This window comes from Vibrio sp. MarTm2 (assembly GCF_027587055.1).
GTDB classification, from domain to species: domain Bacteria; phylum Pseudomonadota; class Gammaproteobacteria; order Enterobacterales; family Vibrionaceae; genus Vibrio; species Vibrio sinaloensis_D.
Genome location: NZ_JAPPTK010000001.1, coordinates 573,018 through 630,688, shown reverse-complemented (window position 1 = coordinate 630,688; position 57,671 = coordinate 573,018). Strand labels below are relative to the sequence as shown.

The following is a 57,671-nucleotide window of genomic DNA, read 5'->3' as shown; positions in this document are numbered from 1 at the left end:
TGGGTTTTTGTCATTCCATAGAGTGACGAAGGAGCGAGTAGGGAATCTCTTGAAGATGATACATAAAACAAAAAAGGGCTGATGTTTTTACATCAACCCTTTCAGTAACGGTGTTCCGAGCTTATTTTGAAATGCTCAGTAATGTTCCTGATTTGCACTTGAACGAGTAGTATTTTCTGCTTTCGTTAAACTTACCGAGACCTTCGCCGTCACAGTAGTCGATATTAATATCGCGCATGGTTTCTAGCGTCTCTTCACTGTTTAAGGCGAACTTAGAACCGTCTGAACAGACAATTCTTACGCGGCCATCATCACTTACTGAATAGATATCAACTTCTGTATTACAAAGTTCGAAAGAGGCTTCACGGAAATTGTCTTGCTTAGTGTTTGAAGCACAGCCAGCGGTTAATGCCGCTAGTACGATAGCAGCAGCTAATCCCAATTTTTTCATATTAGATCCTTGGCGAAGTTCCCTGAGACAGGTTTATCATGTTTGTAGAGTAAGCCTATAGAAGTGCGCTGTCTCATTCAAGGGACGATAAAAAAAAGCTGACCTATTCAGTCAGCTTTTCAATCAATCTATCTTCTAGATTAGCTAATTTCTACACCTTGCGCTTGAAGGTCAGCGTGGTAAGAGGAGCGGACAAATGGACCACAAGCGGCGTGAGTAAAGCCAAGTTCGAGTGCGATCTCTTTTAGCTCATCAAACTCTGAAGGCGGCACGTAGCGCTCAACCGGTAGGTGGTGGCGACTTGGTGCAAGGTATTGCCCTAGTGTCAGCATAGTAACGCCATGTTCGCGAAGATCTTTCAGTACTTCAATGATCTCTTCTTTGGTCTCACCAAGACCCATCATGATGCCAGACTTAGTCGGAATATCAGGGTGCTGCTCTTTGAACTTTTTCAGTAGATCCAAAGACCATTTGTAGTTCGCGCCAGGGCGAGCTTTGCGGTACAGACGAGGAGCGGTTTCTAGGTTGTGGTTAAAGACATCTGGTGGATTGTCTTTTAGTAGCTCTAGCGCCACATCCATACGACCACGGAAATCAGGAACCAGCGTCTCGATCTTAATGTTCGGGTTTAGCTTACGGATTTCACGGTTACAGTCAGCAAAGTGCTGCGCACCACCATCACGAAGGTCGTCGCGGTCAACAGAAGTGATTACCACGTATTTCAACTTCATGTCTTGAATGGTTTTCGCCAGTTTCTTCGGCTCTTCCGCTTCTGGTGCCAGTGGGCGACCGTGGGCAACATCACAGAAAGGGCAGCGACGGGTACAGATCGCACCTAAAATCATAAAGGTAGCAGTACCGTGGTTGAAACATTCAGCAAGGTTAGGGCATGAGGCTTCTTCACAAACTGAGTGCAGGTTGTTTTTACGCATTGCGGACTTAATGTCTTGAATGCGCTGACTATCTGCTGGTAGCTTGATCTTCATCCAGTCGGGTTTGCGCAGAACTTCTTTCTGCTCGGTAGGCATATTTTTTACAGGAATTAATGCCATCTTATCAGCGTCGCGATACTTGACGCCTTTTTCCATTTGGATTGGTTTACTCATGCTTCTTTGCTTCTCTTTACTTCTTATCGTACAGAAGGAGCTTCTGTGCTGAATTCAACTTGCTCGTAACCTAGCAAAGTTACCAGTTCATCGACTAAGGTTCTTTCAACGTGCTCTATATCTTCTGGTCCACCTAATTGGCTGACTTGAACCATTTCCATTCCGGCATAACCACATGGGTTGATGCGCAGAAATGGGCTCAAATCCATATTGACGTTTAGAGCGAGACCATGGAATGAGCAGCCTTTACGGATTCGTAAACCCAAAGAGCAGATTTTCTTACCGTCAACGTAGACGCCTGGGGCGTCAGGTCGTGCTGCTGATTCAATATTGTAATGTTTTAGGGTGTTGATCACTAGGTTCTCTATATGAGTAACCAAATCTCGAACCCCTAATTTTTTACGACGAAGGTTTATCAAAAAATAGGCCACAAGTTGGCCTGGACCATGGTAGGTCACTTGACCACCGCGGTCACTTTGAACGACCGGAATATCACCTGTATTCAAAAGGTGCTCTGCTTTACCTGCTTGGCCTTGAGTGAAGACTGGGTTGTGCTCTACAAGCCAAACTTCATCAGGCGTTTCGTCAGTTCGAGTATCAGTGAAATCATGCATGGCTTGCCAGATTGGTTGATAATCTTGTCGGCCGAGATACTTGACTACAAGCTGGTTTTGCATCGCTGATCCTATCGTCGATTCATAAAGTGGGGGAGATTATAAACTGGATCAACAGAATCAACTATATACCAGTAACACATTTTTAACCCTAGAGATTTTGCAGGATTATTATCTACTTGATATCTAAAAAGAAAGCAGCTTTCGCTGCTTTCAAAAAAAATTGAAGTTCTCAAAAAATTATAGAACCATGCGAACAATATCGATTTCACCCAGTTCTTTGTAAAGGGTTTCAACTTGCTCGATCGACGTGGCAGTGATATTTACTGACACGGAATGGTAATTGCCTTTTGCGCTTGGTTTTACAACTGGGCTGTAATCACCTGGAGCATGGCGTTGGATCACTTCAAGAACCTTTTCTGGCAGTTCTGGTTTTGCATAGCCCATAACCTTGTAGGTGAATGAGCATGGGAACTCGAGCAGGTCTTTCAGTTTTGCGTCTGAGTTAATAGTCAGCATAGGACACTCCAAGTTGAACAGGTTTCTTCGCAGCGCGGAATAGTACTGCTAATAACGTTAAATCTCAATACATCAGCCATGAGGCTCATGTGATAAAAAAAGCCGCATTGAGCGGCTTTTTCGATGAATTCATCAAGAATTACAAGAAGCTCTTAAACAGCATAACAATGTAATCCCAAAGACGGCTAAATAGACTACCTTCTTCTACATCTTCAAGTGCAAGAAGCGGGTACTCAGCAACATCATTGCCCTCTAGTTGATAGTATAGCTTACCAACAACATCACCCTTACTAATTGGGGCTTTTAGCTCTTTTTCAAGTACGAAGCTGGCTTTTAGGTTTTTCGCCTGGCCGCGAGGTAGCGTGACGTAGGTGTCTTGATCAAGACCTAAGGCAACCATGTCTTTGTCACCCATCCAGATTTTTTCTTCGACGAAGGTTTCGCCTGCTTTGTGTGGTGCCACTGTTTCAAAGAAGCGGAAGCCGTAACTCAGTAGCTTTTTGCTTTCTGATTTACGAGCATTCGCATTCTTTGTGCCCATCACAACCGCAACAAGACGCATTTTGCCTTCCGTTGCCGAGCTCACTAGGCTGTAACCGGCATTACTTGTGTGGCCAGTTTTAATGCCGTCAACGTTCATGCTCTTATCCCAAAGCAGACCATTGCGGTTGTATTGGGTGATGCCGTTGTAGGTGTATTTCTTTTCTGAGTAGATGCGGTACTCGTCTGGCACATCACGGATAAGCGCGCTACCAAGCAACGCCATGTCGTAAGGCGTTGAGTAAAGATCTGGGTTGTCTAGACCATGCACATTGGCAAAGTGGGTGTCTTTCATGCCAATGGTGTCTGCCCATGCGTTCATCAAATCAACAAAGGCATCTTCAGAGCCAGCAATGTGCTCAGCCATTGCGACACAAGCATCGTTACCCGATTGAATGATGATGCCACGGTTCAGGTCTTCAACCTTGACTGTGGTACCGACTTCAATGAACATTTTCGAAGAATCTGGGAAGTTTTTCGCCCAAGCATTTTTGCTGATAGTCACATCGTCTTGCAGTGAGATGTTACCGCGCTCAAGCTCTTGGCCGATGACGTAACTGGTCATCATTTTGGTTAAGCTAGCCGGAGACAGCTTGGTATTCATCTCTTTCTCAGCCAAGACTTTGCCTGAATGGAAGTCCATTAGCACGTAGCCTTTGGCGGCGATCTGAGGGGCGTCTGGCACAACAATAGGTGTTGCGATGGCAGAAGTTGCGAAGGTTGCAGAAAGCGCAATAGAAGACGCAAAAACGGATTTAATTAGCGTTGTTTTTTTCATATTGACTACAGGTTTATCTTTAACTGTCCATATCTTAACAGAATCACTCTCTCAAGCTAGTGTCGTCTAGTGGCTTGGAGAATTAACTCTACAAGGATTTAATAAATGCACTCGAATAACCAAGTGTTTTTACTTGTTCTAAGGTTTTTTGAGTTTGCATATAGTCATTAAATGGTCCTAAAAGTACTCGATGGACGTCATTTTCAGACCCTACATAACTCTCAACCGCAAGTTTTTGTCCCAGCTCTTGTGCCAAAGTTTGGACACGCTGTGAATGCTGTGATGAAGTAACTTGCACAACAAACTTTGGCAACGCTTGTTGTTTATGGGCTTCGGTTGGTTTGTCGACCTTGATGACACGAATCGACACATTCGCTGTACCCGTTTTGATGACATCGAGTTTAGTGGCGGCGGCGTAGCTTAAATCTATGATGCGTCCAGGGTGAAAAGGACCTCGGTCATTGACACGGACGATGGCTTTTTTGCCATTGTCTTGGTTGGTCACTTCCACATAGCTTGGCAAAGGTAAGGTTTTATGTGCCGCTGTCATGGAATACATGTCATAGATCTCACCATTCGAAGTTAGGTGGCCATGGAATTTTTTTCCGTACCAAGAAGAGATGCCTTGCTCGGTAAAGCCTGTGCTGTCTTTTATGATGGTGTAGTGGTTGCCGCGCAGCGTGTAATCTTTGTTCCCGCCTAAACTGTAAGGTTCATATTGCGGGACCGCGTCTTCAATATGATCAACAGAGATAGGTTTCTCAGGTGCGACGTCATCATCCAGGGAGTAGCGTTTAGACGGCGCAGAAGAACAGCCTACCAATAGAATGCTCGTGCAAGCCAATGCCAGCAGTTTTTTGTTTGTCATACTATGTTGCCTTCGAAAACGCTTTTCTATGTGTGTGAATCGACATCAAAATACCAAAGCCTGCCATGAGCGTCACCATTGAGGTGCCACCATAACTGATCAGAGGAAGAGGAACGCCCACAACCGGTAAAATCCCGCTTACCATGCCAATGTTTACAAAAACGTAAACAAAGAAACTTAGCACGATACTGCCAGCCATCATGCGGCCAAAGGCGGTTTGGGCCTTGCTCGCGAGGTAGAGTCCGCGTCCGATGATGTAGAGGTAGATACTGAGCAACGCAAGAATACCGATCAGTCCCCATTCTTCTGCGATTACGGCAAAAATAAAGTCGGTGTGACGCTCTGGGAGAAATTCCAATTGGGATTGAGTTCCCTGCATCCAACCTTTACCGGAGATCCCCCCTGAGCCAATCGCGATTTTACTTTGGATAATGTGGTAGCCCGCACCCAAAGGATCTGATTCTGGGTTAAACAGCGTTCTTACACGGACTTTTTGGTATTCGCGCATCAAGAAGAACCACAAAATGGGTAAGAAGGCGCCAAGACCACATGCAGCAGCGAAGATTATTTTCCAACTGATACCTGCAAGGAAAATCACGAAGATGCCCGAGGCTGCAATCAAAATTGAAGTGCCTAAGTCGGGTTGCTTGGCGATTAATATGGTCGGGACAAACACCATCACCAAAGAAATCACTAGGGTCTGGAATGTCGGCGGCAGGGCTCGTTTACCAATGTAGCGGGCGATCATAAGCGGAACCGCGAGCTTCAAAAGTTCCGACGGTTGAAAACGAACAAAACCTAAATTCAGCCAGCGCTGCGCCCCTTTAGAAGCTTCGCCAAAAAAGAGTACCCCGAATAGCAAAAGAATCCCGCCAGCAAACATCAGTGGCGCCAAGGTCTCATAGGTTCTAGGTGGTATTTGAGCCAAAATAAGCATCACGCCAAGGGCTAAGCCCATGCGCATTGCTTGGCGATCCATCATCGCAAGGCTTTGGCCACTTGCACTGTACATAACGATTAGGCCAAAGCCCATAAGTACCAATATGCCTAGTAGCAATGGTAAATCGATATGGAAACGCTCAAACAGAGCGCGGTTTTGGCCAGTTGAAGGATCAAAATCCATTATTTTTCAGCCTCTTTTTTCTCTACGAGCACGTGATCAAACACTTGGCGTACCACAGGACCACCGTTGCTTGAGCCACCGCCTGCGTTTTCAAGGACAATCGTCACGACAATTTCAGGATCGTCAATGGGGGCGAAGCCAGTAAAGAGCGCATGGTCGCGCAGGTGCTCGGCAATTTCGTCTGCGTTGTATTTTTCATCTTCGCCTAAGCCAAATACCTGAGCTGTCCCTGATTTACCGGCGCTGACATACTCGGTGTTGTAGAAAGATCGGCGAGCCGTTCCTTTTTTACCATGGTTTACAAGACGCATTCCCTCTATCGCAAGATCCCAGTACTTCTCTTTGACCCCTTCGATTGGAGGGTAGGTGTAGCTCTCAAGCCCTGATAGCTCCTGTTTCTCAAAACGCTCACCGTTAACGATGGTTGCTCTTAACAGGTGAGGAGCAATACGTTTGCCTCGGTTAACCAGTACTGAAGTCGCTTTAGCAATTTGCATTGGCGTTGCTGTCCAGTAACCTTGACCGATGCCAACAGGGATGGTGTCCCCTTGATACCAAGGCACGCGATGACGAGCCATTTTCCAGTCTCGGGTTGGCATATTCGCTTTGCTCTCTTCACGAATATCTAGCCCAGTGTAATCACCAAAGCCAAACATCATCATCCAATTGGATATACGATCAATCCCCATGTCATACGCGACTTGGTAGAAGAAGGTATCCACGGATTCTTCGATTGATTTGACGATATCTACCTTGCCATGCCCCCACGGGAGCCAATCTCGGAATGGTCGAGTTTTCGAGTTTGGAATTCGCCAGTAGCCTGGGTCGTTACGAGTGGTATTCGGCGTGATGACACCTTCTTGAAGCGCAGCCACCGCCATAAAGGGTTTAATCGTCGACGCTGGAGGATAGATGCCTAACGTGGCTCGGTTCACCAGCGGACGATTCTTGTCATTAAGTAGTGCTCGATACGCTTTGCCAGAAATACCATGTACGAAAGCATTCGGGTCGTAGCTTGGGCTTGACACCATTGCCAATACACCATTGTCTTTAGGATCGAGTACCACGGCACTACCGCGTCGGTCAGCTAAGAGATCATGGATATAGAGTTGTAAGTCGATATCGAGATTTAAGACAATATCTTTACCTGGCTCAGGTGGAACGTATTTCAGCGTGCGTATGATGCGACCACGGCTATTGACCTCAACCTCTTGGTAACCTGCTGTTCCGTGGAGCAAATCTTCGTAGTAGCGCTCGATACCCAGCTTACCGATGTCACGAGTGGCTTGATAGTTTGCGTCTTTCTCTTCGCGGACGAGGCGCTGCATATCACGGTCATTGATTCGCGAAACGTAGCCAATCACATGGGTTAACACCTCGCCATAGGGGTAATGGCGTTTCAGAGCCGCGTTGACGGATACCCCAGGAAATTTGTGCTGATTGACCGAAAATTTCGCCACCTGCTCAGGTGTTAATTGAGTCAAAATAGGCACAGACTTAAAGCGACGTGTCTGGCGGCGCTCTTTTTGAAAGCGTTCAATCTGGTCAGGAGTGATGGTAAGGATTTGTTGAAGGCTGACAATGGTTGCCTCCATATCCTCGATTTTCTCTGGCGTGATCTCAAGACTAAACACTGGGCGGTTTTCAGCCAGCAATTTACCATTGCGATCGTAAATAAGCCCGCGGTTTGGTGCGATTGGGACGACCTTTATTCGGTTGTCGTTTGAGCGGGTTTTGTAATCTTGAAACTGATTAACTTGTATGTTGTACAAGTTCGTCACCAAAAGTCCCATCATGGCAACGATGCCTATAAAAGCGACAATAGCACGACTTTTAAACAGTCGTGCTTCTTCTTGATAGTCCCTTATTTGGGAGCGCTTTCGTAACATGAATCGATTATTCTCGGTGGTAAGGGTGGTTTGCGGTAATGCTCCACGCTCGGTACAAACTTTCCGCCATGACGATACGGACAAGTGGATGAGGCAAGGTTAGTGCTGATAGAGACCAACTTTGATCCGCGGCTGCTTTACAGGCGGGGGCGAGTCCTTCTGGACCACCAATCAAAATGGATACATCTCGACCATCTAACTTCCAGCTCTCAAGCTGCTCGGCCAACTGAGGCGTATCCCATTTTTTACCAGGAATATCTAGCGTAACAATTCGATTGCCTTTTGGCACGGCAGCAAGCATGGCTTCGCCTTCTTTTTGCAGAATTCTTGCAATGTCGGCGTTTTTACCACGTTTGCCCGCTGGAATTTCAATCAGCTCTAGTGGCATGTCGTGAGGGAAACGGCGTTTATACTCCTGAAACCCTTCTTCGACCCATTTCGGCATTTTGGTACCAACGGCAATCAATTGTAATTTCATGGTTAGCCCCAAAGCTTCTCGAGTTGGTAAAGTTCGCGTTGCTCTTCTTGCATGACGTGTACGATAGTTGTGCCCATATCCAGTACAACCCATTCGCCTTCCGCTTCGCCATCAATACCCAGAGGGGTAAGGCCGGCCAGTTTGGATTCTTTAGCAACGTGATCGGCAATCGATGCAACGTGACGTTTTGAAGTGCCAGTACAGATAATCATGTAGTCCGTAATGCTAGATTTACCTTGAACATCAATAGTTTTGATATCTTGGGCTTTCATATCATCGGCTTTATCTACTAAGAAATCATTCAGTTCTTCAAGTTGCAAGGTGTTGTCCTCGTTATGTCAATTCTGTTCACAAGTGGGTGCCCAAAGGGCGGCGCAGTATATCACGCTTTTTTAAAGCTTCACCTGAGGCAGGCACATCTGCGTACTTAACTGGTGTAATAGTGGCCAACTGGATTGGTCGTACTGAGTTTTGGTTAGGATCTCGATTTTTGCCAAAAGCTGCAGCAGTGTTTTTACATTGGCAATAGAGAGCCTAGTTAGCGCGGCTGAATAGAGTGGCCGCTTGGACTGCCAGATTCGATACGACTCAAACACTCGGCCAATGGGCTCGGTCTGCATCATTTGCAACATGGCCAGTAGTTGTTGAAGCTCTTTTTGAATGGTGCGTGCCAGTATCACCATTTCCACGCCTTCCGCTTCAAGTTGGCGCATGATTCGTTGAGCGCGATTGGCTTTTCCCGCCAGCAGTGCATCAATCCAGTGGAAAGCGGTGAAGTGGTTGTGTCGGCTGAGTGACTCTTCCAATCGAATCAAGTTCAATTGGCCGTCAGGGTAGAGGAGCGCGAGCTTTTCCAAACTTTGTGTTAAGGCAAATAGGTTGCCTTCATGCCACTGTGCCAGCATTTGGATTGCTTCTGGATCCGGCTTTAGGTTAAGCGCACGACAGCGAGCTTGAACGAACTGAGGTAGACGCTGAACATCAGGTGTTAGGCAGTTTACCCAGCAGCCATTCGTTGAGAGGGCTTTAAACCACTTGGCATTTTCTTGCGCTTTCGTCAGTTTGGTGCCGATAACGACAAGTAGCACGTCTTGATGCAGCATGTCAGCAAGGGCCAAAAGCTCCTTCGCGATGGCCGCATTGACGCCGGATTCTGGCAGCTCCAATTCGATGATTTGTCGAGCTGAGAATAAGCTCATGGCTTGGCAGCAGTCATAGACAAGGTTCCAATCGAAGCTGTTGTCTATTGCAAAGCGATGTCGTTCTTCAAACCCTTGGCTTAGCGCCGCTTTTTGTATCGCCTGACGTGACTCCTGCAGTAGCAACGGTTCATTGCCAAAGAGAAGGTACGTAGGGTGGATCTGCTTGTTGACTTGCTCTAACAGTCGGTCGGCAAAAATGCGCATGAAAACCTCTTACTGACCTGATTTATCCGTAGAGTAAGTTTTAATGCGATATTGCTCATCGTCGTCTTTGAGTGAAATTTCTTCAGCATCGTTATTGAGTTCATCGTGTGCGATGTCTGCTCGTAAACGCGCCATTTGACGAACAATTTGAGTGGCGGCCAGTTTACGCATTTCATCTTCAATCATGTCTCGTTCGACCGATTTTGCCAGCGCGCTGAGAGGGTTATCAAGGTAGCTTCGAGTCACGCTTGTCGAATAGGTTTTTGTGCCCACATCAGGAACCGTCACTCGGTAAGAGGCACGGAAGGTGATCTCTTTTTCTGCCGCACGGGTGTTCTGGTACAAAGATAGTGTACGCTCGCCAACGCCTTCACTAACAAGGTGTAGATTTGGCACGTTAGCAGCGGGTGGCACAATATCCACCTCACTCAGGCGCAATTGACCTTTCATCATGCGAGTAAAGGTGCTGTATGGGTCATAACTGGTCAGAGATAAGGTATTTAATTCGTCAGGTACCGAGTAATCTCCACGCAGGTGGAAACCACAACCAGCCAGTAGGCTTGCCATGAGTACAGCAGAAGTGAGCTTTACAGTTGAATCAGATAACAGGCGCGATACACGGCGAAACATAGATTAATGGCTCTCGTTTATGGATTTACTTATCTTACGGCTCTATTTAACCCAAACGGGCTAGAGCTTTAAGATAAATAAAGCAGGGCGACACTCTAGTTCAATAAACTAAAGTTACCCTGCTTAAGACTTATTTATCTGCGATTAGTTCGCAACACTTTCTTAGTTCGCAACGATGTTCAGAAGTTTACCTGGTACGTAGATAACTTTACGTACTGTTTTGCCTTCGGTGAACTTAGTAACGTTCTCATCGTTTAGACCTAGCGCTTCGATATCTTCTTTAGAGATATCTGCTGGTACGGTGAGTTTCGCACGTAGCTTACCGTTTACTTGAACGATAATTAGCTTCTCATCTTCAACCAGTGCTTTCTCGTCGAACGTTGGCCATACAGCATTGTCGATGTCTGATTCACCTAGCGCAGCCCACAATTCGTAAGAGATATGCGGAGTGATTGGGTAAAGCATCGCAACAACAGCTTTTAGAGCCTCATCAAGGATTGCACGATCTTGCGCAGACTCTTGAGGTGCTTTCGCTAGTTTGTTCATCAGTTCCATGATTGCAGCGATAGCCGTGTTGAACGTTTGACGGCGAGCGATATCGTCAGTCACTTTCGCAATTGTCTTATGAACGTCACGACGAAGTGCTTTTTGGTCACCAGAAAGTGCAGAGGTATCTACTGCTTCTGCTGCACCTTTTGATGTGTGCTCGTTTACTAGTTTCCAAACACGTTTCAGGAAGCGGTTAGCACCCTCAACGCCAGACTCTTGCCACTCAAGTGTCATGTCTGCAGGTGATGCAAACATCATGAATAGACGAACAGTGTCAGCTCCGTACTTGTCTACCATCTCTTGTGGGTCGATACCGTTGTTCTTCGACTTAGACATCTTGATCATGCCTGAGTGTGTTACGTCACGGCCTTCGTTGTCTTTAGCTGAAGTGATGCGACCTTTACCGTCACGCTCTACAGCTACGTCAGTAGGTGCAACCCACTCTTTACCGCCTTTGTCGTTCTCGAAATAGAACGCGTCTGCTAGTACCATGCCTTGACACAGTAGTTGCTTGAACGGTTCGTCAGACGTTACGTAGCCAGCATCACGTAGTAATTTGTGGAAGAAACGAGAGTACAGTAGGTGCATACAAGCGTGCTCGATACCACCGATGTACTGGTCTACTGGTAGCCAGTAGTTTGCTTTTTCTGGATCTAGGATGTCGTCAGCTTGTGGTGAACAGTAACGTGCGTAGTACCAAGAAGACTCCATGAACGTATCGAACGTGTCAGTCTCTCGTAGAGCAGGTTCGCCGTTGAAGGTTGTCTTCGCCCATTCTTTGTCTGCTTTGATTGGGCTAGTTACGCCGTCCATTACCACGTCTTCTGGAAGGATTACTGGTAGTTGGTCAGCTGGTACCGGGTGAACTTCACCATCTTCAGTGGTTACCATAGGGATTGGAGCACCCCAGTAACGTTGACGAGATACCCCCCAGTCACGTAGACGGAAGTTAACTGTCTTTGTGCCTTTGCCTTCTGCTTCTAGCTTCGCTGCGATTGCGTCGAACGCTGCTTGGAATTCAAGGCCGTCGAACTCACCTGAATCGAACAGTACACCTTTCTCTGTGTACGCTTCTTCAGAAACGTCTAGCTCGCTGCCATCAACTGGTTTAATTACAGGCACGATGTCTAGGCCGTACTTAGTTGCGAACTCGTAGTCACGTTGGTCGTGTGCAGGTACTGCCATAACAGCACCTGTACCGTAGTCCATCAGTACGAAGTTAGCCACGTAAACTGGAAATTCACGGCCGTTCAATGGGTGAATAGCAGTAAGGCCAGTCGCCATACCTTTCTTCTCCATTGTCGCAAGTTCCGCTTCCGCTACTTTGTTGTTCTTACATTCGTCAATGAACGCTGCAAGCTCAGGGTTGTTCTCTGCTGCTACTGCTGCTAGAGGGTGACCTGCTGCGATACCGACGTATGTCACACCCATTAGTGTGTCAGGACGCGTAGTGTAAACTTCCAGATCCTGTTGACCTTTTACTTCGAACTTCAGTTCAACACCTTCAGAGCGACCAATCCAGTTGCGCTGCATGGTTTTAACCATTTCAGGCCAGCCATCTAGGTTATCTAGATCGTCTAGTAGCTCTTGAGCGTATTCAGTGATCTTGATGAACCACTGTGGAATTTCTTTTTGCTCTACCGGCGTGTCACAACGCCAGCAGCAACCATCTTCAACCTGCTCGTTTGCCAGTACCGTTTGGTCGTTTGGACACCAGTTAACCGATGAAGTCTTCTTGTACACTAGGCCTTTGTTGTAAAGCTTAGTGAAGAACTCTTGCTCCCAACGGTAGTACTCTGGCGTACACGTTGCGAACTCACGGTTCCAGTCGTAACCAAAGCCTAGCAGCTTAAGCTGGTTCTTCATGTACTCAATGTTTTCGTAAGTCCATGGTGCAGGTGCTGTGTTGTTTTTAACTGCAGCGTTCTCTGCAGGCAGACCAAACGCATCCCAACCAATTGGTTGCATGACGTTTTTGCCTTGTAGGCGTTGGAAACGAGATACCACATCACCGATAGTGTAGTTACGCACGTGACCCATGTGCAGTCGGCCACTTGGGTATGGGAACATAGAGAGACAGTAGAATTTTTCTTTGTTTGGGTCTTCACTTACAACAAAGGTCTTGTTGTTATCCCAGTGCTGTTGAACCTTTTGTTCAATATCTTGCGGGTTATATTGTTCTTGCATCGATGATATCCGGTTATCTTGGAATTTGTGAGTTCGGTTAGAACAGACATTAATAGATCGTCATAGAATACCTAAAGGAGAGGGGCACAACAATAGCCAATACCCACTCAAATCACGTAAAGATGGTGATGTTTATTGCCTTTAACAGGCTTTATGAATGTGCATCAGTGAATCGAAAAGGAGGTTAGCGATGCCAAAACGCAAAACAGGTTATGAGGAGATGTTTGAAGATGTGGTCGAAGCACTCAAGCATAGTCCTGACGAAGTTAACCACGTTTTAGAAACCTCGGGTAAAGTGGTTGATGCCGCCAATGATTTAACCAAAGATGAGCTGGCTTTGGTTTCTGCTTACGTTAAGTCAGATTTGAAAGAGTTTGCTGACAACTATGAAGACTCCAAAAACGGTCCGTTTTATTTGATGATTGCCGATTCCATTTGGCAAGGTCTACTGGAGATCACCGATCGCACGAAAGTCGAATGGGTTGAACTGTTCGAAGACTTAGAACATCAGGGCTTGTATGAAGCAGGAGAGGTGATCGGCCTTGGCGCTTTAGTGTGTGATAAATGTGGCCACAAAACTGAGTACAATCATCCGACGATTATCATTCCATGCACTAAGTGTGGCTGCAAAGGTTTTAGCCGGCAAGCGCTGAAACCCTAACCGAAACACCGCCTTGAAGCAAAATGAAAAGGGCTGACGCATTGGCGTCAGCCCTTTTTCTATTTAGTCATTAGACTGTTTGGTTCTCCAACGCCAGCCTATCGCTAAGCTCAGTATGGTCCACAGATAGAGTGGCCAAGTCCCAAACTGGCGGTAGGGTGTCTGGCCTTCGGTCGAGATGATTTCTGCCCTTAAAACGCCAGTTTCAAATTGCGGCAACTGAGCAACGATATGACCTTGATAATCGGTCACCGCAGTGACGCCATTATTGGTAGAACGAATCACAGGTTTACCAAGCTCTAAAGCACGCATTCGTGCAATTTCCATATGCTGCAACGGGCCAATTGAACGGCCAAACCAAGCGTCGTTAGACAGGGTGAGAATAAAGTCTGTCTCTTCGGTAACGTTTTGGCGCACTTGCTCATTAAAGATGATTTCATAGCATAGTGCTGGCGCCATCTGTTTACCATTGGCATCGATATTGGCTTGCACAAACTCACCGCGACTGAAAGAGGACATCGGCAAATTAAAGAACGGCGCCAGTGGCCTTAGTATGGTTTCAAACGGGACGAACTCACCAAAAGGTAATAGATGATGTTTGTGATAGCGCTGACTCATATCGAAGCGGTAATCGCCGTATGCGGTCTCACCGACAGTCAAAATACTGTTGTAGAACTTTCTATTTTCCCCTTGGTTGACAACCCCTGTGATGACCGCGCTGTGGTTGAGTTTAGCGGCAGAGTCGAGGTTGCTTAGGAAGGAGGAAATTTCGAACTCAAAAGCAGGAATGGCGGCTTCTGGCCAAATAATTATATCGGCATCCCAGTTTTCTCGCGTCAGATCGGTGTACTTCATAATGGTTGGCCAGCGCTCGCTAGGCAGCCATTTGAGCTCTTGAGCGATATTACCTTGAATCAGAGCCAGTTTAGTCGTGCTCTCTGGATTAGGCGTGACCCAGTTCGCCGATTTGAGACCAAACCCTGCCGATAAGATAATTACTGGAATGAGCAGTTGTAGCCATTGGCGGTGAAGCAAGGCATAAGCAATCGCGCCCGAGCTGACAATGGTTAGAAAGGTGAGCAGTTCAACACCACCAAGAGGTGCAAAGTGCGCGAGTGGACTCTCTATCTGGCTGTAGCCGAGCCACAACCAAGGGAAGCCCGTCATTACCCAGCCGCGTAACCAATCGGCGATGAGCCACAGTACGGGGGCGATCAGCAGAAGACGAATTCGGGTGGATTGAGGGAAAAAGCGATTGAGTATCCACGTAAACAAGGCGCTATACATCGCCAGATAGCCAATGAGCAGTGTCATTAGGAACACACTGGCAATCTTTGGCATACCACCAAAATTATCGATACTGATATGGACCCAGCTGATGCCCGTAGCAAACTGACCTAATCCCCAGGCGTAGCCAATCCACAAGGCACGCTTGGCACTCTGTTGGTGGATTAAGAGCAAAAGAACCGCGGGAGAAATAATGGCTAGCGGCCAAAGTTGATAGGGGGCAAAGGCAAGTGTGGTTATCGCGCCAACAAAAACGGCCGCGAACGGCCGTTTTAGGCGATGCAAAATAGGATTTAACATCGTTATCTTTTCTGAATATCCCCTAAGGGAAATTAGCGTTACTCTTCGGTTGATTCCAAAAGAGACTCTTCGTCAGGAATGGTGACTTGAAGTTGTAGCACTCGACGGTTGTCAGCAGAGGTGACTTTGAAGCTGTATTGCTCAATCTCGACCACTTCCCCACGCGAAGGAAGATGACCAAACGCAGTCATGACCATGCCACCTACCGTATCGACTTCGTCATCGCTGAACGACGTATTGAAGGTTTCGTTGAACTCTTCAATGGTCGTGAGCGCTTTCACGGCAAACGTGTGTTTGCTGAGTTTGCGAATGTCTAACTGTTCTTCATCATCAAATTCATCTTCGATATCACCAACGATTTCTTCGAGGATATCTTCGATAGTGACAAGACCAGATACACCGCCAAACTCATCGACCACAATCGCCATATGATAGCGTTCCTCTCGGAACTCCTTGAGCAAACGATCGACACGCTTACTTTCAGGAACAACCACCGCAGGTCGGATCACTTGTTCGATATCAAACGGCGCACTTTGAGAGCCTAAATATTTAAGTAAGTCCTTCGCTAACAGAATACCTTCTACATGGTCTTTGTCTTCGCTGATGACTGGGTAGCGCGAGTGTTGCGCATCAGTGATCAGATTAACCAGCGCGTCTAAATCGTCGCTTCGGTCGACAGTGACCATTTGCGAGCGTGGGATCATGATGTCACGCACTCGCATTTCAGAAATCTCCATCACACCTTCGAGCATATCGCGAGTGTCATGGTCGATTAGGTCATTCTCTTCAGAGTCGCGGAACACTTCCACGAGCTCTTGGCGATCTTTTGGTTCACCTTGGAAAAGTTGACCTAGGCGTCCGAAGAAGGACTTTCTACTCGGACCTTCAGATTTTTCTTTCTTACCTTCTAGAGAAGAGGGCGAATTATCTTCGTTCATTGTTTCTCATTTAAGTAACGCTATCAGAAGTGTGATAGCACACGTTCGCAACATAGAGCGATGTTGAAGTGGCGCTATGTTACTGTTTCTCAGCTAAGTATGGGTCTTCAAAGCCCATCTCTTGCATGATTTCGGTTTCGAGTGACTCCATCTCTTCGGCTTCGTCATCCTCGATATGATCATAACCTAGCAGATGCAGACTGCCATGTACAACCATATGCGCCCAGTGAGCAAGCAGAGGTTTATTTTGCTCTTGTGCTTCACGCTCGACGACTTGCTTACAAATAACCAAGTCACCCAACAGATTCATCTCAATGCCTGGTGGCACTTCGAAAGGGAAAGAGAGCACATTGGTTGGTTTATCTTTTCCACGATACTCGTGGTTAAGCTGATGGCTTTCTTCTTCGTCTACAATCCTGATCGTAAGTTCCGCATCCTGTTGAAATGGGATGATGGTCTTGTCTAGCCAGGTTTGAAAGTCCTGCTCTGTTGGGAGGCCTTCATTGCTTTCGACTGCAAATTGTAAGTCGAGTTCAATACTCATTATTTACCTTCAGATACTTCGGCTTGAACTTGCTTCGAGAGTTCCACTTTTGCGGTTTCAAGTAGCTTCGCTTCTCGCTCTTCACGACGCTTTTTCTCGAACTCTTTACGTTCTTTTTGGTCTTGTGCTTCCCACTTTTCGTAGGCGTTTACAATTCGTGCCACAACAGGGTGACGCACGACATCGTCAGCTTGGAAAAAGTTGAAGCTAATGTCATCCACTTCGCTTAATACTTCGATAGCGTGACGAAGACCTGATTTTGCGCCTCGCGGTAAATCGATCTGAGTGATGTCACCGGTAATGACCGCGCGTGAGTTAAAACCAATACGTGTCAGAAACATCTTCATTTGTTCAACAGTGGTGTTCTGGCTCTCGTCCAAGATGATAAAGGCATCGTTAAGAGTTCGACCACGCATGTAGGCGAGCGGTGCCACTTCAATCACGTTGCGTTCAATTAGCTTCTCTACTTTCTCGAAGCCTAGCATTTCAAATAAGGCGTCGTATAGTGGACGAAGGTATGGGTCTACCTTTTGACTCAAGTCACCGGGTAGGAAACCGAGTTTTTCACCAGCTTCAACCGCTGGGCGGGTCAAGAGGATTCGACGAATTTCTTGTCGCTCTAAAGCGTCAACGGCTGCGGCGACAGCAAGGTAGGTTTTACCTGTACCGGCAGGACCAATACCGAAAGAGATGTCATGGGTGACCATGTTCATCAGGTACTGACCTTGGTTCGGTGTCCGTGGCTTAATGACGCCTTTCTTTGTTTTGATGAACACTTCTTTACCGTGTTCAAACTCAGATTCGGTGTTTTGTTCTAATACGCCTGTTTCTTTGATCGCTAGATGGATTTCATCGGGTTCGATATCAGGAATATTACCGCGAACAGGCGCTGTATTGACGTAAAGCGTTTTAATGATTTCGAGTGCAGCCGCAGAAGTATGCGGTTTACCTACGATGGTAAAAAAGTTACCGCGATAGCTAATTTCAACACCGAGACGGCGCTCAAGATGTTTGATGTTGTCGTCGAATGGGCCGCAAAGACTGGCTAGGCGACGGTTATCAGAAGGTTCTAGATTAATTTCTAAAGTAACAATTTTATTGCTCAAAGTTGCCTCTCATTTATGGCAGCCCGATTGAGACCGGACTGCCAATGATCATATATACCTTATCTAAGATGGTCACTTAGAAAGGCATTTTCAAGCCTAAGGCGTAAAGGTTGCTACACCTAGCTCGTCTTCTCGCTTGGTTTTCGCCATCATTTGTGTTGGTGAAATGATGCTGCGCAGATCCATGTCTTTCTCTGTACGAACCAATTCGCCACGTAATGAGTTGGCAAACACGTCTGTGATTTTCACATCAACAAATTGACCGATGAGGTCAGCGCTGCCTTCGAAGTTAACCACGCGGTTGTTCTCTGTACGAGCGCGAAGCTCCATTAGATTCTTTTTCGATGGACCTTCGACCAGTACGCGCTGTTCTGTATCTAGCATTAAGCGAGAGTAGCGCATTGCTTGTGCGTTGATGGTTTGTTGAAGCTCGTATAGGCGCTCTTTTTTCTCTTGCTCTGGCACATCACATGGGTAGTCTGCCGCTGGCGTACCTGGACGTGGTGAGAAGATAAAGCTGAAGCTCATATCGAAATCAACGTCTTTGATTAGCTTCATTGTGTCTTGGTGATCTTTTGCCGTTTCACCTGGGAAGCCCACAATGAAGTCAGAGCTGATTTGAATGTCAGGGCGCGCTTTACGTAGCTTGCGAATGATCGATTTGTATTCGATGGCTGTGTGAGGACGCTTCATCATCGTAAGAATACGGTCACTACCACTTTGTACTGGTAGGTGCAGGAAGCTTACCAGTTCAGGCGTATCTTCGTAGACGGCAATGATGTCGTCAGTAAACTCAAGCGGGTGGCTAGTTGTGAAGCGAATACGATCAATACCATCGATAGACGCTACTAAGCGAAGCAGTTCAGCAAAACTGCAGATGTCACCATCATGCATAGGACCGCGGTATGCGTTTACGTTTTGGCCTAGGAGGTTAACTTCACGTACGCCTTGCTCTGCTAGTTGAGCAATCTCGAACAGTACGTCATCCATTGGACGGCTAACTTCTTCACCACGAGTGTAAGGTACCACGCAGTAAGTACAGTATTTAGAACAGCCTTCCATGATAGAAACGAATGCAGTAGCGCCTTCAGCACGAGGCTCTGGCAGGCGGTCAAACTTTTCGATCTCTGGGAAAGAGATGTCCATTACAGGCGCTTCGTCTGATTGAGACTGTTTGATCATCTCAGGAAGACGGTGCAGAGTTTGAGGGCCGAAGATTACGTCGACAAACGGTGCACGCTCACGAATGTGATCGCCTTCTTGGGTGGCAACACAACCACCAACGCCGATAACAACGCCTGGCTTTTTATCTTTAAGAGTTTTCCAACGACCTAGCTGGTGGAATACCTTCTCTTGTGCTTTTTCGCGGATAGAACAGGTATTAAGTAGTAGTACGTCTGCTTCTTCTGGTTCTTCTGTAAGCTCGTAGCCATTAGCCGCGTTCATTAGATCTGCCATTTTCGATGAATCGTATTCGTTCATCTGGCAACCCCAGGTTTTAATTAGCAGTTTTTTACTCATGTTGTTCGCTCGATCGTTAGTTTAAATTAAGGGAGCAAATCGCCCAATGTTTCCAGTAAATCATCAAAACATGGTCGGTTTTGTGACTGTTTTTTAGCCGCCCTCACGGCGGTAAGCGGCGTATTGTACTGCTTTCAAAACCACCTGACTAGTGCTGGCTTAAAATCAGTTAAACCCTATATTGTACAAGGGGTTTACCCAGGTAGAGGGTGAGGTTTTTAGTTACATTTTAGTAATGAAAACGTACAATGAAAAACAGTCAATGAATCAATCAATTGAAGTGCAAAATATGAGCAAATTTGATGTCGCCGTTATCGGCGGAGGCATGGTGGGTGCCGCTATCGCTATTGGTTTTGCTAAGCAGGGCAGACAAGTGGCCGTAGTGGAAGGTGCTGCGCCCAAGTCATTTTCTCCTGAGCAACCGCTTGATATACGAGTCTCGGCAATTTCCGAGCATTCTGTTTCCATATTGGATCAGCTTGGTGCGTGGGATGCGATCAAACAGATGCGCGTTTGCCCTTATCGCCGACTGGAAACGTGGGAGCACCCAGAGTGCCGCACGCGTTTCCATGCAGACTCATTAGAGATGGATCAGCTCGGGTTTATCATCGAAAATCGATTGATTCAACTTGGCCTTTGGCAGCAATTGGATCAGTATCAGAACATTACGTTGTATTGCCCTGATAGGCTCGATGATATTGAGTTTGGTGATACGAATCGGATCAAGCTGGCATCTGGTACCGAGTTGAGTGCTAATTTGACGGTGGGTGCTGATGGCGCGAACTCAAAAGTGCGTCAACTTGCGGGTATTGGTGTGACTGCTTGGGATTATCGTCAGCATTGCATGCTTATCAATGTGGAGACGCAATTACCACAGCAAGACATTACTTGGCAGCAGTTTACACCAACAGGGCCTCGCTCATTTTTGCCTCTTGCTTCGTTGAAGAATGAAAGAGGCGAGACACCTCAAGGGTCGCTTGTTTGGTATGACTCACCAGGCCGGATTAAGCGTTTGGCGGCAATGTCTCCGGCAAAATTGCGCGAAGAAGTATTGGCTCACTTCCCACAAGAGCTTGGTGATATCAAAGTGCTTCAATCTGGTTCATTTCCGTTAACTCGTCGTCATGCTCAATGTTACTCGGCGAATCGGTGTGTGCTGGTTGGTGATTCGGCTCATACCATCAACCCACTAGCGGGGCAGGGCGTAAACCTTGGCTTCAAAGATGTTGAAGTGCTGCTTGAGGTGACGCAAGGGAAAGAGGCTTTGTCAGATGAGCTACTTTGCTTGTATGAACGAAAGCGTCGACCAGATAACTTGCTGATGCAATCTGGAATGGATTTCTTCTACAAAAGCTTTAGTAACGACATTACGCCATTAAAGTTGGTTCGCAATGCGGTTTTAAAGATTGCTGAAAATACAGGACCACTTAAAGCGCAAGTGTTGAGGTACGCTCTAGGCCTAAAGTGACTTTTGCCTGAATCACAGCCAATAAAAAACGCAGCCATGAGCTGCGTTTTTTGGTGTTTGGCTAAGTGATAATTACTTAGTTACACGTAGAACTGGAGTTTCACCAACAGTTACAGAACCAGAAAGCTTGTTCAGCTCTTTGATTTCGTCCATGTTAGAGATAACAACTGGAGTAAGAGTCGATTTCGCTTTCTCTTCTAGAAGAGCTAGATCGAATTCGATGATAGTGTCGCCAGCTTTAACAGTTTGACCTTCTTCAGCGATACGCTTGAAGCCTTCGCCTTTTAGCTCAACTGTGTCGATACCGAAGTGAACGAAAAGCTCAACGCCGTCGTCAGATTCGATAGAAAACGCGTGGTTAGTCTCGAAGATCTTACCGATAGTACCGTTTACAGGAGCTACCATTTTGTTACCAGCAGGTTTGATAGCAATACCATCACCAACGATTTTCTCAGCGAAAACAACATCTGGCACATCTTCGATGTTTACGATTTCACCAGATAGAGGTGCGATAATTTCGATTGCACCCGCGTCAGCGCTGTCGTCAGATACTAGCTTCTTAAGTTTGTCAAACAGACCCATTGTGTCATGCTCCTAACGTTTTTATTTAATTCTGTCGAATTATAGTATACCAATCTTACGAGATAGACGACTTTTTTTACCGTCTATCTCATTGGAATTCGTCGATTATTGAGTTTTCTCAGCGATGAATTTTTCTACAACAGCTTCGATTTCTGCCGCTGTTGGTAGAGAAAGCGCTTCTTCAGCCATCGCTTTCACTTCTGCGAAGTTTGAGTTACGGATAACTTTCTTCACTTTAGGGATAGAGATGCCGCTCATAGAGAACTCATCTAGGCCCATACCTAGAAGTAGAAGCGTTGCGCGCTCGTCGCCCGCTAGCTCACCACACATACCCGTCCATTTGCCTTCTGCGTGAGACGCATCGATAACCTGCTTGATTACCGTCAACACTGCTGGAGATAGTGGGTTGTATAGGTGAGAAATCATCTCGTTACCACGGTCTACTGCCAGCGTGTACTGAGTCAGGTCGTTAGTACCGATAGAGAAGAAGGCTACTTCTTTGGCTAGGTGGTGTGCGATAGCTGCTGCTGCAGGAGTTTCAACCATTACACCGATTTCGATGTTCTCGTCGAATGCATGACCTTCTGCACGAAGTTCAGCTTTGTACTCTTCGATTGCTTTCTTCAGTTCACGGATTTCCTCAACAGAGATGATCATTGGGAACATGATGCGAAGCTTGCCGTGTGCAGATGCACGTAGGATACCACGTAGCTGGTCACGAAGAATTTCACGACGATCTAAGCTGATACGTACAGCGCGCCAGCCTAGGAATGGGTTCATCTCTTGTGGAAGATCCATGTATGGAAGATCTTTGTCACCACCGATGTCCATAGTACGGATGATTACTGATTCGCCGTTCATTGCTTCCGCAACTTCTTTGTACGCTTGGTACTGCTCGTCTTCAGTAGGTAGAGCATCACGGTCCATGAATAGGAATTCAGTACGGTACAGACCAACGCCTTCACCGCCGTTACGGATGATACCGTCACAGTCTTTTACTGTACCGATGTTACCGCAAACTTCGACACGGTGACCATCTAGAGTTTCAGCGTGAAGATCTTTCAGCTTAGCTAGCTCTTCTTTTTCAGCAACGAATGCCGCTTTAACTGCTTTCGCTTCTTCTAGCTCTGCCTCAGATGGGTTGATAACGATCTTGTTGTTCATCGCATCAAGAATCAGCATATCGCCATTCTTAACTTGCTTAGTGATGTCGTTAGTACCAACGATAGCTGGAAGCTCAAGAGAGCGAGCCATGATTGAAGTGTGAGAAGTACGACCGCCGATGTCACAAGCAAAACCAAGAACGTAGTCTAGGTTGATCTGTGCAGTTTCAGATGGCGTTAGGTCGTAAGCTACTAGGATAACTTCTTCATTGATATCGCTTAGAGAAACAATGTTGATGCCTAGTGCGTTTTTAACAAAGCGCGTGCCGATATCGCGGATATCTGTTGCACGTTCCTTTAGGTATTCGTCATCAAGAGACTCAAGAGCAGACGCTTGCTCTTCGATCACTGTGTGAATCGCGTGATCAGCGGTCATCTTGTCGTTTTTGATTAGTGCTAGGATTTCTTCCTCTAGCTCTTCGTCTTCAAGAAGCATGATGTGACCTTCAAAGATCGCTTCTTTCTCTTCACCGAAGGTTTCAAGTGCTTTCTGTTTAACAGTTTCTAGCTGTGCAGCAGATTTGTTGCGTGCGTCAAAGAAACGCTGAACTTCTGCTTCAACTTGATCATCAGAAATGGTGTTTGTGTTTAGGACAATTTCATCTTCTTGAAGTAGTAGTGCTTTACCAATTGCAATACCAGGAGATGCTAGGATGCCTGAAATCATAGCCTTACCTTAAGTTGGTCAACTTTAAAAACGGGAGAAATAATGGGTGCGCTAACGATAATTTGTAGCTCAAATTTTGCTCTATTTCCAACAAAGCCATTTTGCTTTCACAAAATGGCTTTGAAAATAGAAGACCGGATTAGTGTAGTTGGTCCATTAGAGCAACTAGGTGGTCTACAGCTTGCTGAGCTTGTGGGCCCTCAGCTGAGATAGAAACTACTGTACCTTTAACTAGGCCTAGAGTTTGTAGTTTGAATAGGCTCTTTGCGCTAGCGCTTTTGCCGTTAGAAGTCACAGTGATGTCCGCGTCGAATGCTTTAGCTTCTTTAACGAACTGTGCAGCTGGACGAGTGTGAAGACCGTTTTCTGCAGTGATTTCTACTTGCTTCTCGTACATGTTATATACCCCAATTGATTTATATTTTGATAGTTTCTTAACCAGAATAGCTTAACCGTAAATGTCCTATTCTGCTAGGCGCACAACGTTCATTTCGTGTCAGAACTGATACTGGTTGTAAATTTTCCGCTTGTGATTTGAATCTGTGTTCAATCTCACGAACGACATAAATACGTAGTTAGCTTTTTTTATTTTGAAGCTAAAAATAAAACTGCCCTGATATTACCAAAGGTGTGGCGAGGATCAACAAAAAAGCCCCTAAATGGGGCTTTTTTGGACGAAAAATTGATTTGACAACATATTACTGCTGGTTTTCTTTCTCGGTAAAGATACCTGCAAACAGTGCTGTACTTAGGTAACGTTCACCAGAGCTTGGTAGAACGGTTACAATTGTTTTTCCTTCAAATTCAGGTAGTTCTGCTAGGCGGTTTGCCGCAACGACAGCAGCACCAGAAGAAATACCAGCAAGAATACCTTCCTCTTCCATTAGGCGTCTTGCCATAGCAATGGCCTCTTCAGAAGTTACGGCTTCAACTCGGTCAATAAGCTCTAAATCTAGGTTGCCAGGGATGAAGCCTGCGCCAATACCTTGGATTTTGTGAGGAGCTGGCTGGATTTCTTCACCTGCTAGCGCCTGTGCGATAACCGGTGATTCAGCAGGTTCAACCGCAACAGAAACAATGTTTTTGCCTTTCTCGCCTTTAATAAAGCGGCTTGTTCCCGTCAATGTACCACCCGTACCTACACCAGCAACGAAAACATCCACTTCACCGTCAGTCGCTTCCCAAATTTCAGGACCAGTAGTTTTCTCGTGAATCTGTGGGTTAGCTGGGTTATTGAACTGTTGTAGCAATAGGTATTTTTCTGGGTCGCTAGCAACGATTTCTTCAGCCTTAGCAATTGCGCCTTTCATACCTTTCGCAGCTTCTGTTAGTTCAAGATTAGCACCAAGCGCTTTGAGTAGTTTACGACGCTCTAAGCTCATTGATTCAGGCATGGTAAGAGTCAGTTTGTAACCACGAGCAGCAGCAACAAAAGCAAGTGCAACACCTGTGTTACCACTGGTTGGCTCAACTAGCTCAACGCCCGGTTTCAAAGTGCCTGCTTTTTCCGCTTCCCAGATCATGTTTGCGCCGATACGACACTTAACGCTGAAGCTTGGGTTGCGTGCTTCAACTTTAGCCAGAACCTTACCGTTGCTGACTTTGTTCAGGCGAACAAGAGGTGTGTTGCCGATAGTTTGCGAGTTATCTTCGTAGATTTTGCTCATGATGTGATCCTTCATCTATTTAGAAGCTCTGCCCGATGACGTTAAGCAAAGCCATGTTGTTCTTTGTATTTTGACTGGGTAGAGATTAGGACAGCTGAAAAAACTAGAAAAGGATTAAAAAGTTATATGATATGAACTTGTACTGAGCAAAAAGAGAATAACGGGGCAAATGATGCGCATTCGCCCCCTTGAGTTTATTACTTTTTGAACTCTGCAACCCACATTGCGGTAGCACCACAGACGGCAACAGGCATCACAATAAGATTTAGAATAGGGATTGTCGTAAAAATACTAACCAAGGCACCAAATGAATACGCTTTGCCTTGTTTTTGTTTCAAATTGTTACGCATGTCGTTGAAGCTTATCTTGTGATTATCGAACGGGTAATCACAATACTGAATGGCCAATATCCAAGCCGTAAAAGCAAACCAAAGAAAGGGGCCAATAGTTTGACCGAGCGCAGGGATTAGCAGCAGTAAAAAAAGCCCGATTGCTTTTGGCAATACGTAGACGAGCTTTCGCCATTCACGAGCGAGGATTCTTGGTGTGTCCTTTATAGTGGAGAGCAAGCCATCCTCGTTCACTTTTTGTTGAGTTAAGTGTTCTTCAACTTTTTCAGCCAGCAAGCCGTTAAACGGTGCCGCAACAAAGTTTGCTAGGGTGCTAAAGAAATAAGAGAACGTCGCCAGTATGGTGAGAACCAATAACGGCCACAATAAGTAGCTAAGCCAAGACAGAAACTCAGGAAGCTGACCAATGAGGTGTTCGATCCAAACGTCTAAATGCGAAAAAAGATAAAAAAGCGCACCGCCGACTAGAATAACATTGGCCAAAAGTGGCAGTAGCACGAACTGTCGAATGCCAGGTCGCATGGCGAGATTGAGGCCATAGAAAAAGTAACCAAATCCACTGCGTTGGTGTTGAGAGTAATCCATAGTTGAGTGTCACTTACTGTTTTAAAAACGAACGTTGGCTATCTTAACAAGAAAAAAGCGTGTTCAAAATCACAACATTCTCGGAACTTCTAACATTAAGTTGTTCTAAAACAGGGTGGAGTTTTGGTAGAGTTACTGAAGTTTAGATATAACCCAATTCAATATTGATGCCCCTAGGCGTTTTTATTGAAGAATTGAGAGCTAAAAATGCAGGAACTGCGATTCGTACTGATAATTGTTGGAGCTTTAGCGATTGCCGCTTTATTGTTCCACGGTTTGTGGACAAGCAAAAAAGAAGGGTCGACAAAGTTTGGCAATAAGCCAATGCGTAAGCTAGATGTCGAAGGTGATGAAGAGTCGGACGTATTGCCTGAGCGAGGCTTTGCACCTGAAGATGACTTTGAAATTATCCGCAAGGAACGTAAAGAGCCTGAGTTCGCGCCAGAACCTGTGTTGGCTGACCCATTGATTGATAGCTATCAAGACGAGGTGGATACGACACCCCAAACCCGTCACCTCGATGAGACAGAGTTGGACGTCCCTTCTATTTCTACTCAATCACTTGATGAGGTTGAAGACAGCCTTGAACCAGTGACGAATGTTGAGCCTGAAGTCGAATCGACGCCTAGCCCCGCAGATTCGGAGCCACAAAGTGAACCAGAAATGGAAGTGATTGTACTGAACGTTCACTGCGCTGGTGATGAACCATTTGTCGGAACCAAACTTTTTGACAGCATGCAGCAAAATGGTTTGCTTTACGGAGAGATGGATATTTTCCATCGTCATTCTGATTTGTCAGGCACCGGAAAAGTGCTATTCAGTGTCGCCAATATGATGCAGCCTGGAACGCTGAAGCATGATGATCCCGCTGAGTTTACGACCAAAGGTATCTCTTTCTTTATGACGCTACCTTGTTACGGTGAGCCGGATCAAAACTTCAAGTTGATGCTGAAAACAGCGCAACAGATTGCTGATGATTTAGGTGCCAATGTGCTTGATGATGCCCGTAACCTAATGACACCTAATCGTATCGATGGGTACAAAGCGCAAATTCAGAAGTTTAAATCGGCAACCACTGCTTAGAATAGCTATTTGCTTTCTGTAAAGGCTCCGATTCGGGGCCTTTATTACTTCTGGCGTGCTCAAGATGATTGATAACGTTAGCATGCCTCGCCATACTAGATGGCCAAACATTTCACCGCTTTGCAATGCGGTACGTGATTCCAACCTATTTATAATCAGAGTTAGTTATGTCGCAACAGATTCAAGAAAAACTCAATCAGTTACGTGAGAGCCTGCATTATCACGGTATTAAGTACTACGTCGAGGATGCTCCGGAAATCCCCGACGCGGAATACGACCGTTTGATGAGAGAGTTGATTGAGCTAGAAGCGCAAAACCCTGATCTGATCTCAGTTGATTCTCCAAGTCAGCGAGTGGGGGGAGCTCCGTTGGATGGTTTTACCCCTGTGGCTCACGAAATCCCGATGCTGTCTCTCGATAATGCTTTTGATGATGATGAATTGAACGCTTTCCACAAGCGTATGCTGGACCGCGTAGCGGGCAGCTCGGTTGAGGCATTTTGTTGTGAGCCTAAACTTGATGGTCTTGCGGTGAGCTTACTCTATGAAAATGGCGTTTTGGTCCAAGCGGCGACTCGAGGTGATGGCGCAACAGGTGAAAACATCACAGAAAACGTGCGAACCATTAAAGCGATTCCTTTGAAACTATGTGGTGAAGGATGGCCAGCGCGTATTGAAGTGCGTGGTGAAGTTTTTATGCCTAAGGCAGGGTTTGAAAAGCTCAACGAACACGCTTTGAAAAAAGGTGAAAAAGTGTTTGTGAACCCGCGTAACGCCGCTGCGGGCAGCTTACGTCAGCTCGATTCTAGAATTACTGCGAAACGACCGCTTAGCTTTTATGCGTACAGTGTGGGCGTGGTTGAAGGCGCGGCATTGTCCAAAAGTCACTATGAGCGTTTTTTGCAGTTGAAATCTTGGGGGTTACCAATGTGCCCTGAGACTCGTCAGGTTGAGAGCTTGGATGATGTTAAAGCTTACTACAAAGACATATTGCAGCGTCGTGACCAACTCGCCTACGAAATTGACGGCGTGGTTATCAAAGTAGATTCGATTGAACTTCAAGAGCGCCTTGGTTTTGTTGCGAGAGCGCCTCGCTGGGCCATTGCGTATAAATTTCCTGCGCAAGAAGAAATTACTCTACTGAACGATGTCGAGTTTCAAGTCGGTCGTACAGGCGCAATAACACCAGTGGCGAAACTGGAGCCAGTGTTTGTAGGTGGTGTGACGGTAAGTAATGCCACGCTGCACAATGCGGATGAAATTGCTCGCCTAGGCGTAAATATTGGAGACAGTGTCGTAATACGCCGAGCGGGTGACGTTATCCCACAGATAGTTTCTGTCGTGGCTGAGCGTCGTCCTGATGACGCGAGAGAGATTGTGTTCCCTTCTCAGTGCCCTGTGTGTGATTCGCAAGTAGAGCGCGTTGAGGGTGAGGCTGTTGCACGATGCTCGGGTGGTCTTGTCTGTCAGGCGCAACGCAAAGAAGCGTTGAAGCATTTTGTTTCGCGAAAAGCGTTGGACGTTGATGGACTAGGGGTCAAAGTCATCGAGCAGTTGGTAGACCGAGAGATGGTCGAGACACCTGCTGATTTATTCAAGCTCTCGGCGGGAATTATTACTGTGCTCGACCGTATGGGGCCGAAGTCTGCACAGAATGTGGTTGATGCTCTGGCAAAAGCAAAAGAGACCACATTGGCACGCTTTTTATACTCGCTGGGTATTCGTGAAGTTGGCGAAGCGACGGCTGCAAATTTGGCGCTGCACTTTAAAACGCTTGATGCGATTAAAGCGGCAAGTCATGAGCAGTTGATTGCGGTTCCTGATATTGGCGATATTGTGGCGAGTCACATCACGGCCTTTTTTGCCCAAGATAACAACCAGAATGTTATTGACGATTTAATTGCACAGGGAATATGTTGGCCTGATATTGAAGAGAAAGGCGAGGATGTTCCTCAGCCACTTGCTGGAAAAACAGTGGTATTAACAGGTAGCCTATCTCAGTTGTCTCGAAATGATGCCAAAGCGGCTCTACAAAATTTAGGAGCAAAAGTGACTGGCGGTGTGTCGAAAAAAACAGACATTCTTTTCGCTGGCGAAAATGCGGGCTCAAAGTTGTCGAAGGCTCAAGAATTGGGCGTGGAAATTCGAACTGAGCAGGATCTTATTGACCTGTTATAAATATGAAAAATAACGTGAAAGCCACCATTAGGTGGCTTTTTTTTGTCTTGAAATAACTAGTGTCTGAGCCTTTTAAAAATGAGATTTATCGTCAGTGATCATCTTCAAATAAAATTAAATTCGAGCTTCTAACTTAATAAAGTGCGATGCACTTCAATATGATTTTAGTTATTTTTATTTTTAATTCATTGTATTTAAAGTGCTTTTTGTTTTATTGAGTCTTTCGTTCTGTTTAATGGAGATCACGATCACTAAGGCTATAAAAATTTGTAGCGGGTCATATTTTTTTAGATGAAAAGAAAGTTCTCATTGATGTTTTGCTTCGCGAAGTTAGTCTAAGTGCATGGATACACAGTGTGTATGCAGGAAATAGAAAATCAAAGATTAAGGTTAATTTGCGGTTTTCAACATAGGAAATGAGTTCTCCCTTCGGCGGCCAACTTAAGGTGAGAAAAAAGAAAAAACAGCTATATCCATTTTTAGGAGTTTTTCCATGGACAAAATGTTTAAAGTATCTGCAATTACAGCAGCACTAGTAGGAGCAATCGCAGCGGCTCCGGCTATGGCTAACCAAGATAACTTGGGCCCAGATTACGCAGGTGCGGTTTCACAATTTTTCGGTGAGTCAGCAATCAGCGGTAACGTGAACTTCTTCATGCGTGATCGTGTTCGCGGCAATGTGAACGCAAATGGTTCTGATACTGAAAAAACTACAAACTTAGACCACGGTTCTGTGTTTGCAAACCTTGGCTTTAATTCTGGTTACGTTGCTGACACTGTGGGTGCAGACTTTGTTATCTACAGCACATTCGATATGTGGCAAAACGGTGGCCCAGACCATGAAATGAATTTCTGGAACGTAAACAATCCTTACGACAAAGTAGCGGAAACAGGTTGTTCAGGAACTTGGGATGCAGATTGTACTGACAATGGAGTCTCGTTTGCTACTGCAGCAGCGAAATTCAAGTTTGGTGATATGGCTACCGCTAAGCTAGGTTACTTCCAACCTTCTGTACCAAGCTCTCTAGGCGTTAACTGGTCTTTTGCTCCTGGTACATACCTAGGTGGTGAAGTGGGCGCGAAAGTGGGTGGTTTCGACCTTGGTCTAGTTGTTGCTGAAGAGTACAAAGCTCCTTGGTTCAAGCGTACTTACACTTTCCAAACGACTGATGGCGAAGATGCTGGTGCATTATACTCTCTAGGTGGTCGTTACACGTTCGATAACGATATTCTTGTTGATGTTGGTTACGGTGCATTGACTGGTGGTGAGCGTAAGAACTTCCACGTCAAAGTTAAAGGCACTACTGACGGCGGCGTTTACTGGTCTCCACAACTATACATCGTAGATGATGAAGAGCAGTACGACAGCACTGCATTCCAGCTAGCAATGCTGACTTCTTTCGCTTCAGGCCAATACTCTTACCGTGCGGAAGCAACATACACGTCAGCTGAGTCTAATGTTGATGGCGCATCAGGTAATATGGCTTATCGCCTAACTAGCCAATACGGTGGCTCAAATGGTGCATACGACATCTGGTGGAACAACCGTTCTGACTTTAACCACGACGGCGAATTCGCAGGTTTCCTATCTGCATCTCGTGACTTCTCTGATATCGGCGGTAAAGGCTTTAGCGCAGGTGTAAGTGGTGCATTTGGTTTCGGTGCAGAAGCTGAAGGCTACAAAGACCTTAAAGAGTACGCTTACAGCTTCTTTGCGAACTATGCAATCCAAGCTGGTGCTCTGAAAGATGCGAACATCTCGTTCTACTACACTGAGTACTTCAACGATACAGATGCTCCAAACTGGGCTGGTTACACTAACTTGTTCCAAGACGAGACTGATTTCAAACTTATGCTAACTATTCCTTTCGCAGTTAAGTAATAAGTATCTGAACCAGTAATCGAATCTACTGTCTAAAAGCTGAGCGTAATGCTCAGCTTTTTTCGTTTCAATCCGGAGGCTAAAATGACAAAAATATGGTTTGTTGCCATTGTACTTATCGCATTACAAGCATGTACTAGCCAACCAAAAACAGCTGCAGAGTATTGGTATGGTCAGGGCGAACGTTTCGGTTCTCGGGGGTTCCAATATGATAATGATGTGCTTGCTGATTTAAAGGAAAAAGTCTCTTTCGATCAAGTGGCTTATGAAAGCGGATATAAGGCGGGCAAAGAAATCTATTGTGATCCTTTTAAAGCCTTTGAGAAAGGGATTGCAGGGACGCGATACACGAATCAGTGTGACGGGCAACCTCAAGAAGTAATGATTAAAGCTGAGTGGCAAAGAGGGTGGGACGCTTTCTTGGGGGCGGACTTTTACAAGTTTTAGTAAACCTAGGCTACGAAGCCAATATAGAATTTAGCTTCGTAGCGTTTCCAGCGTGTTAATTGGACTCTCCTCCATATGCTTTACATAACTCACGTGGAAGATGTTTGACGCTTCCGTCGCTAAACGTGCAATCAATGCCTGCACCAAAGACATGCCCAGCATTTTGAGATGCGTGAGATAGAACCGGACTTATTGCTAATGTTGCAGCGAACAAAATTGATACGAATTTCATAACAGACCTCTAGTTAATTAGTTTAGTAGAGCAAGGTTCGTCAATAAGTATGGTGAGAATTCAGTTAAGATCAAAAATAATTGAAAAATTCAATTTTTTCGACAATAAATAACCTAGTAACTCTGCTGCGAACTACGCTCTAAGTTCATGAAATAATCTGTTTGGAAAGGGTAGGTGGTATTCTGTCTTGCTCGTTGGGGGAAAATATAGCGCACTTAATTTGTGCTGATTTCGTTGTAAGTTTTTCTTAGTAGAGTAAAAACGAAAAAAGCGAGGCATTTTGCCGCGCTTTTTACGTTTAGCGGGTTTAAAAACTCAATTCTTTTGCTTAATGGTAAGCACGATTCCATCTACATCGGTAACTACAACTTGGGTGCCTGCTTGCAGAGGGGTCTCTGATCTGGCAGTCCAAGTCGTATCTCCTAGCTTGATTCGACCTTTCCCTGAAGGAAAGTCTTCACTGAGTGTAACGACTTCACCGATTAGCTGCTTTTCTTTTTGGTTGAGCTGGCGTCGTGAATCACTGCGTTTGTCCTGTGATAACTGCCTACGCCACCATAACCAAGTCGTGATTAAAGAGAAAGCTCCGAATGAGGTCCATTGAAGTTGCCAACTCATCGGCACAACCGTTAAAACAGCACCAACAATTAATGCTGACAAACCCAGCCAGAGGAAATATCCTGCGGTACCGAGCAGTTCAACTGCGAGAAGTGCCAGACCAAATGCCAACCAGTGCCAATGATTAATTGAATCAAGTAACTCGAACAAAATCGCCTCTACTTATCTTGTTTAGACTGATGCTTGAACATCTCCGCAATACCAGCCACTGAGCCCATCAAACCGGATGCTTCAAGAGGAAGCATGATGATCTTACCGTTTTCAGCTTGCCCAATGGATTTAAGTGCATCGGTATAGCCCTGTGCGATAAAGTAGTTCACCGCTTGCATATCACCTTTTGAAATTGCCTCAGAAACCATCGCGGTTGCTTTCGCTTCTGCTTCTGCTGCGCGTTCACGAGCTTCTGCTTGAAGTATAGCGGCTTGCTTATCCCCTTCCGCTTTTAATATCTCGGACTGCTTGTGGCCTTCCGCTTTAAGGATTTCAGCTTGTCGAACGCCTTCCGCTTCCAAAATATCAGCACGCTTATTACGCTCTGCTTTCATTTGTGCATTCATCGCAGCAGTGAGGTCTGCTGGGGGCTGAACATCTTTGATTTCAATTCGAGTCACTTTCACGCCCCAAGGGTTTGTCGCATCGTCAACAATGGTCAATAAGCGACTGTTTATGAGGTCACGCTGGCTCAGCATTTCATCAAGCTCCATGGAGCCTAATACGGTACGAATGTTGGTGAGTGTTAAATTTCGGATGGCATGTTCTAAGTCATTTACTTCATAGGCCGCTTTTGGTGCGTCAATGACTTGAACAAAACACACGGCGTCGATAGTCACGTTCGCGTTGTCTTTTGAAATGACCTCTTGCGCTGGAATATCGAGAACCCGCTCCATCATATTGATCTTATGACCAATTCCATCGATGAAAGGGATAATCATATTGAGGCCGGGACGAAGTGTATGCGTATAGCGCCCAAAGCGTTCCACCGTCCAATTGTTGCCCTGAGGGACCGTTTTCACGGCAGCAATGATGAGTGCAATGATAACGAAGAGCAGTACACCGATGGTAATCAACGAATCAATAGCCATTTTGAGTTCCTTATATCAGTATCTATGTCGATTGTTGCCTATTTAACCACTTGAAACAATGACAGAAATGAGAACTAAAGCTAAGTTTCGATAGAATAAAAGCCGGATAAACCGGCTTTAACTGCATGATTTAGAAGGTGCTAATGGACGGCTAGTAAAGAATGGAGTAGAGCTGTCGACGGTATTTCCCCGCAATTGGGTTACCTTGTCCAAGCGCCGCTAAAATATCCATAAATGATTTTTTGACTTCACCATCGAGCGCATTGAGGTTGGTTTTTAGGTAACTCCAAAGCAACTCTAGAGCCTCTTCATCACGGTTCACTTGGTGGTAGGCGAGTGCTAATTTGTTTGCGATGTCTGTATCCTCAGGCGCTTGACTAAGAGACGCTTCTAACGATTGGATCTCTGGGCTATTCGCCGCTTGAGCGTGCAGCTCTAGTTTAGCGATGAGGCCTTTGTAGAAATTGTCTTGATACTCAAGTGGGATATGTTCAAGTAGCGATTTCGCTTGGTCAAATTTCTGGGTTTCTAGATAACAACTGGCCAACGCGAGTTTCACGTCACCTTTTTGTTTAACGGTGTCATCTAAACCTTCTAGCAAAGGTAAAGCTTGTGCGTGGTCACCGGCTTGGATGAGTTCGCTTGCTTGCTTTAGGATCATTTCATCTTGACTAGGTAGATGCTTGGTAAGCATCTCTTTAATGGTTTCAATAGCTTGAGGTCCGCCCATGCCATCAACGGCTTGGCCATTAACGAACAGTGCGATGGTTGGAATGGCTTGAACGCCAAACTGGCTCGCTATCACTTGCTCTTGTTCGCAGTTAAGCAACGCGAGTGTAAAGGCACCGTTGTATTGCTGAGCAAGCATCTGCAGATCAGGGATCACTTGAGCACTTTCTTGGCTCATTGGTGCCCAGAAATGCACCAGTACGGGAGTTTGCATTGAGCCTTCAAGCACTTGGCGGAAGTTCTGTTCATTAAGCTCGACAATAAATGGTGATTGCATGTAAAGAGTCCTTGCACTTTGTTCGTACAAAGAAAGATATGGGCGCAGCAGAGAGACTTCAAGGCAAGGGGCTGAATAATACAAAAACACCGCCAATTTGGCGGTGTTTTTGCGACTAAATAGCAAGCGAAGGTGTTTATAGAACGATAAACAGAGTTAGCGCAACACCCACACCGATCCAGTTGAGTTGGTTAAGTGTCATGTTATTTTACCGAATGTAACGCTTTAATTATGTGGAAGAGCAATCTTCAGTGACTAAGATAACGTCCAATTATTACGATAAAATTACATCGACTCGTTATTTTTTATGCTGCTCGTCGCAATATCTGATCGAGCACTCGGGTTGGTAGTAGACGCTTTAACAAGGCGAAGACTTTTGTGGGGGTCGTAACGCGATAGCGTATCTTGGGAGTTGATGCTTCCAGCGCATGAATGAGCGGAGCAACACAAGATTCGGCTGGCAGCACAAATGCGTTGTTGGACGATTCGTTTTCAAGCCTTTGCAATTGAGATTGATATTCTGCTTTATGGTAACTGTTCTCGGTATCTACCCATTTAAGAAAGGCATTCTTCGCATTGGCTCTGAATTGAGTTTCAATTGGCCCCGGTTCTATCAGACTAATGTGAATATTTGTCTCACAAAGCTCTAATCTCAAGGTATCGGTCCAACCTTCTAAAGCAAACTTGGAGGCATTGTAAGCGCCACGATATTTCATGGCTGCAAATCCTAGTACAGAACTATTTTGTACAATGCGTCCGTGACCTTGTTTACGCATGATAGGTAATACTTGAGTTACCAACTCATGCCAACCAAAGAAATTCGTTTCAAACTGAGTTCTTAGCGCTTGCGTGGGTAAATCTTCTAGGGCTCCCGGTTGCCCATATGCGCCATTGTTAAATAGAGCGTCTAGCTTGCCGCCTGTTATCGCTAACGCCGCTTGCAGACCATTAGAGATGCTCTCGCTGTTGGATAGGTCGAGTTGTACACAATGGAGTCCTTCCTCTTTTAGCCGTTGTACATCTTTTTGCTGTCGGCATAACGCAATCACTTGGTATCCACGTTGATGTAATGCGTGAGCACAAACGTACCCGATTCCAGTCGAACATCCGGTGATTAAAATGGTCTTCATCAGTTTCTCTTACTCTACTTATCCTTGATCTTGGATAGAGTAAAAGATTAGTCATGATGTTGTAACAAGTTTTTCAACGCGGGTTCAATTCGTGAGTAACTGAAGCGAAAGCCGAGTTCTGTCAGCTTTTTGGGTTTTGCCCTAAGGCTATCAAACAGAAGCGTTGAGCTTTCTCCCATCGCTAGCTTGAGCACCCATTTCGGCGTAAACAAAAAATGAGGGCGATTTAACGACTTGGCAAGTGTTTTACTAAACTGGGCGTTGGTGACAGGGTGAGGGGCGCAGAGGTTGAACTCTCCGTCTGCGTGTTCTGTTTTCAGTAAATAGACGATGGCTCTCACCATGTCCAACATGTGTATCCATGGCATGTACTGCTTGCCACTACCAATAGGGCCACCTAATCCGCACTTGTAAGGCAGCAGCATTTTGTTTAACGCCCCACCTTCAGGTGCCAGTACGATCCCAGTGCGTAAGATACACACTCGGGTTGACGCGGAGCGAGCACGGTTTGCGATGGTCTCCCATTTGGCGCATACGTGGTGAGGAAAACTGTCATTATGGACATGCAGTGCTTCATCAAACGGATGCTCCTGTTGATCGCCGTAGTAGCCGACTGCAGAGCCGCTGATAAACACTGATGGTGGAGATGTGCTCGCGTGAATGAGATCAACGATTTTTTCAGTTAACGTCCAACGGCTATCACAAATCTCTTGTTTCTGCTTTTTACTCCAACGCTTATCGGCAATCGGTTCTCCAGCAAGGTTAATGACGGCATCAAACTCATTCAAATCGTGGTAGGCATCGAGGTTCGATATATAAGAGACATTTCCCATATCAGCGAAATAGACAATGGATTTTGCAGTTTGTGGCGAGCGAGTGAGTAACACTACATCGTGCGTGGTGAAGTGTTTAAGTAACTCTTTGCCAATAAAACCTGTACCACCGGTTAGTAGTATTTTCATCCATATCTCCTTTTCCTCCTATGCTGACCAATAGGAACGCCATTTTTTACTAATTCTAATAATTATAGCGAGTTAGCACAAAATAGGATCACCAATTGATGCGGCACAACGATTATCACAAAATTAACATTTTGTTACGTTTATTGATTTCCGCGTAATGTAAGTCACACCAAAGCACGGTTTCATTTGCCATCATTGATGAAAGATTCGGGATAGGGATTCATGATGGAAGCAATGACAGCGCTAATTAAAGCGTTTCTTGGAAGTTTGAGAGATTTACTTCCCATAATTGCAGTGATTGCTTTTTTTCAGCTACTGGTTCTTCAAGAGCCGTTGCCAAACTTGTTGTCTATTTTGGTTGGGCTGCTGTTGGTTGTTTCAGGTTTGACGCTATTTATATTTGGCCTTGAGATGGGGTTGTTTCCAATTGGTGAGTCCATGGCTCAGTCGTTCGCTCGCAAGGGCAGCGTTTTTTGGCTTATGTTGTTCGCCTTTTGCCTTGGTTTTGGCACAACTGTCGCAGAGCCCGCATTGACAGCGGTCGCCGATGAAGCGGCTGAAGTTGCCGCAGAAGGCGGAATGATAGAGCATAGCCCCAATGCGATGGAGCAGTATGCAGACGGCTTGCGATTTACTGTGGCTTTGTCCGTGGGTTTCGCGATTATGCTTGGCGTACTTCGCATCTTAAAAGGTTGGTCGATTCAATACATGATCATCGGCGGCTACATTGGTGTCGTTGTTCTCACTATGTTTGCGCCAGAAAGTATTATCGGGGTGGCATATGACTCAGGGGGCGTCACGACATCGACCATTACAGTCCCTTTGGTGACGGCATTGGGAGTAGGGCTTGCCTCTGCTATCAAAGGGCGTAACCCCATGATTGACGGCTTTGGCTTGATTGCGTTTGCCTCCCTGTTACCGATGATGTTTGTCATGATCTATGGAATGGTGATCGCATGATAGATGTTTCCCAGTTTATCGACACCTTCATCGGTACGGTTCGCGATGTATTTCCGATCGCCACCATCATCTTTGGTTTTCAATTTGTGGTTTTGCGCAAGCCCGTCAACAACCTCGCTAAAGTGCTTTTGGGCTTTCTCTATGTGATCTTGGGGTTGTCTCTGTTTCTTATTGGGCTTGAGATGGCACTATTTCCACTTGGCGAAACCATGGCAGTGCAGCTGACAGCGCCCGAATTTTTGTCTCAGTTTAAGATATCAGAGAGTAGCGGCGTTAGTTGGCCTGACTATTACTGGGTCTACTTGTTTGCCTTTTGTATAGGCTTTAGTACCACGATTGCCGAGCCGTCACTTATTGCTGTCGCCATCAAGGCGAATCAAGTGTCTGGTGGGGCGATTAGTGTTAATGGCTTGCGGATCGCGGTGGCGCTTGGCGTGGCCATCGGGATTTCTCTTGGCAGTTATCGTATTGTCGCGGGGGATCCTATCCATTACTACATTATTGCTGGTTACATCGTGGTTGTGATTCAAACCTTCTATGCCCCTAAATTTATCGTGCCACTGGCTTATGATTCTGGCGGCGTAACAACGTCCACTGTCACGGTTCCTTTAGTTGCCGCTCTTGGGTTGGGGTTGGCATCGACGGTTCCGGGGCGAAGTCCTATGATTGATGGTTTTGGCTTGATTGCCTTTGCCAGCCTTTTTCCAATGATTTCCGTGATGGGCTATGCCCAGTTAACTCGTCGACTGGATCAAAAGTCGGTGAAAGAGGAGAGCGATGATGCGCTTTAAATTGATTCTAGCTTTTGTTGAAGACAGTAAAACCGACAAGGTTTTGGATGCGGCGAGAGATGCCGGAGCGACAGGAGCAACGGTGATTAATAATGCCAGAGGAGAGGGGTTGAATAAGAAGCGCACCTTCTTTGGTTTAACGCTAGAAGTGCAAAGAGATGTGTTGCTGTTTGTGGTCGAAGAGCATTTGTCTCGGCATATTCTTGAAACAATCAACGATGTGGGGGAGTTCGATCAGGAGTCAGGGCAAGGTATTGCAGTCCAGATTGATATAGAAGACGCGGTCGGTGTCGCACATCAAGTCGAGCAATTAACAAAAGTGGTTGAGGATGAGTTATGAGTAGTCATGAGAAGATCCGAGTTAGAGATGTAATGGCAAGCAATTATGTCATGATTGACGGCCTCAGGACGGTAAGTGAAGGCATTGATTTAGCCAGAGAACATCGGGTTAAGGCGCTGGTGGTCAATAAGCGAAATGATGATGACGAATACGGTTTGGTATTGATGAACGACATTGCGAAAAAAGTATTGGCAAAGAACCGCTCACCGGAAAGAACCAACCTATACGAAATCATGACAAAGCCTGCGCTCAGCGTCTCTCCAGACATGAATGTGAAGTATTGTGCAAGGCTGTTTGAGCGATTTGGCATTAGCCGCGCGCCTGTGATTGATAACGGTGAAGTCATCGGCATGGTCAGCTACAACAACATTGTGATTAACGGCATGGCTAGGATGACGGAGAACCGCTAATTACGTACAATGCCCTCATTATTTTTGAGGAGACTGTGTTGTGAAGCTGTTTTTTGCCTCTGATTTGCATGGCTGTTTGCCTGCAACTGATAAGATGTTAGTGGAGTTTGAACGTTCTGGTGCACAAACTTTGGTTCTGTTGGGTGATGTATTGAATCATGGCCCAAGGAACCCTGTTCCGGAAGGGTACAATCCACCACAAGTTGCACAGCGATTAAACCAGTTTGCAGATCGTATTATCGCTGTGCGCGGTAACTGTGATAGTGAAGTGGATCAAATGCTACTCTCGTTTCCGATGATGATGGACTATGCATGGGTGCTTCTCGAGTCGGGGCAACGCCTGTTTCTGACTCACGGACACCTTTATAACGCAGCGAAACGCCCAGCATTGCGCAGTGGTGACGCAATCGTCCATGGCCATAGCCACGTTCCTGTTGCGATGCGAGATGGCGAGCAATTTATTTTTAATCCAGGTTCAGTGACGTTTCCTCGTGAAGGGTATGTGGCGAGCTTTGGGTTGTTGGAGAACGATACGCTCTCTGTTGTCGCTTTTGGCGGAGAAAAAATCGCGTCGGTATCGTTGCGCTGATGTTGATTAAGGCAGCGTTGGGCTGCCTTATTTACTGTCTGAGTGACCTAAATCTCGCTCGGGATCGATAAGGTCTCGAACTCGCTGCTTTAACACTTTGGCTTCTGGAAAGCCGCCATCTCGTTTCCTCTCCCAAATCAACTGGCCATTGCAGTGGATCTCGAACCGACCGCCAGTATCGGGATGGAGAGAGACGGATTCGATCTCTTCACTGAATGTATGCAGCAACTCCTGTGACAGCCATGTCGATCTCAACATCCAGTTACACTGGCGGCAATAAAATATGTCGATAATGGCTTTGTCCATCTCTCTCTCCATCTAAAGTAGTAATTTGATGCCTATGGCAAACGTCAACAGCTCGAAGCACACTTTAATAAACTGATTGCTATAGCGAGTTGTTAAATAGGCTCCCAAGCTACCGCCGGCAAAAGAGCCGAGCAGCAGTACAGGCAGCCAAGGCCAATATATTGGTGCACCAGCCTGAACAATGGCCAGTCCGCCAACCCCATTCCAAAACAAACCGACACAGATTAAGGTCAGTGCAACGGCTTGTTTGTAGCTGTAGCCAAACCAACGCACCAGAAATATGGTTACCAATAGGCCTGACCCAGCGGTTAATGAGCCATTGATTATGCCAATGATCATTAATCCTATTCCACCTATAAACCAACCTGTCCGGGTTCGATGAATCGGCGTTTCTTGCTGGCCAAGCTGCTTCTTGAACCGTGAATAAATACCAATCGCCAATATCATCACCCCGAGGAGTGTCTCGGCGATGTCTGTGGGAATCAAAAGGACGATGTTTGCTCCGATGACGGCCCCAATGCTGCCAACAGCAACAACATACAGGGCGACACGGTAGTCAAAAGTACGGTTTCTTATGTGGGTAAAAGCCGCGCCGATACCCAGTGCTACGCTAGCCACTTTATGTGTTGCTAAAGCTACGGAGAATGGGAGCCCCAAAAATATCAGTAGAGGAAATTGCAGTAAACCCGCGCCTCCACCAGAGAGTGAGGCAAGTGTATTGGCGAGAAAAGAGCCCCAAAAAAGGCCAAAGGTGTTTATCCAGTCCATTAGGTTTACACAAAAAGGGGCGTCCTGCCCCTTGGTTGGTTGTTAGTTTGAGAAAAGAACTGTGGAGCCGTGGCTCAAGCTGGTCAATAGTAGTGTTTTATTATTGACGATGTCGATACGTCTGCTTTGCTGGGCGTCCATTTTGAAAAGCTGAGTAATAAGCTCTAGCTGCTGCGGCGTGAACTCTTTGCTTTGAGCGGCAGAGATGTCTTTAAACTCTATTGGATTCACCAACAAATAGTTGTCACTGATATCCCACTCTCCGGTTTCAGAAATATTGATCACGACGTCGTTTTCTTCTATGTCGCTATCGTCTGCAAACAGGCGAACGGTTGAAACGCGAATGTAAGTTTGGTTAGGCAGGTACTTCACATTAGACGTCACATCCGCTTTTCGCAGAGGTCCAACAGACTCTTCTTGTTGCTCTTGAAGCGGCGTTGCAATCACGGTCACCATTTTTGACTGCCATTCTTTAGAAGTCAGAACTTGTTCAACTTTGAGGTCGCTTCCCCAATAGAGCCAACTGCTAAAAAGAGCGGAAACAACCAGTAGGCCTGCGGCTAATTTTTGATTCATCGTCATATATCCTATTGGCAAACTTTACCGAGATCTTTTTGTTCAGCGAAAATACGCAGTGTGATGTTTTCACCTGAATGTTCAAGTGAGTGAATGTAATTCAACACCAACTGGTTGTTTTGACCACCAGTTGCAATCACTTCAATCGGTGCAAGTGCTTCTGTATGAGTCTCGTTGTATCTTTTGACACATTGCTCAATCGACGGATACCAACTGGTTAGGTCAGGATGGTTAATTGGCGTCTTTATCGTGGTGTTGTCAAACACGGCAATTTGGCGGAATTTGGACTCTGCAGGGTTGGTCAGTAATACCACGCTGAGTGGCAAAAACAGCGCCAATAGGATGACAATACGACTGATGAGTTTGCTTTTCGGTGTCACTGCAGGCGCAGTTGCCGCAGGAGGCGTGACACTGTTTTCTTCCGTAACGGTTAGACTCTCTTGAAGCGTTGACTCTTCAACCGCTTCTAAACCAACGTCTGTTGACTCTGGAGGGAGAGTTTCGGCTTGGTTTTCGCCACTCATCAACGGAGTGGTTCGCTCGACACTTGTGATCAATTGGTAGCCGCGTTTTGGCACGGTTTTCACATACTGAGGAGATTTAGTCGAGTCTTTTAGCAGTTTACGCAGTGTGGATATCGCCTGAGTTAGGCTCGAGTCATCCACTTCAAAACCTTGTCTGCGCCATACAAAGTCATGCAGGTCGTTACGAGAGATCACTTCATTGGGTTTCTCGCACAGTAGAAGCAAGATTCTACTTTCGTTACTGCCTAAGCGAATGAGCTCGTCTTCACACTCTCTATCGATAAGAGAATTAGTATTTGGATCGAACGTGAATCGGTTCGCTAAATTGAACTTAGTACCTATATTGCTCATCAATTTCGGCCATTATTATTGAAGTTTCAGGTAAGTAATTTCACCGTTGGGGCGGTGTACAAGTCGAGAGTATGACTGATTTTTAGTTTTTTTGATTTTTTCGGGGTACAAGGATAGTCAAGTTTGAAGTAAAAAAACACTGTTTTTATCTATTTTGACCTTGAATTTACATTTGTCACCCTCATGTTAACTTGCAGATTAACTTTGTCAAAACCTCTCCAAGACCGAGAGGGTTGATTGGTATAGGTGTAATGGAGCGAACATGAGCGAAACAGCAACACAAAACAAAGAAACTCGTGGTTTTCAATCTGAAGTCAAACAGTTACTTCACCTGATGATTCATTCTCTTTACTCAAACAAAGAGATTTTCCTACGTGAGTTGATTTCTAACGCATCGGATGCATCCGACAAGCTGCGTTTTCAAGCCTTGTCTAACCCTGAGCTTTACCAAGGTGATGCAGACCTAGGCGTAAAGCTGTCTTTTGATGAAGATGCTAATACGCTAACCATCTCTGACAACGGCATCGGCATGAGCCGTGAAGACGTGATTGAACATTTGGGCACAATTGCTAAATCTGGTACGGCGGAGTTCTTCTCAAAGCTGTCTGAAGACCAATCGAAAGACTCGCAACTTATCGGTCAATTCGGTGTTGGTTTTTACTCAGCGTTCATCGTTGCGGATGCGGTAACTGTCCGCACTCGCGCTGCAGGTTTAGAGGCTGAGCAAGGTGTTCAGTGGCACTCGGCGGGTGAAGGTGAATACACCATCGAAGATATTTCCAAAGCGTCTCGTGGTACTGACATCATCCTGCACATGCGCGAAGAGGGCAAAGAGTTCCTTAATGAGTGGCGCCTACGTGAAGTGATCAGCAAATACTCAGATCACATTGGTATCCCGGTTTCGATTCAAACAGCAGAGCGCGATGATGAAGGAAAAGAAACGGGTGAGAAAAAGTGGGAGCAAATCAACAAGGCTCAAGCGCTTTGGACTCGCAACAAGTCAGACATTACCGACGAAGAATACCAAGAGTTTTATAAGCATGTTTCCCATGATTTTGCCGATCCGCTAGTGTGGAGCCACAACCGCGTAGAAGGTAAAAACGACTACACGAGCCTACTGTACATCCCATCGAAAGCCCCGTGGGATATGATGAACCGTGATCATAAATCGGGCCTTAAATTGTACGTTCAGCGCGTATTTATCATGGACGACGCTGAGCAGTTTATGCCGTCATACTTGCGTTTTGTTCGTGGTTTGATTGATTCAAACGATCTACCGCTGAACGTTTCGCGTGAGATTCTGCAAGACAACAAAGTCACACAGTCGTTACGTAACGCGTGTACTAAGCGCGTACTGACGATGCTAGAGCGTATGGCGAAGAATGATGAAGAGAAGTATCAATCATTCTGGAAAGAGTTCGGGCTTGTACTAAAAGAAGGTCCAGCAGAAGACATGGCCAACAAAGAAAAAGTGGCTGGTCTACTGCGTTTCGCTTCTACAGAGGTAGACTCTGCTGAGCAAACCGTGAGCCTTTCGTCTTATGTTGAGCGCATGAAAGAAGGTCAAGACAAGATCTACTACCTCACAGCAGACAGTTACGCGGCGGCGAAGAATAGTCCTCACTTGGAGCAATTCAAAGCCAAAGGCATCGAAGTGGTTCTAATGTTTGATCGCATCGATGAGTGGTTGATGAACTACCTGACTGAGTTTGACGGCAAGCAGTTCCAGTCGATCACGAAAGCGGGTCTTGATCTCAGCAAGTTCGAAGACGAAGCGGAAAAAGAAAAGCAGAAAGAGACGGAAGAAGAGTTTAAATCTGTTGTGGAACGCACGAAAGCGTACTTGGGCGATCGCGTGAAAGAAGTTCGTACGACGTTCAAGCTTGCGTCAACACCAGCTGTGGTTGTCACCGATGACTTTGAAATGGGAACGCAGATGGCGAAGCTTCTTGAAGCTGCAGGTCAAGCAGCCCCAGAAGTGAAGTACATTTTCGAGATTAACCCAGAGCATGCGCTGGTTAAGCAAATGGCGGACGAAGCGGATGAAGAGGCCTTTGGTCGTTGGGTGGAAGTGCTACTTGGTCAAGCAATGCTCGCTGAGCGTGGCTCGATGGCCGATCCATCTCAGTTCTTAGGTGCAATCAACTCGCTTTTGACTAAGGGCTAACACGCTAAAATCAATGAAAAGCTCGCAACTTGCGGGCTTTTTAATTTATTTGCGCTTATCGTGAATAAAACGCTTATAAATCGCCATTAAGTGTGAGTGTTTAAGCATTCTTTAGTCTAAATTCACGCTTCGACAAAGTATTGTATGATAGAATGCAATCTTGAAACGAAGCGAACGGGCGTGTAATGTGCACGCCTGTTTTATTGTTAAACGTTTGAACCGTTATACCGAAACTTACCTTGAAGCGTGACAAAGTCAGTCATAGTGAGCTTCGGTATAAATCATCATTTTCTTAAGAGGATTCAACATGCGCATCATTCTTCTAGGTGCTCCAGGTGCAGGTAAAGGCACACAAGCTAATTTCATCATGGAAAAATACGGTATTCCGCAAATCTCTACTGGTGACATGCTGCGTGCTGCTATCAAAGCAGGTACAGAACTTGGCAAACAAGCTAAAGCTGTAATCGACGCTGGTCAGCTAGTTTCTGATGAAATTATCCTTGGTCTAATCAAAGAGCGTATCGCTCAAGATGACTGTGAAAAAGGTTTCTTGCTAGATGGCTTCCCACGCACAATCCCTCAGGCTGATGGTCTAAAAGAGATGGGCGTTGATGTAGACTACGTGATTGAATTCGATGTCGCTGATGACGTGATTGTTGAACGTATGGCGGGTCGTCGTGCTCACTTGGCTTCAGGCCGTACTTACCACATTGTTTACAACCCACCTAAAGTGGAAGGTAAAGATGACGTGACTGGCGAAGATCTTGTTGTTCGTGATGACGACAAAGAAGAAACTGTTCGCGCTCGTCTAGGTGTATACCACGAGCAAACTGCTCCACTTATCAACTACTACGGTAAAGAAGCAGAAGCAGGTAACACCAAGTACTTGAAATTCGACGGTACTAAGCAAGTTGCAGAAGTAAGTGCAGATATCGAGAAAGCACTAGCATAAATTGCTAACCGCGATTTTTGAAAATTTGTTATAGTGAAGGCGGCCCAATAGGGTCGCTTTTTTTTGCTTATTAGGTTGATCTTTAACGATCTTCTTTCCGTAAAGAACCATTTAAGTGTAGATAGGAAGTTATGCAGAACAATAAAAAACAAGGTGTGCTGTTGGTCAATTTAGGCACGCCAGATGAACCTACAGCTCCTGCAGTGAAACGCTTTTTAAGTCAGTTTTTGCATGACCATCGTGTGGTTGATATGACTCGTTGGTTGTGGTGTCCGATTCTGCACGGTGTGATATTGCCAATACGCTCACCAAAAGTTGCGAAACTGTACCAAACGGTTTGGATGGACGAGGGTTCTCCTTTGATGGTTTATTCCCAACGTCAGGCTAGTAAGCTAGAAAAGCAACTCGATATGCCTGTGGAGCTTGGGATGACTTATGGAAATCCAAGTTTGCAGACTGGCGTTGAAGCTTTGCTTGCGCGCGGCGTAGAGGAAATCACGGTATTGCCACTCTACCCGCAATATTCTGGAACAACCACGGCTGCGGTTTCCGATGGCTTAACCAAAGCGTTCAAGGCCATTCCGGTTATGCCTCAGTACCGATTTGTTCGTGATTATCATGACCATCCTTTATACATCAAGGCACTGGCGGAGAGCGTAAAGCGTTCGTGGGAGAAAAATGGCCAAGGGGATTACTTGCTATGCTCTTATCACGGCATTCCGAAGCGCTATGCTGACAACGGAGATATTTATCCTCAGCACTGTGAGCGCACGACAGAGCTACTCGGGAAAGAGCTAGGTCTAAGCAGTGAACAAATTGGTATGACCTACCAGTCACGTTTTGGGCGAGAAGAGTGGTTGCAGCCTTATACCGATAAAACATTGGAGAAGCTTCCTGCCAAAGGTGTTAAGAAGCTCGATATCATGGCACCAGCGTTTTCTTCGGATTGCTTAGAAACGCTAGAAGAGATTTCGGAACAATGTTTGGAGATTTTTACCGAACATGGTGGCGAGCGCTTTACTTATATTCCATGTCTGAATGATGATGATCGACATATTGAGATGATGTCAGATTTAGTCTCACGCTAATTCTATTGTTATCAACGAGAAGCTGCCTAAAAGGCAGCTTTTTTTGTTATTGAGCCGTCTAGATACGTTGAAATGTCTGTCCAAGTCCAAATTAACGCGCCAAATCAGCTATTGATAGACGTGATTATTCAGTGATCGAGATCGAATTATTATTATTGAAAATTAAGTGAAAGCTAAATTCGGTGTGCCGCAGATAACGAATTTTGATCACTAACCACCTAAATGCGTGACGCGAATCACTATAGTTTTATTTAGGAGTTTTTAAGTGACTGAATTATAGGTGTTAAATTAGTTTTTTCTTTTTGACAGTGAAGCAGATCGCACAAAGTTTTGATTTATTTTTTATCGTAAATTTAATCCGCCAAGATACCCATCAAGCCAGGGAGGCAACTCTTCTTTGCGGTCTGAGGTGATGAATTACCCAAATAAGAACCGCGGCTAACTTTAATGATTAAGGCAGATTTTCATGAAAAAACTATTTACTTTAAGTGCGCTTTCTCTTGCTTTCGCTTCTACTGCATTCGCGGGTTCTTCATATGTAACAGGTAACGTACAGTTTCATTCCGATGATCTACATGGCTCAGATGTGACATCTACATTAGAAGCAGGTCATACGTTTGATAACTCGATTGGTGGTTTTACGGTTTACACCGAATTCGATGGCATCCAGTTAGGGGACTTATCAACTGAGCGTGAAAATGTGGGCACAGCCGACAACCCAATTTACACCAACGGTAGCTCTTCAAGCGCCTATGTCACCATTGGTGGTGAGCAGTCGTACAATATTACCGATAACTTGTGGGTAGCAGCAGGTTACCAACATCTCTTGTCTGAAGGTGAGAGTGTTCAATACCGTCCGCTAGTTAAAATTGGCTACAACTTTGACAACGGTCTATCGATTAGCAACCGTACCCGTGCTCATATCGATGCAACGGATGCGGATAACGATACTGATTTCCGCATGGACAACCGCATTGCTTACACGGTGAATGAAGAGCTGGCGCTTAGCTACAATAACGTTTACATGATTGATGCGTCCGTTATGGACCACGAGCTTCGCGCAACATGGACGCGTAAAGGTGTCCAACCGTATTTTGAGTACCGCAATCAAGCAGACAATGAGAACAATGCTTTTGTTTTCGGTGCTTCATACGGCTTCTAAAGAACTTTAATACTGTCCTTTAACAAAAAGCCCAGCAGTCATGCTGGGCTTTGCTGTTAGTTCCCTTTGTAGTGGCGATACTCAAAGACTTGGCCTTTCTCATTGAATGCGTAGACAGAGTACTCGTCTTTCTTATCTCCGTACTCCATACCCGGCGATCCCATTGGCATTCCGGGTACCGCCAAGCCTTTTGCATTTTTTGGCGGGTTGTCGAGGAAAGCTTTGATGTCGTCTGCTGGAATATGGCCTTCAAACACAAAACCATTAATTTCGGCTGTATGGCAAGACGCCAGTTCCGGTTTTACCCCTAACTTCTGTTTAATAGGATTCATGTTTTCATGCAGTTTTTCTTCGACATTAAACCCAGCTTCTTGCATATGTTTTGTCCACTCCGTACAGCAACCGCAGTAAGGGGACTTATGGTTAAGCACATCGGCCGCGAGAAGGTGGCCAGACATTAGAGCAAGAGTGGTAAGAGCAATTAGTTTTCTTTTCATAGTAACCTCTACAAGCGAGAAGACGCTTTAAATAATCTTAGACGATTTGCATTGCTGACAACGGTAATCGAAGACATTGCCATGGCAGCTCCAGCGACAACGGGGCTAAGTAAAAATCCAAACGCTGGGTAAAGCACACCCGCAGCGACAGGGATGCCAAGGGAGTTATAAACAAAGGCGCCAAACAAGTTTTGTTTCATGTTTTTCACTGTGGCCTTTGATAATTCAATCGCATTGACCACAGCAAATGGAGAAGAGTTGAGCAGAGTCATCTGTGCGCTTTCAATGGCGACGTCACTTCCGCTTCCCATTGCGATACCGATATCGGCCAAAGCCAAGGCTGGTGCATCATTGACACCGTCGCCGATCATAGCAACACGCATACCTTGTGCTTGTAAATCAGCGATATGCTGCGCTTTCTCATCAGGTAATACTTGCGAGATCACTTGCTCAATCCCTAACTGATTGGCTATCGCAGAGGCAACGTTATGATTGTCGCCCGTCAGCATAACAGGCGTTATCTGGATGCTTTTCAATGCTTGGATTGCGGCTGCCGCGTCCTCTTTGATTGGATCTGAAATTGCGATCAATCCAAGTACCTGCTCATCTAGGGAAACAATGATGGGTGTCCAGGCTTTCGAGTTGCACTCGACAATGGATGTCTCACATTGAGTTAAATCCCAACCCTGTTGCTGTGCTACCGGCAAAGATACCGCAGACAATTTCTGACCTTTTAGTTGAGCCGTAACGCCTTTTCCGCGCAGGTTTTGAAAGTTATCGACCTCCTCAAATTGAAGGTTTCTATTCGTTACTTCGTGGACGATCGCTTTCGCAAGAGGGTGCTCGGAGTGTCTTTCCAGTGAGCCCGCGAGTGAGAGTAACCACTCACTATTATTGTTGGTTGCAAAGACATGCTGAACTGTCGGCTTTCCTTGCGTCAATGTCCCTGTTTTATCGAATACCACAGTATTGATTTGGCTTGCGGACTGAAGGACATCAGCATCTTTGATTAAAATTCCTAGCTCGGCCGCTTTGCCCACACCGACGGTCACCGACAATGGTGTTGCCAATCCTAGCGCACATGGGCATGCGATGATCAATACGGTTGTCGCGACGACAAGCATATAGCTGGCTTTCGGATCAGGACCGACAAAATACCAAATGGCCGCAGATACCAAAGCGATGGCAACGACGACAGGTACAAAGATTGAAGAGATTTGGTCTGCGAGCTTAGCGATGGCAGGCTTACTGCTTTGTGCTTCTCTCACCATTGAAATGATTCGAGATAGCATGGTGTTACTGCCGACACTGTTTGCTTCTATAAGTAGTGTTCCGTCTTGGTTAATGGTTCCCGCAGAGACAAACTGCCCTTGAGCTTTATGGCAAGGAATCGGCTCTCCTGTCAGCATCGATTCATCAACGTATGACTCGCCAGACACAACTGTGCCATCGACAGGCACTTTCTCGCCGGGCTTAATGCGCAACATCATTCCTGCGGTAATATTTTTGATCGAAATGACAGCATCTCCGTTTTCGGTGACGACTGTCGCTTCATTAGGTTGAAGGTTAATCAGCGCTTGCAATGACTGCGTGGTTTTCGCTTTTGCTTTCGCTTCAATATAGTGGCCTAGAGAGATGAGACCAACGATCATCGCACTGGCTTCAAAATAGACATGGCGTGATGATACTGGGAACCAACTTGGGACGAGCACGACCAACATAGAAAATAGCCAAGCTGCTCCTGTACCCAATGCAACCAGAGTGTCCATCGTTGCGCGCTTGTGGGTCAGTGCTTGCCAAGCGTTAGTAAAAAAGCTACGTCCTGCCATTGCCAGCAACCATAGGCAAACAACCCCGACGATTGCCCAAGCGAATTGATCCTGACTATTGCGGATCATCATATTGCCACCGAACACTCCCCATAGCATCAGTGGGGCGCCGATCAGCATGCCATGCCAGGCATTCTTTTTGTGGTGGCTTTTTAACGCTTCTTGTTGTTCTATCTGCTTTTGCTGTTGTACATCTAGGTCTTCAATGATTTCGGCTTGATAGCCAGCGAGTGTCACTGAGGTGATCAATTGCGCGTTCAGTTCCTCATTGCGACGAGTTGCCATTACCAAAGCACTTTGCTCTGCGAGGTTTATTTGCGCTTTGGTCACACCGTCTACGGCCAGTAATGCTTTTTCAACCGATGCGACACAGCTAGCGCAGGTCATCCCATTGATAAGCAGATGGGTAGTGGATGTGTTCTGTGCTTCCTGTGAGATCTCTTCAGAATAGGTAGAAGAAGAGGAATCGATCGCGACGTGTTGTTCTTCCTTTATAGTCTCTTCCCATTGCTGTGCCTGATAGCCTAACTGCTTAACCAACTCAATGACATCCGATTGAGTCAAGGCGGTGTGAAGAGTCAGCTCCGTTTTATTTGCAGAGAATGTAGCCACGAGCGGGTGTTCATAGAGCGCGGCCTCAAGCTTGGCAACACACTTACCGCAGTTGAGGCCACTTAAAGAAAGGTGGTGGTGATAGCCGGAGCGATAGGATAGGGCTTCAATCGATTGATTCACCTCATCAAACGAGCTTTCACTTTCAAACTCGACTCGATGAGGGGAGAGATCGGTGATCACTGCTTTATGTTGTTCAACCAAAGCCTTCTCTACTTTTCTAGCGCAGCCCATACAGTTAAGCCCATGCAGCGGAATATCAAATCGAAGCATAATTTTATTCTCTAAACCATCAACGTTTACTGAGAATAAACCTTACCGCAAGGGGAAGGTCAAGTATTCAGTTCCTCCATTAAAAACGTCAATTTTGCTTCAAGCTGTGAAAGAGTTGACCTATTTTTATGCGAGCAATTTCAAAGATTTATTCTGTGTTTTCTAAAGTTCCGTAAAACAACAAAAAAGTTGCGTGATCGCCATAACGAATTCGTCTGACTACGTGCTTGTTTAATCGCTAGTAATCTAAATTGACGTTTTTGTCTAAAAAAACAATGCTCCTAAATATCTGTATATAAAGGTTTTTTGTTTGTTGTTCTTTTTTGATTTTGAACTAGAGCAGACTATTTTTGCTTTGATTTCTTAACGCGAAAAAAGTTTGCCAACATTCTCCCCGTCCATAAATAGTCCCCCTGCAAAATCAGTGAGTTAGCGGTTTTACAAGGGAAAGGAAATTAAAATTTTTAAATAGGGGTTAAATCTTATGTCTCATTTCAAAAAGACTCTACTAGGCGCAGTGATTGCAGCAACTACCATGGCCGCTGGTACTGCGCATGCATATATGATTGGTGATCCAAACGACGCAAACGTAGAAGTTTACGGTGTAGTATCTATTTCAGCAGTGGATTACAACGCGAAAAAGTTTGACGCTACAGGTAAAGAAGTTGATGGCGACGGAATGGTACTAGAGAACGAATCTCGAGTAGGTTTCCGCGCAGCAAAAACCATGAATGATAGTTTAGAAGCATTCATGCAGATTGAATCGGGCTGGGTATTGGATGACGGTGCTAAGCTTGGTAACCGTGATACGTTCGTTGGTTTCCGTGGTGACGATTGGGGTTCAGTACGCTTTGGTCGCATGTTAACGCCAATGTATGAGCTAGTCGATTGGCCGTACTCAGCGTCGAACATGGGTACAACATTTGACCGTGGTTGGAGAGCTGGCGAGCGTTTTAACTTTGACCGTAAGAGCCAAATGGGACGTTACGATTCACCAATGTTTGGTGACATGGTGAAGTTTAGCTTAGCGGGTGGTAACGGTAGCTCAAACTCTGCTGACTCAATGTTTGTTGGTGGCTCTGTTTCTGTTACGCCAATCGACCGACTCACAGTTCATGCGGCATTCGAAGCAGCAAATGAAACTGAGTTTGATACTGATCTAATTGGCGATACAAGCGCATTCTTCGGTGGCTTCCAATTCAATCTAATGGATAACTGGAACGTTGCTGGTGCATACAAAACGGCTGGTTTTGAAGCTGACAAGAAAGGTGGCGCTTATGAAGAACGTGAAATCGACGCATTCTCTTTGCAAACCAACTACTTCATGGGTGATTTCAACTTCCGTTTAGGTTACGCAAACCAAACTGGTGACACGGATAGCAAGTCTGATAAAGAACTTGATTTTACAACAGTAACGGGTGAAGTTGGCTACTCAATGAATTCTGTTTACACCTTCGTTCGTATCGCACAGCATAGCGGCACATACCGCAGCGACACTGAACTAGCGGGTAAAGAGTACGATGATCTTATGATCCGCGTAGGTACTGAGTGGACATTCTAATCATTTGATTAAGACTTGGCGGGCAATGTTGTCCGCCTTTTTCCGTTTGTGCTAGAGAGATAAATAATGATGAAGAAGAGTTTAGCTGTTGTATTGATGGCTTTTGTAACCAGTTTGGCCAACGCTCAAGTTACGATTCAAACGGATAATCGCGTTGAGATTTTGGCGGTCAATCAGAACATTAACCAGATACCGAATCGTGGTAAAGGTGATTTGAAAATTGCCGACGGAGAGAACCAATTACTACTAAGAGTCACGGCGCTCATCGATGGCAATGGGGGTAAAAGCAAGTTTAATTCATTGCCAATGGTAGTGAAGTTTACAGCCAATGACGAAACGTTGAAGTTTGAAACGCCCTTTGCGATTCGTGATGAGCGAGCGGTTCGTAACTTTGAAAAACAACCCAGTGTAAAAGTGACTCGTAACGGTCAAGAGGTGGATGTCACAACGGACATCATTTTTGATCAGACTTTTGCGCTGATAAAAGACTATGACGAAATGCTCGCTGGTTACAATCAAGCTGGTGGCCAAGCGGCGATTCAAGAGAATACGGTTAGAAATCAAGTTGTGTTAGATAAACCGTTAAACTCAAGCACGAGTTCGACCAAGTTAGCATCGAACAGCGCGCTTCAAAGTGATTTCTTGTCCATGTCACCACAACAGCGCCAAGAGTTTATCGCTTGGGCGGTAAAACATATCAACGATTGATTGTAGATTTGCATATCGGTGCTAAAATAACGCGCAATTTTGGCACTGCCCTCGATAGGTTAGGGCGTGCGGTCATCTAGACAATCAAGGTATTTATACATGACGGTTAAAACTCGTTTTGCTCCTAGCCCAACAGGCTACCTTCACGTTGGTGGTGCGCGTACTGCACTTTACTCATGGCTATACGCTAAAGCTCAAGGCGGTGAATTCGTTCTACGTATCGAAGACACTGACTTAGAACGTAACTCTCAGGAAGCGGTTGATGCGATCCTTGAAGGTATGCAGTGGATGGGGCTTGAGTGGGATGAAGGTCCTTACTTCCAATCAAAGCGTTTTGACCGTTACAACGAAATGATTGACAAGCTGCTCGCTGAAGACAAAGCATACAAGTGTTATGCGTCTAAAGAGCTGCTTGAAGAAATCCGCGCAGAGCAAGAAGCGGCGAAAGAAATGCCACGTTACGATGCTAATCACCCTAAAGTCGTGGCGGCAAATGCTGCAGCGAAAGAGGGCGACGCATTTGTGGTTCGCTTCCGTAACCCGAAAGAAGGCAGCGTAGTGTTTGATGACCAAATTCGCGGTCGTATCGAAATATCTAACAGCCAACTGGACGATTTAATCATTCGTCGTACCGACGGTGCGCCAACTTACAACTTTGTTGTTGTTGTGGATGACTGGGATATGGGCATCACGCATGTTGTTCGCGGTGAAGACCATATCAACAACACACCTCGTCAAATCAACATCTATGAAGCTTTGGGGGCTCCGGTTCCAACTTTCGCTCACTGTGCGATGATTTTGGGTGATGATGGTGCGAAGCTATCTAAGCGCCATGGCGCTGTTTCAGTGATGCAATACCGCGATGAAGGCTACCTACCAAATGCACTTAATAACTACTTGGTGCGTCTAGGTTGGTCTCATGGCGACCAAGAAATCTTCTCTCGTGAAGAGATGATTAATCTGTTTACGCTTAATGCGATCTCTAAATCTGCATCGGCGTTCAACACTGATAAGTTACTTTGGTTGAACAACCACTACATCAAGACCTCTGAACCAGAATATGTTGCAGAGCACTTGCAGTGGCATTTAGACAACCAGAATTTAAACATTGAAAACGGTCCTGCAATTACAGAAGTGATCAAACTGGTTGGTGAGCGTTGCAACACTCTTGTTGAACTGGCAGAGCAAATTCGCTACTTCTACGAAGATTTTTCAGAATTTGAAGCGGGTGCGGCGAAGAAGCACCTACGCGGCGTTGCCAAAGAGCCTCTAGAGCTTGCTCTTGCGAAAGCGGAAGCGTTAGCAGAGTGGACAACGGCAAACATTAAAGAAGGTGTTATTGCCGCTGTTTGTGAAGAGCTAGAAATCGGCATGGGTAAAATTGGTATGCCACTACGCGTAGCCGTAACGGGTGGTGGTCAGTCTCCATCTGTTGATGCTGTTATGGAGCAGATTGGTAAAGAGCGTTGTGTTGCTCGTATCAAGATGGCGCTTGAATTCATCGCTGAGCGTGAAGCAAACGCATAACGACGCCGATAAGGTTGAGCCGCAGTGTAAATACTGCGGCTTTTTTTTGCGCGCTGTTTTATTTACGGTGTAAGAAGGTTTCTGCCACTGCGTATTTGCATGATTATTTTGTTGAGCAACGAGAAGGGCTAAGTGATTGAGAACAGATTTAGTACATCATTGAAAACACAACAGTTAATAAACTCTCAACTTGCTCCAGTTTTGTGTCTTAAAAGTGAGAATGTGTTCAGGATTGTCGATAAACGTTAATTATGTAGTCATTCGATTTGTACTAATAATGAGATAAGGTATATCTTATTAACTGTTCATACCCAACAGTTTGTTATTGAGTGTGAGATAAATTACGTAATGTATATTTTGCGTATCAATAAGGAAATAATAATGAAAAAGTTAGCAGCGGTAATATCAACAACTCTTCTTGTAGCTTCGGCGTCGGCGAATGCTCAATTCTACTTAGGCGCAAAAGCGGGTGTGTCTTGGTTGAACAACTTATGTACTTCTTCTTCTAGCTCATGTGATGAAGATTCATGGGCACTAGGTTCATTCCTAGGCTATGAAGTGGATGAGTACGTTGCCATTGAAGGTGGACTGGAAACGCTTGGTGAAACAACGGGTGCAGGCTACAAAGACGCAGGTCTTACGGCGTACACGATTGCACCACGTCTTTCATTCCCAATGAACGAAGACATTGATCTGTTTGTAAAAGCAGGTGCGGCGTTCGTTAAGTACGGCAACAAAGATGATGAAAATCTGTTTGGTGCTGTTGGTTTGAACTACAGCCTGTTTGAGAACATCGACATTCAAGCAGAGTACCAACACATCAACGACATCGATATCGATGTATCTTCTTTCCACGCGAATTCATTCACACTTGGTTTCCGTACTAAGTTTGGTGGTAGCTCAGAGCCAACACCAGAGCCAGTACAAGAGGTAATGGTTGTTGAAGAAACAGTGGTAGAAGAAGTGGTTGTCGCAGCGCCTGTGATGAAATCATTCAATACTCAACTTGTAGGTTCAGGTAACTTTGAGTTGAACAGCTCTAAGCTAAAACCAGAAAGCACTCAGAAATTGAACGAGCTTGTTGCGTTTATGAACCAATACCCACAATCGACAGTAGAGGTGGTTGGTTACACTGACTCAACAGGTGCAGCAGCATACAACCAGAAGCTTTCTGAGAAGCGCGCTCAAGCAGTCGCTAATGAGCTAGAAGCGCAGGGCATTGATGCTTCACGTATCACGGTTAGTGGCCAAGGTGAAAACAATCCTGTGGCTTCAAACGAGACCAAAGAAGGCCGTATGATGAACCGTCGTGTAGAAATGACAGTTCCAGGTTTCGAGTACGAAGAGAAATAAGCAATAAACTCTTCTTCATAATGAAAAAAGCCTTGGTATCCACCAAGGCTTTTTTACTTCAAGTCAATGCTATTTAAGCGTCCCATATATTCTAGTATTTCAAGATTCTCTTTGTTTGCTTCGAGTAAGGCCTTTTTGGTTTTAGTGTAAGCCGCTAAACGTCCATGCTTTTTGATGGAGCAAACAACACTCTGATAGATCAATTTGCCGTTTTCATCGTAGTTTCGCCAAGCCGCGATATAGCATTCGTCTTTGGCATCTGGATGTGCCTTCGTTGGGCGCGGCTTAAAAATAATTTTGGGCTCTAATGAGTGGGGAAGACGCGTCATCAAATAAGGATCTTTGAGGATTCTTCGCCAAAACTTGCCCCACATCTCGGCGCCGAGTTCATTGCGAAGCTTGATTGCTTTTTTCAGTCCCTTTTTTTCACCAATTCGAATGTAGCCCACAGAGCGATGGAGCACTTTATCATCGGGCGTATGAATGTGAATCTTAAACGCGGTTTTGGCTTTTGAAATAAAGCGGTGACCCGTATTGGTGATTAGATTGCTCTTTTTCATCTGCTATTATCGATAACTTTGTTAATAGTCATTCTAGATGAAAGGAGAGAGTTGTTGAAGTTCAGATATGAAAAAGGGCAGAAAGAAAAATAGCTTTCTGCCCTCAATATGGCGCTCCCGACAGGATTCGAACCTGAGACCTATCCCTTAGGAGGGGATCGCGCTATCCAGCTGTGCCACGGGAGCATGCGCTCATTCTAATAAAAATTGCGCTCGTTTTACAAATAAGGTTTTGATTTACAGCAATTTATGCATCACATCGCCAATTTGTATGCTGGTGGCCATTTCAGGTTGGTCGACAATAAGCTCAGCTTCATTTTCGTAGACACGTGATACGGTCAGCGTAATATCCGTTTCTGTAACCTTGTTGCGCGGCAAACCACGTTGATCAATAAAGGAACCTGTATGCCAAAGCTGCAGCTTATCGCCCATTTCAACGCCGTGTATGCGCCCTAAATCCATAGTAATGGTATTACCCCATTTCGCGACCACTTCTGGCAGAGTGATTTTGCATGAAACTTCTGACTCGAGATCCAGCATGATATTACGGCTGATTCTTAGCATCATATCGCCGTAGGTTGATGCCCAAAAGCGCGCGCTCTTGGTATCGACCTGACTGGTTTTTGGAAACGGCCAACGGGCAACTTCACGATAGTTACGGTTATAGACCTCATTGCCGGTCTTGCCGTCAAATATGGTCATTTCTAAAGCAAACTGGCGATTAATAACATCATCTCTCAATAGGTTTTGCTCGATTGTTGCTGTCAGATCCGAAATCTTTCCGCCAATAATGTATTGAGCACCAGTATCCTCGGCAATCATCTTCAAACGCTCTGGGTGACGTTTATCAATCTCATAGTCAGTGGTACCAACGGATACGAAGCTTTCAGATTCTTGGTCTAACTGGCGGTTAATCACATTGGCGAAATCGTCACCGATGTTATAGACCTGTCCCATTACGGCTTGTTGAGGAGAGAGAAGATCAATATTGCCGACCAGGAAGGTTTTTTTGTATTGATCGACGTGGCAACCTGTTGCCGAAGGATAAATATCGATTCTTGCTTTTACTACCATGACGCCGCGTCGAATCTTCTGTTCATCGACCAAGATATAACGGACTTCACTGTTGCTAAACTGGTACTCCTTGCGATCGCTTTCCAGCATAGGACGC

Annotated in this window: 54 protein-coding genes, 1 tRNA gene and 2 pseudogenes (1 of these 57 only partly in view); 20 read left to right on the top strand and 37 right to left on the bottom strand. The window is 45.6% G+C overall.

All coding sequences use genetic code 11. The features are described from left to right. Window positions 1-121: 121 nt before the first annotated feature. The 13 genes from OH458_RS02945 to leuS form a co-directional block, all read right to left on the bottom strand. Window positions 122-451, bottom strand: coding sequence for a hypothetical protein (locus tag OH458_RS02945; protein ID WP_005476920.1), 330 nt, complete (start codon window positions 449-451; stop codon window positions 122-124). A 140-nt stretch (window positions 452-591) separates the two neighbouring features. Continuing rightward, the gene (lipA, locus tag OH458_RS02940; RefSeq protein ID WP_005476922.1) at window positions 592-1,557 is read right to left on the bottom strand and encodes a lipoyl synthase; all 966 of its coding nucleotides are present in this window, start codon (window positions 1,555-1,557) and stop codon (window positions 592-594) included. 23 nt (window positions 1,558-1,580) lie between these two features. Next, window positions 1,581-2,234 carry a lipoyl(octanoyl) transferase LipB gene (gene lipB, locus OH458_RS02935; RefSeq protein ID WP_038215536.1) on the bottom strand — a complete coding sequence of 218 codons (654 nt, stop codon included), beginning with the start codon at window positions 2,232-2,234 and terminating at the stop codon, window positions 1,581-1,583. 177 nt (window positions 2,235-2,411) lie between these two features. Next, window positions 2,412-2,690 carry a DUF493 family protein YbeD gene (gene ybeD / locus OH458_RS02930; RefSeq protein WP_008081427.1) on the bottom strand — a complete coding sequence of 93 codons (279 nt, stop codon included), beginning with the start codon at window positions 2,688-2,690 and terminating at the stop codon, window positions 2,412-2,414. 139 nt (window positions 2,691-2,829) lie between these two features. After that, window positions 2,830-4,008, bottom strand: a complete 1,179-nt coding sequence (locus OH458_RS02925; protein WP_269977210.1) for a serine hydrolase — start codon at window positions 4,006-4,008, stop codon at window positions 2,830-2,832. 88 nt (window positions 4,009-4,096) lie between these two features. Continuing rightward, window positions 4,097-4,876 carry a septal ring lytic transglycosylase RlpA family protein gene (locus tag OH458_RS02920; protein WP_269977209.1) on the bottom strand — a complete coding sequence of 260 codons (780 nt, stop codon included), beginning with the start codon at window positions 4,874-4,876 and terminating at the stop codon, window positions 4,097-4,099. Between the two features lies 1 nt (window position 4,877). Continuing rightward, window positions 4,878-5,999, bottom strand: a complete 1,122-nt coding sequence (gene rodA, locus OH458_RS02915; RefSeq protein WP_269977208.1) for a rod shape-determining protein RodA — start codon at window positions 5,997-5,999, stop codon at window positions 4,878-4,880. Continuing rightward, the gene (gene mrdA, locus OH458_RS02910) at window positions 5,999-7,888 is read right to left on the bottom strand and encodes a penicillin-binding protein 2 (RefSeq protein ID WP_269977207.1); all 1,890 of its coding nucleotides are present in this window, start codon (window positions 7,886-7,888) and stop codon (window positions 5,999-6,001) included. The genes rodA and mrdA overlap by 1 nt, the downstream gene beginning before the upstream one ends. Window positions 7,889-7,895: 7 nt before the next feature. Beyond that, window positions 7,896-8,366 (bottom strand): 23S rRNA (pseudouridine(1915)-N(3))-methyltransferase RlmH, encoded by a 471-nt coding sequence (gene rlmH, locus OH458_RS02905; RefSeq protein ID WP_005476695.1) that lies wholly within the window; start codon window positions 8,364-8,366, stop codon window positions 7,896-7,898. 2 nt (window positions 8,367-8,368) lie between these two features. Then, window positions 8,369-8,686, bottom strand: a complete 318-nt coding sequence (rsfS, locus tag OH458_RS02900; protein ID WP_005476693.1) for a ribosome silencing factor — start codon at window positions 8,684-8,686, stop codon at window positions 8,369-8,371. 72 nt (window positions 8,687-8,758) lie between these two features. After that, the gene (holA, locus tag OH458_RS02895; protein WP_269977206.1) at window positions 8,759-9,772 is read right to left on the bottom strand and encodes a DNA polymerase III subunit delta; all 1,014 of its coding nucleotides are present in this window, start codon (window positions 9,770-9,772) and stop codon (window positions 8,759-8,761) included. Window positions 9,773-9,781: 9 nt separating this feature from the next. Continuing rightward, a complete protein-coding gene (locus OH458_RS02890) occupies window positions 9,782-10,402 on the bottom strand; it encodes an LPS-assembly lipoprotein LptE (RefSeq protein ID WP_269977205.1) in 621 nt (206 codons plus the stop codon). A 162-nt stretch (window positions 10,403-10,564) separates the two neighbouring features. Further along, entirely contained in the window at window positions 10,565-13,138 is a 2,574-nt protein-coding gene (leuS, locus tag OH458_RS02885; RefSeq protein WP_269977204.1) for a leucine--tRNA ligase, read from the bottom strand. 190 nt (window positions 13,139-13,328) lie between these two features. On the opposite strand from leuS, the gene OH458_RS02880 reads away from it, so the two are divergent. Further along, window positions 13,329-13,799 carry a zinc ribbon-containing protein gene (locus OH458_RS02880; RefSeq protein WP_269977203.1) on the top strand — a complete coding sequence of 157 codons (471 nt, stop codon included), beginning with the start codon at window positions 13,329-13,331 and terminating at the stop codon, window positions 13,797-13,799. A gap of 63 nt (window positions 13,800-13,862) precedes the next feature. Here the strand turns inward: OH458_RS02880 and lnt are convergent, their stop codons facing one another. From lnt to miaB, 5 genes are all read right to left on the bottom strand, one after another. Continuing rightward, window positions 13,863-15,386, bottom strand: coding sequence for an apolipoprotein N-acyltransferase (gene lnt, locus OH458_RS02875; protein WP_269977202.1), 1,524 nt, complete (start codon window positions 15,384-15,386; stop codon window positions 13,863-13,865). A 38-nt stretch (window positions 15,387-15,424) separates the two neighbouring features. Next, window positions 15,425-16,324 (bottom strand): CNNM family magnesium/cobalt transport protein CorC, encoded by a 900-nt coding sequence (gene corC, locus OH458_RS02870; protein ID WP_269977201.1) that lies wholly within the window; start codon window positions 16,322-16,324, stop codon window positions 15,425-15,427. A gap of 79 nt (window positions 16,325-16,403) precedes the next feature. Further along, window positions 16,404-16,868, bottom strand: coding sequence for an rRNA maturation RNase YbeY (ybeY, locus tag OH458_RS02865; protein ID WP_269977200.1), 465 nt, complete (start codon window positions 16,866-16,868; stop codon window positions 16,404-16,406). Continuing rightward, window positions 16,868-17,974 (bottom strand): PhoH family protein, encoded by a 1,107-nt coding sequence (locus OH458_RS02860; RefSeq protein WP_269977199.1) that lies wholly within the window; start codon window positions 17,972-17,974, stop codon window positions 16,868-16,870. The genes ybeY and OH458_RS02860 overlap by 1 nt, the downstream gene beginning before the upstream one ends. Before the next feature lie 96 nt (window positions 17,975-18,070). Further along, the gene (gene miaB / locus OH458_RS02855; protein WP_039483372.1) at window positions 18,071-19,495 is read right to left on the bottom strand and encodes a tRNA (N6-isopentenyl adenosine(37)-C2)-methylthiotransferase MiaB; all 1,425 of its coding nucleotides are present in this window, start codon (window positions 19,493-19,495) and stop codon (window positions 18,071-18,073) included. Between the two features lie 289 nt (window positions 19,496-19,784). On the opposite strand from miaB, the gene OH458_RS02850 reads away from it, so the two are divergent. Next, complete coding sequence (locus tag OH458_RS02850) at window positions 19,785-20,963, top strand: 2-octaprenyl-3-methyl-6-methoxy-1,4-benzoquinol hydroxylase (RefSeq protein ID WP_269977396.1); 1,179 nt, start codon at window positions 19,785-19,787, stop codon at window positions 20,961-20,963. Window positions 20,964-21,035: 72 nt separating this feature from the next. Here OH458_RS02850 and crr read toward each other — a convergent pair whose 3' ends face one another. From crr to cysZ, 5 genes are all read right to left on the bottom strand, one after another. Then, on the bottom strand, window positions 21,036-21,545 hold the full coding sequence (gene crr, locus OH458_RS02845) for a PTS glucose transporter subunit IIA (RefSeq protein WP_038139456.1): 510 nt from the start codon (window positions 21,543-21,545) through the stop codon (window positions 21,036-21,038). 105 nt (window positions 21,546-21,650) lie between these two features. Continuing rightward, the gene (gene ptsI / locus OH458_RS02840; protein ID WP_038139454.1) at window positions 21,651-23,375 is read right to left on the bottom strand and encodes a phosphoenolpyruvate-protein phosphotransferase PtsI; all 1,725 of its coding nucleotides are present in this window, start codon (window positions 23,373-23,375) and stop codon (window positions 21,651-21,653) included. Between the two features lie 139 nt (window positions 23,376-23,514). After that, window positions 23,515-23,772 (bottom strand): HPr family phosphocarrier protein, encoded by a 258-nt coding sequence (locus OH458_RS02835; protein ID WP_004415108.1) that lies wholly within the window; start codon window positions 23,770-23,772, stop codon window positions 23,515-23,517. Between the two features lie 301 nt (window positions 23,773-24,073). Then, window positions 24,074-25,042, bottom strand: a complete 969-nt coding sequence (cysK, locus tag OH458_RS02830; RefSeq protein ID WP_269977198.1) for a cysteine synthase A — start codon at window positions 25,040-25,042, stop codon at window positions 24,074-24,076. 197 nt (window positions 25,043-25,239) lie between these two features. After that, window positions 25,240-25,977, bottom strand: a complete 738-nt coding sequence (cysZ, locus tag OH458_RS02825; protein ID WP_269977197.1) for a sulfate transporter CysZ — start codon at window positions 25,975-25,977, stop codon at window positions 25,240-25,242. Window positions 25,978-26,184: 207 nt separating this feature from the next. Here cysZ and zipA point away from each other — a divergent pair, with 207 nt between their 5' ends. The 4 genes from zipA to OH458_RS02805 all read left to right on the top strand — a co-directional run bounded on the left by zipA (window position 26,185) and on the right by OH458_RS02805 (window position 31,566). After that, window positions 26,185-27,060, top strand: a complete 876-nt coding sequence (gene zipA / locus OH458_RS02820; protein ID WP_038215514.1) for a cell division protein ZipA — start codon at window positions 26,185-26,187, stop codon at window positions 27,058-27,060. Between the two features lie 167 nt (window positions 27,061-27,227). Further along, window positions 27,228-29,237 carry an NAD-dependent DNA ligase LigA gene (ligA, locus tag OH458_RS02815; protein WP_269977196.1) on the top strand — a complete coding sequence of 670 codons (2,010 nt, stop codon included), beginning with the start codon at window positions 27,228-27,230 and terminating at the stop codon, window positions 29,235-29,237. Between the two features lie 493 nt (window positions 29,238-29,730). Next, entirely contained in the window at window positions 29,731-31,119 is a 1,389-nt protein-coding gene (locus OH458_RS02810; protein ID WP_269977195.1) for a multidrug transporter, read from the top strand. Between the two features lie 84 nt (window positions 31,120-31,203). Beyond that, window positions 31,204-31,566, top strand: coding sequence for a DUF2799 domain-containing protein (locus OH458_RS02805; RefSeq protein WP_269977194.1), 363 nt, complete (start codon window positions 31,204-31,206; stop codon window positions 31,564-31,566). Between the two features lie 547 nt (window positions 31,567-32,113). On the opposite strand, the gene OH458_RS02800 is transcribed toward OH458_RS02805, so the two are convergent. From OH458_RS02800 to OH458_RS02780, 5 genes are all read right to left on the bottom strand, one after another. Beyond that, window positions 32,114-32,566, bottom strand: coding sequence for an NfeD family protein (locus OH458_RS02800; RefSeq protein ID WP_005474709.1), 453 nt, complete (start codon window positions 32,564-32,566; stop codon window positions 32,114-32,116). An 8-nt stretch (window positions 32,567-32,574) separates the two neighbouring features. Continuing rightward, complete coding sequence (locus OH458_RS02795; RefSeq protein ID WP_269977193.1) at window positions 32,575-33,498, bottom strand: SPFH domain-containing protein; 924 nt, start codon at window positions 33,496-33,498, stop codon at window positions 32,575-32,577. Window positions 33,499-33,649: 151 nt separating this feature from the next. Continuing rightward, window positions 33,650-34,504, bottom strand: a complete 855-nt coding sequence (locus tag OH458_RS02790) for a thioredoxin family protein (protein WP_269977192.1) — start codon at window positions 34,502-34,504, stop codon at window positions 33,650-33,652. Window positions 34,505-34,809: 305 nt separating this feature from the next. Beyond that, a complete protein-coding gene (locus OH458_RS02785; RefSeq protein ID WP_269977395.1) occupies window positions 34,810-35,637 on the bottom strand; it encodes an SDR family oxidoreductase in 828 nt (275 codons plus the stop codon). Between the two features lie 44 nt (window positions 35,638-35,681). Continuing rightward, window positions 35,682-36,596: a TIGR01777 family oxidoreductase gene (locus tag OH458_RS02780; protein ID WP_269977191.1), complete on the bottom strand. Its 915-nt coding sequence runs from the start codon at window positions 36,594-36,596 to the stop codon at window positions 35,682-35,684. Window positions 36,597-36,821: 225 nt separating this feature from the next. On the opposite strand from OH458_RS02780, the gene OH458_RS02775 reads away from it, so the two are divergent. From OH458_RS02775 to yfcE, 5 genes are read left to right on the top strand one after another with little or no spacing between them, the layout of a single operon-like run. After that, window positions 36,822-37,556: a DUF1538 domain-containing protein gene (locus OH458_RS02775; protein ID WP_269977190.1), complete on the top strand. Its 735-nt coding sequence runs from the start codon at window positions 36,822-36,824 to the stop codon at window positions 37,554-37,556. After that, window positions 37,553-38,347, top strand: coding sequence for a DUF1538 domain-containing protein (locus tag OH458_RS02770; protein WP_005474773.1), 795 nt, complete (start codon window positions 37,553-37,555; stop codon window positions 38,345-38,347). Before OH458_RS02775 ends, OH458_RS02770 begins: the two co-directional genes overlap by 4 nt. After that, window positions 38,337-38,687: a P-II family nitrogen regulator gene (locus OH458_RS02765; RefSeq protein ID WP_005474733.1), complete on the top strand. Its 351-nt coding sequence runs from the start codon at window positions 38,337-38,339 to the stop codon at window positions 38,685-38,687. The genes OH458_RS02770 and OH458_RS02765 overlap by 11 nt, the downstream gene beginning before the upstream one ends. Continuing rightward, the gene (locus tag OH458_RS02760; RefSeq protein ID WP_269977189.1) at window positions 38,684-39,097 is read left to right on the top strand and encodes a CBS domain-containing protein; all 414 of its coding nucleotides are present in this window, start codon (window positions 38,684-38,686) and stop codon (window positions 39,095-39,097) included. The genes OH458_RS02765 and OH458_RS02760 overlap by 4 nt, the downstream gene beginning before the upstream one ends. A gap of 40 nt (window positions 39,098-39,137) precedes the next feature. Next, complete coding sequence (gene yfcE, locus OH458_RS02755; RefSeq protein ID WP_269977188.1) at window positions 39,138-39,686, top strand: phosphodiesterase; 549 nt, start codon at window positions 39,138-39,140, stop codon at window positions 39,684-39,686. 27 nt (window positions 39,687-39,713) lie between these two features. Here the strand turns inward: yfcE and OH458_RS02750 are convergent, their stop codons facing one another. From OH458_RS02750 to OH458_RS02735, 4 genes are read right to left on the bottom strand one after another with little or no spacing between them, the layout of a single operon-like run. Next, the gene (locus OH458_RS02750; RefSeq protein WP_005474717.1) at window positions 39,714-39,992 is read right to left on the bottom strand and encodes a SelT/SelW/SelH family protein; all 279 of its coding nucleotides are present in this window, start codon (window positions 39,990-39,992) and stop codon (window positions 39,714-39,716) included. 12 nt (window positions 39,993-40,004) lie between these two features. Then, window positions 40,005-40,760 carry a sulfite exporter TauE/SafE family protein gene (locus OH458_RS02745; RefSeq protein WP_269977187.1) on the bottom strand — a complete coding sequence of 252 codons (756 nt, stop codon included), beginning with the start codon at window positions 40,758-40,760 and terminating at the stop codon, window positions 40,005-40,007. Between the two features lie 42 nt (window positions 40,761-40,802). Then, complete coding sequence (locus OH458_RS02740) at window positions 40,803-41,336, bottom strand: regulatory protein ToxS (protein WP_005474725.1); 534 nt, start codon at window positions 41,334-41,336, stop codon at window positions 40,803-40,805. An 11-nt stretch (window positions 41,337-41,347) separates the two neighbouring features. Next, the gene (locus OH458_RS02735; RefSeq protein WP_269977186.1) at window positions 41,348-42,211 is read right to left on the bottom strand and encodes a winged helix-turn-helix domain-containing protein; all 864 of its coding nucleotides are present in this window, start codon (window positions 42,209-42,211) and stop codon (window positions 41,348-41,350) included. Between the two features lie 262 nt (window positions 42,212-42,473). On the opposite strand from OH458_RS02735, the gene htpG reads away from it, so the two are divergent. The 5 genes and pseudogenes from htpG to OH458_RS22115 form a co-directional block, all read left to right on the top strand. Further along, window positions 42,474-44,378, top strand: coding sequence for a molecular chaperone HtpG (gene htpG, locus OH458_RS02730; protein ID WP_269977185.1), 1,905 nt, complete (start codon window positions 42,474-42,476; stop codon window positions 44,376-44,378). A 307-nt stretch (window positions 44,379-44,685) separates the two neighbouring features. After that, a complete protein-coding gene (adk, locus tag OH458_RS02725; protein ID WP_005474729.1) occupies window positions 44,686-45,330 on the top strand; it encodes an adenylate kinase in 645 nt (214 codons plus the stop codon). A 131-nt stretch (window positions 45,331-45,461) separates the two neighbouring features. Next, on the top strand, window positions 45,462-46,418 hold the full coding sequence (hemH, locus tag OH458_RS02720; protein ID WP_269977184.1) for a ferrochelatase: 957 nt from the start codon (window positions 45,462-45,464) through the stop codon (window positions 46,416-46,418). A 466-nt stretch (window positions 46,419-46,884) separates the two neighbouring features. After that, window positions 46,885-47,104: pseudogene (locus tag OH458_RS22120) on the top strand (oligogalacturonate-specific porin KdgM family protein); the annotation flags it as partial. 71 nt (window positions 47,105-47,175) lie between these two features. Beyond that, window positions 47,176-47,580: pseudogene (locus OH458_RS22115) on the top strand (oligogalacturonate-specific porin KdgM family protein); the annotation flags it as partial. 56 nt (window positions 47,581-47,636) lie between these two features. Here OH458_RS22115 and OH458_RS02710 read toward each other — a convergent pair. After that, a complete protein-coding gene (locus OH458_RS02710; protein WP_269977183.1) occupies window positions 47,637-48,077 on the bottom strand; it encodes a DUF411 domain-containing protein in 441 nt (146 codons plus the stop codon). An 8-nt stretch (window positions 48,078-48,085) separates the two neighbouring features. Next, on the bottom strand, window positions 48,086-50,791 hold the full coding sequence (locus OH458_RS02705; protein WP_269977182.1) for a cation transporter: 2,706 nt from the start codon (window positions 50,789-50,791) through the stop codon (window positions 48,086-48,088). A gap of 484 nt (window positions 50,792-51,275) precedes the next feature. On the opposite strand from OH458_RS02705, the gene OH458_RS02700 reads away from it, so the two are divergent. The 4 genes from OH458_RS02700 to OH458_RS02685 all read left to right on the top strand — a co-directional run bounded on the left by OH458_RS02700 (window position 51,276) and on the right by OH458_RS02685 (window position 55,940). Then, a complete protein-coding gene (locus tag OH458_RS02700) occupies window positions 51,276-52,352 on the top strand; it encodes a porin (RefSeq protein WP_039626115.1) in 1,077 nt (358 codons plus the stop codon). 66 nt (window positions 52,353-52,418) lie between these two features. Then, window positions 52,419-53,060 carry a DUF2057 family protein gene (locus OH458_RS02695; RefSeq protein WP_269977181.1) on the top strand — a complete coding sequence of 214 codons (642 nt, stop codon included), beginning with the start codon at window positions 52,419-52,421 and terminating at the stop codon, window positions 53,058-53,060. Window positions 53,061-53,159: 99 nt separating this feature from the next. Next, on the top strand, window positions 53,160-54,587 hold the full coding sequence (gene gltX / locus OH458_RS02690) for a glutamate--tRNA ligase (RefSeq protein ID WP_038139397.1): 1,428 nt from the start codon (window positions 53,160-53,162) through the stop codon (window positions 54,585-54,587). A 381-nt stretch (window positions 54,588-54,968) separates the two neighbouring features. Continuing rightward, a complete protein-coding gene (locus tag OH458_RS02685) occupies window positions 54,969-55,940 on the top strand; it encodes an OmpA family protein (protein WP_005474775.1) in 972 nt (323 codons plus the stop codon). A gap of 53 nt (window positions 55,941-55,993) precedes the next feature. Here OH458_RS02685 and OH458_RS02680 read toward each other — a convergent pair whose 3' ends face one another. The 3 genes from OH458_RS02680 to OH458_RS02670 form a co-directional block, all read right to left on the bottom strand. Then, entirely contained in the window at window positions 55,994-56,500 is a 507-nt protein-coding gene (locus OH458_RS02680; RefSeq protein WP_038139392.1) for a Fe3+-citrate ABC transporter substrate-binding protein, read from the bottom strand. Between the two features lie 109 nt (window positions 56,501-56,609). Further along, window positions 56,610-56,686 (bottom strand) — tRNA-Arg (locus OH458_RS02675). A 51-nt stretch (window positions 56,687-56,737) separates the two neighbouring features. Continuing rightward, on the bottom strand, window positions 56,738-57,671 hold the 3' portion of the coding sequence (locus OH458_RS02670; RefSeq protein ID WP_269977180.1) for a flagellar assembly protein FlgT. The gene runs 161 nt beyond the window's last position; only the last 934 of its 1,095 coding nucleotides appear in the window; the start codon falls outside the window, past its right edge — the gene reads right to left on this strand; its stop codon occupies window positions 56,738-56,740.

Coding starts and splice junctions, on each gene's coding strand:
- OH458_RS02945 (WP_005476920.1), bottom strand. CDS start 451: ATGAAAAAATTGGGATTAGCTGCTGCTATCGTACTAGCGGCATTAACC.
- lipA (WP_005476922.1), bottom strand. CDS start 1,557: ATGAGTAAACCAATCCAAATGGAAAAAGGCGTCAAGTATCGCGACGCT.
- lipB (WP_038215536.1), bottom strand. CDS start 2,234: ATGCAAAACCAGCTTGTAGTCAAGTATCTCGGCCGACAAGATTATCAA.
- ybeD (WP_008081427.1), bottom strand. CDS start 2,690: ATGCTGACTATTAACTCAGACGCAAAACTGAAAGACCTGCTCGAGTTC.
- OH458_RS02925 (WP_269977210.1), bottom strand. CDS start 4,008: ATGAAAAAAACAACGCTAATTAAATCCGTTTTTGCGTCTTCTATTGCG.
- OH458_RS02920 (WP_269977209.1), bottom strand. CDS start 4,876: ATGACAAACAAAAAACTGCTGGCATTGGCTTGCACGAGCATTCTATTG.
- rodA (WP_269977208.1), bottom strand. CDS start 5,999: ATGGATTTTGATCCTTCAACTGGCCAAAACCGCGCTCTGTTTGAGCGT.
- mrdA (WP_269977207.1), bottom strand. CDS start 7,888: ATGTTACGAAAGCGCTCCCAAATAAGGGACTATCAAGAAGAAGCACGA.
- rlmH (WP_005476695.1), bottom strand. CDS start 8,366: ATGAAATTACAATTGATTGCCGTTGGTACCAAAATGCCGAAATGGGTC.
- holA (WP_269977206.1), bottom strand. CDS start 9,772: ATGCGCATTTTTGCCGACCGACTGTTAGAGCAAGTCAACAAGCAGATC.
- OH458_RS02890 (WP_269977205.1), bottom strand. CDS start 10,402: ATGTTTCGCCGTGTATCGCGCCTGTTATCTGATTCAACTGTAAAGCTC.
- leuS (WP_269977204.1), bottom strand. CDS start 13,138: ATGCAAGAACAATATAACCCGCAAGATATTGAACAAAAGGTTCAACAG.
- OH458_RS02880 (WP_269977203.1), top strand. CDS start 13,329: ATGCCAAAACGCAAAACAGGTTATGAGGAGATGTTTGAAGATGTGGTC.
- lnt (WP_269977202.1), bottom strand. CDS start 15,386: ATGTTAAATCCTATTTTGCATCGCCTAAAACGGCCGTTCGCGGCCGTT.
- corC (WP_269977201.1), bottom strand. CDS start 16,324: ATGAACGAAGATAATTCGCCCTCTTCTCTAGAAGGTAAGAAAGAAAAA.
- ybeY (WP_269977200.1), bottom strand. CDS start 16,868: ATGAGTATTGAACTCGACTTACAATTTGCAGTCGAAAGCAATGAAGGC.
- miaB (WP_039483372.1), bottom strand. CDS start 19,495: ATGAGTAAAAAACTGCTAATTAAAACCTGGGGTTGCCAGATGAACGAA.
- OH458_RS02850 (WP_269977396.1), top strand. CDS start 19,785: ATGAGCAAATTTGATGTCGCCGTTATCGGCGGAGGCATGGTGGGTGCC.
- crr (WP_038139456.1), bottom strand. CDS start 21,545: ATGGGTCTGTTTGACAAACTTAAGAAGCTAGTATCTGACGACAGCGCT.
- ptsI (WP_038139454.1), bottom strand. CDS start 23,375: ATGATTTCAGGCATCCTAGCATCTCCTGGTATTGCAATTGGTAAAGCA.
- OH458_RS02835 (WP_004415108.1), bottom strand. CDS start 23,772: ATGTACGAGAAGCAAGTAGAAATCACTGCAGAAAACGGTCTTCACACT.
- cysK (WP_269977198.1), bottom strand. CDS start 25,042: ATGAGCAAAATCTACGAAGATAACTCGCAAACTATCGGCAACACACCT.
- cysZ (WP_269977197.1), bottom strand. CDS start 25,977: ATGGATTACTCTCAACACCAACGCAGTGGATTTGGTTACTTTTTCTAT.
- zipA (WP_038215514.1), top strand. CDS start 26,185: ATGCAGGAACTGCGATTCGTACTGATAATTGTTGGAGCTTTAGCGATT.
- ligA (WP_269977196.1), top strand. CDS start 27,228: ATGTCGCAACAGATTCAAGAAAAACTCAATCAGTTACGTGAGAGCCTG.
- OH458_RS02810 (WP_269977195.1), top strand. CDS start 29,731: ATGGACAAAATGTTTAAAGTATCTGCAATTACAGCAGCACTAGTAGGA.
- OH458_RS02805 (WP_269977194.1), top strand. CDS start 31,204: ATGACAAAAATATGGTTTGTTGCCATTGTACTTATCGCATTACAAGCA.
- OH458_RS02795 (WP_269977193.1), bottom strand. CDS start 33,498: ATGGCTATTGATTCGTTGATTACCATCGGTGTACTGCTCTTCGTTATC.
- OH458_RS02790 (WP_269977192.1), bottom strand. CDS start 34,504: ATGCAATCACCATTTATTGTCGAGCTTAATGAACAGAACTTCCGCCAA.
- OH458_RS02780 (WP_269977191.1), bottom strand. CDS start 36,596: ATGAAAATACTACTAACCGGTGGTACAGGTTTTATTGGCAAAGAGTTA.
- OH458_RS02775 (WP_269977190.1), top strand. CDS start 36,822: ATGGAAGCAATGACAGCGCTAATTAAAGCGTTTCTTGGAAGTTTGAGA.
- OH458_RS02770 (WP_005474773.1), top strand. CDS start 37,553: ATGATAGATGTTTCCCAGTTTATCGACACCTTCATCGGTACGGTTCGC.
- OH458_RS02765 (WP_005474733.1), top strand. CDS start 38,337: ATGCGCTTTAAATTGATTCTAGCTTTTGTTGAAGACAGTAAAACCGAC.
- OH458_RS02760 (WP_269977189.1), top strand. CDS start 38,684: ATGAGTAGTCATGAGAAGATCCGAGTTAGAGATGTAATGGCAAGCAAT.
- OH458_RS02750 (WP_005474717.1), bottom strand. CDS start 39,992: ATGGACAAAGCCATTATCGACATATTTTATTGCCGCCAGTGTAACTGG.
- OH458_RS02745 (WP_269977187.1), bottom strand. CDS start 40,760: ATGGACTGGATAAACACCTTTGGCCTTTTTTGGGGCTCTTTTCTCGCC.
- OH458_RS02740 (WP_005474725.1), bottom strand. CDS start 41,336: ATGAATCAAAAATTAGCCGCAGGCCTACTGGTTGTTTCCGCTCTTTTT.
- OH458_RS02735 (WP_269977186.1), bottom strand. CDS start 42,211: ATGAGCAATATAGGTACTAAGTTCAATTTAGCGAACCGATTCACGTTC.
- htpG (WP_269977185.1), top strand. CDS start 42,474: ATGAGCGAAACAGCAACACAAAACAAAGAAACTCGTGGTTTTCAATCT.
- adk (WP_005474729.1), top strand. CDS start 44,686: ATGCGCATCATTCTTCTAGGTGCTCCAGGTGCAGGTAAAGGCACACAA.
- hemH (WP_269977184.1), top strand. CDS start 45,462: ATGCAGAACAATAAAAAACAAGGTGTGCTGTTGGTCAATTTAGGCACG.
- OH458_RS02710 (WP_269977183.1), bottom strand. CDS start 48,077: ATGAAAAGAAAACTAATTGCTCTTACCACTCTTGCTCTAATGTCTGGC.
- OH458_RS02705 (WP_269977182.1), bottom strand. CDS start 50,791: ATGCTTCGATTTGATATTCCGCTGCATGGGCTTAACTGTATGGGCTGC.
- OH458_RS02700 (WP_039626115.1), top strand. CDS start 51,276: ATGTCTCATTTCAAAAAGACTCTACTAGGCGCAGTGATTGCAGCAACT.
- OH458_RS02695 (WP_269977181.1), top strand. CDS start 52,419: ATGATGAAGAAGAGTTTAGCTGTTGTATTGATGGCTTTTGTAACCAGT.
- gltX (WP_038139397.1), top strand. CDS start 53,160: ATGACGGTTAAAACTCGTTTTGCTCCTAGCCCAACAGGCTACCTTCAC.
- OH458_RS02685 (WP_005474775.1), top strand. CDS start 54,969: ATGAAAAAGTTAGCAGCGGTAATATCAACAACTCTTCTTGTAGCTTCG.
- OH458_RS02680 (WP_038139392.1), bottom strand. CDS start 56,500: ATGAAAAAGAGCAATCTAATCACCAATACGGGTCACCGCTTTATTTCA.